Annotated in this window: 49 protein-coding genes, 1 pseudogene and 1 riboswitch; of the genes and pseudogenes, 44 read left to right on the top strand and 6 right to left on the bottom strand. The window is 31.6% G+C overall.

Going from position 1 to position 57671, the window contains the following annotated elements:
- Positions 1-201 precede the first annotated feature (201 nt).
- The 14 genes from L1S46_RS07670 (at position 202) to L1S46_RS07605 (ending at position 18300) form a co-directional block, all read left to right on the top strand.
- Entirely contained in the window at positions 202-2292 is a 2091-nt protein-coding gene (locus tag L1S46_RS07670) for an S-layer homology domain-containing protein (protein WP_077829948.1), read from the top strand.
- A gap of 167 nt (positions 2293-2459) precedes the next feature.
- Positions 2460-6695: a DUF445 family protein gene (locus tag L1S46_RS07665; protein ID WP_238899692.1), complete on the top strand. Its 4236-nt coding sequence runs from the start codon at positions 2460-2462 to the stop codon at positions 6693-6695.
- A gap of 260 nt (positions 6696-6955) precedes the next feature.
- Positions 6956-8812: a TIGR03960 family B12-binding radical SAM protein gene (locus tag L1S46_RS07660; protein WP_238861375.1), complete on the top strand. Its 1857-nt coding sequence runs from the start codon at positions 6956-6958 to the stop codon at positions 8810-8812.
- Complete coding sequence (locus L1S46_RS07655) at positions 8796-9497, top strand: TIGR03936 family radical SAM-associated protein (protein ID WP_011967855.1); 702 nt, start codon at positions 8796-8798, stop codon at positions 9495-9497. Before L1S46_RS07660 ends, L1S46_RS07655 begins: the two co-directional genes overlap by 17 nt.
- A 190-nt stretch (positions 9498-9687) precedes the next feature.
- On the top strand, positions 9688-11136 hold the full coding sequence (locus tag L1S46_RS07650) for an Rne/Rng family ribonuclease (protein ID WP_238861377.1): 1449 nt from the start codon (positions 9688-9690) through the stop codon (positions 11134-11136).
- Between the two features lie 175 nt (positions 11137-11311).
- On the top strand, positions 11312-11623 hold the full coding sequence (gene rplU / locus L1S46_RS07645; protein WP_011967857.1) for a 50S ribosomal protein L21: 312 nt from the start codon (positions 11312-11314) through the stop codon (positions 11621-11623).
- A 7-nt stretch (positions 11624-11630) separates the two neighbouring features.
- Entirely contained in the window at positions 11631-12017 is a 387-nt protein-coding gene (locus L1S46_RS07640; RefSeq protein ID WP_011967858.1) for a ribosomal-processing cysteine protease Prp, read from the top strand.
- Between the two features lie 4 nt (positions 12018-12021).
- On the top strand, positions 12022-12321 hold the full coding sequence (gene rpmA, locus L1S46_RS07635; protein WP_011967859.1) for a 50S ribosomal protein L27: 300 nt from the start codon (positions 12022-12024) through the stop codon (positions 12319-12321).
- Between the two features lie 301 nt (positions 12322-12622).
- A complete protein-coding gene (gene obgE, locus L1S46_RS07630) occupies positions 12623-13915 on the top strand; it encodes a GTPase ObgE (protein WP_011967860.1) in 1293 nt (430 codons plus the stop codon).
- A 147-nt stretch (positions 13916-14062) separates the two neighbouring features.
- Complete coding sequence (gene yhbY, locus L1S46_RS07625) at positions 14063-14365, top strand: ribosome assembly RNA-binding protein YhbY (RefSeq protein WP_011967861.1); 303 nt, start codon at positions 14063-14065, stop codon at positions 14363-14365.
- Between the two features lie 162 nt (positions 14366-14527).
- Positions 14528-15142 (top strand): nicotinate-nucleotide adenylyltransferase, encoded by a 615-nt coding sequence (nadD, locus tag L1S46_RS07620; RefSeq protein WP_011967862.1) that lies wholly within the window; start codon positions 14528-14530, stop codon positions 15140-15142.
- An 86-nt stretch (positions 15143-15228) separates the two neighbouring features.
- Complete coding sequence (gene yqeK, locus L1S46_RS07615; protein ID WP_238861379.1) at positions 15229-15807, top strand: bis(5'-nucleosyl)-tetraphosphatase (symmetrical) YqeK; 579 nt, start codon at positions 15229-15231, stop codon at positions 15805-15807.
- Between the two features lie 99 nt (positions 15808-15906).
- Positions 15907-17199, top strand: coding sequence for an LCP family protein (locus L1S46_RS07610; protein WP_238861381.1), 1293 nt, complete (start codon positions 15907-15909; stop codon positions 17197-17199).
- Between the two features lie 201 nt (positions 17200-17400).
- Positions 17401-18300, top strand: a complete 900-nt coding sequence (locus L1S46_RS07605) for an RluA family pseudouridine synthase (RefSeq protein ID WP_238861383.1) — start codon at positions 17401-17403, stop codon at positions 18298-18300.
- Positions 18301-18374: 74 nt separating this feature from the next.
- On the opposite strand, the gene L1S46_RS07600 is transcribed toward L1S46_RS07605, so the two are convergent.
- Positions 18375-19271, bottom strand: coding sequence for a LysR family transcriptional regulator (locus tag L1S46_RS07600; RefSeq protein ID WP_238861385.1), 897 nt, complete (start codon positions 19269-19271; stop codon positions 18375-18377).
- 121 nt (positions 19272-19392) lie between these two features.
- On the opposite strand from L1S46_RS07600, the gene asd reads away from it, so the two are divergent.
- Complete coding sequence (asd, locus tag L1S46_RS07595; protein ID WP_238899691.1) at positions 19393-20478, top strand: aspartate-semialdehyde dehydrogenase; 1086 nt, start codon at positions 19393-19395, stop codon at positions 20476-20478.
- Positions 20479-20541: 63 nt separating this feature from the next.
- Here the strand turns inward: asd and L1S46_RS07590 are convergent, their stop codons facing one another.
- Positions 20542-21777 carry a D-alanyl-D-alanine carboxypeptidase family protein gene (locus tag L1S46_RS07590; protein WP_065415995.1) on the bottom strand — a complete coding sequence of 412 codons (1236 nt, stop codon included), beginning with the start codon at positions 21775-21777 and terminating at the stop codon, positions 20542-20544.
- A gap of 165 nt (positions 21778-21942) precedes the next feature.
- Here L1S46_RS07590 and L1S46_RS07585 point away from each other — a divergent pair, with 165 nt between their 5' ends.
- The 4 genes from L1S46_RS07585 to rlmD all read left to right on the top strand — a co-directional run bounded on the left by L1S46_RS07585 (position 21943) and on the right by rlmD (position 25487).
- The gene (locus tag L1S46_RS07585) at positions 21943-22629 is read left to right on the top strand and encodes a helix-hairpin-helix domain-containing protein (protein WP_238899690.1); all 687 of its coding nucleotides are present in this window, start codon (positions 21943-21945) and stop codon (positions 22627-22629) included.
- Between the two features lie 277 nt (positions 22630-22906).
- Positions 22907-23599 carry a hypothetical protein gene (locus tag L1S46_RS07580; protein WP_238861391.1) on the top strand — a complete coding sequence of 231 codons (693 nt, stop codon included), beginning with the start codon at positions 22907-22909 and terminating at the stop codon, positions 23597-23599.
- A 20-nt stretch (positions 23600-23619) separates the two neighbouring features.
- On the top strand, positions 23620-24018 hold the full coding sequence (locus L1S46_RS07575; protein WP_238899689.1) for an RDD family protein: 399 nt from the start codon (positions 23620-23622) through the stop codon (positions 24016-24018).
- A 110-nt stretch (positions 24019-24128) separates the two neighbouring features.
- Positions 24129-25487 (top strand): 23S rRNA (uracil(1939)-C(5))-methyltransferase RlmD, encoded by a 1359-nt coding sequence (gene rlmD / locus L1S46_RS07570; protein ID WP_238899688.1) that lies wholly within the window; start codon positions 24129-24131, stop codon positions 25485-25487.
- Between the two features lie 1060 nt (positions 25488-26547).
- Here the strand turns inward: rlmD and L1S46_RS07565 are convergent.
- Entirely contained in the window at positions 26548-26700 is a 153-nt protein-coding gene (locus L1S46_RS07565) for a hypothetical protein (protein WP_238899687.1), read from the bottom strand.
- Positions 26697-26819, bottom strand: coding sequence for a hypothetical protein (locus tag L1S46_RS26310; RefSeq protein WP_275298973.1), 123 nt, complete (start codon positions 26817-26819; stop codon positions 26697-26699). The genes L1S46_RS07565 and L1S46_RS26310 overlap by 4 nt, the downstream gene beginning before the upstream one ends.
- Positions 26820-27841: 1022 nt before the next feature.
- Between L1S46_RS26310 and L1S46_RS07560 the strand changes: the two genes are divergently transcribed.
- Positions 27842-28546, top strand: coding sequence for a TerC family protein (locus L1S46_RS07560; protein WP_238899686.1), 705 nt, complete (start codon positions 27842-27844; stop codon positions 28544-28546).
- Positions 28547-29350: 804 nt separating this feature from the next.
- Here the strand turns inward: L1S46_RS07560 and L1S46_RS07555 are convergent.
- Positions 29351-31144, bottom strand: coding sequence for a sigma-54-dependent transcriptional regulator (locus L1S46_RS07555; protein ID WP_238899685.1), 1794 nt, complete (start codon positions 31142-31144; stop codon positions 29351-29353).
- 148 nt (positions 31145-31292) lie between these two features.
- On the opposite strand from L1S46_RS07555, the gene L1S46_RS07550 reads away from it, so the two are divergent.
- The 13 genes from L1S46_RS07550 to L1S46_RS07490 all read left to right on the top strand — a co-directional run bounded on the left by L1S46_RS07550 (position 31293) and on the right by L1S46_RS07490 (position 45641).
- Positions 31293-32618, top strand: coding sequence for a four-carbon acid sugar kinase family protein (locus L1S46_RS07550; protein ID WP_238899684.1), 1326 nt, complete (start codon positions 31293-31295; stop codon positions 32616-32618).
- Positions 32619-32672: 54 nt separating this feature from the next.
- Positions 32673-33827, top strand: a complete 1155-nt coding sequence (locus L1S46_RS07545; RefSeq protein WP_238899683.1) for an iron-containing alcohol dehydrogenase — start codon at positions 32673-32675, stop codon at positions 33825-33827.
- A gap of 146 nt (positions 33828-33973) precedes the next feature.
- Positions 33974-35023: a 4-hydroxythreonine-4-phosphate dehydrogenase PdxA gene (gene pdxA / locus L1S46_RS07540; RefSeq protein WP_238899682.1), complete on the top strand. Its 1050-nt coding sequence runs from the start codon at positions 33974-33976 to the stop codon at positions 35021-35023.
- Positions 35024-35166: 143 nt separating this feature from the next.
- Complete coding sequence (locus tag L1S46_RS07535) at positions 35167-36327, top strand: sialidase family protein (RefSeq protein ID WP_238899743.1); 1161 nt, start codon at positions 35167-35169, stop codon at positions 36325-36327.
- A gap of 68 nt (positions 36328-36395) precedes the next feature.
- Positions 36396-37304 carry a 4-hydroxy-tetrahydrodipicolinate synthase gene (gene dapA, locus L1S46_RS07530; protein ID WP_238899681.1) on the top strand — a complete coding sequence of 303 codons (909 nt, stop codon included), beginning with the start codon at positions 36396-36398 and terminating at the stop codon, positions 37302-37304.
- Positions 37305-37453: 149 nt separating this feature from the next.
- The gene (locus L1S46_RS07525; RefSeq protein WP_238899680.1) at positions 37454-38734 is read left to right on the top strand and encodes an SLC13 family permease; all 1281 of its coding nucleotides are present in this window, start codon (positions 37454-37456) and stop codon (positions 38732-38734) included.
- Positions 38735-38947: 213 nt separating this feature from the next.
- A complete protein-coding gene (locus L1S46_RS07520; protein ID WP_238899679.1) occupies positions 38948-39295 on the top strand; it encodes a VOC family protein in 348 nt (115 codons plus the stop codon).
- A gap of 804 nt (positions 39296-40099) precedes the next feature.
- The gene (locus tag L1S46_RS07515) at positions 40100-40777 is read left to right on the top strand and encodes a response regulator transcription factor (protein WP_238899678.1); all 678 of its coding nucleotides are present in this window, start codon (positions 40100-40102) and stop codon (positions 40775-40777) included.
- Positions 40774-41847, top strand: a complete 1074-nt coding sequence (locus L1S46_RS07510; protein WP_238899677.1) for a HAMP domain-containing sensor histidine kinase — start codon at positions 40774-40776, stop codon at positions 41845-41847. The genes L1S46_RS07515 and L1S46_RS07510 overlap by 4 nt, the downstream gene beginning before the upstream one ends.
- A gap of 215 nt (positions 41848-42062) precedes the next feature.
- Positions 42063-42413, top strand: coding sequence for an antibiotic biosynthesis monooxygenase (locus L1S46_RS07505; RefSeq protein ID WP_238899676.1), 351 nt, complete (start codon positions 42063-42065; stop codon positions 42411-42413).
- Positions 42414-42626: 213 nt separating this feature from the next.
- Positions 42627-43985, top strand: coding sequence for an MATE family efflux transporter (locus tag L1S46_RS07500; RefSeq protein WP_238899675.1), 1359 nt, complete (start codon positions 42627-42629; stop codon positions 43983-43985).
- A 598-nt stretch (positions 43986-44583) separates the two neighbouring features.
- A riboswitch (cyclic di-GMP riboswitch) is annotated at positions 44584-44669 on the top strand.
- 35 nt (positions 44670-44704) lie between these two features.
- Positions 44705-45070: a response regulator gene (locus L1S46_RS07495; protein WP_011967886.1), complete on the top strand. Its 366-nt coding sequence runs from the start codon at positions 44705-44707 to the stop codon at positions 45068-45070.
- A gap of 313 nt (positions 45071-45383) precedes the next feature.
- A complete protein-coding gene (locus tag L1S46_RS07490) occupies positions 45384-45641 on the top strand; it encodes a hypothetical protein (protein WP_011967887.1) in 258 nt (85 codons plus the stop codon).
- 376 nt (positions 45642-46017) lie between these two features.
- Here L1S46_RS07490 and L1S46_RS07485 read toward each other — a convergent pair whose 3' ends face one another.
- The gene (locus tag L1S46_RS07485) at positions 46018-46425 is read right to left on the bottom strand and encodes a DUF3284 domain-containing protein (RefSeq protein ID WP_011967888.1); all 408 of its coding nucleotides are present in this window, start codon (positions 46423-46425) and stop codon (positions 46018-46020) included.
- Positions 46426-46728: 303 nt separating this feature from the next.
- On the opposite strand from L1S46_RS07485, the gene L1S46_RS07480 reads away from it, so the two are divergent.
- From L1S46_RS07480 to L1S46_RS07430, 11 genes and pseudogenes are all read left to right on the top strand, one after another.
- On the top strand, positions 46729-49611 hold the full coding sequence (locus L1S46_RS07480; protein WP_238899674.1) for a sigma 54-interacting transcriptional regulator: 2883 nt from the start codon (positions 46729-46731) through the stop codon (positions 49609-49611).
- An 18-nt stretch (positions 49612-49629) separates the two neighbouring features.
- Positions 49630-50076, top strand: coding sequence for a PTS sugar transporter subunit IIA (locus L1S46_RS07475; protein ID WP_238861433.1), 447 nt, complete (start codon positions 49630-49632; stop codon positions 50074-50076).
- Between the two features lie 58 nt (positions 50077-50134).
- Positions 50135-50437 (top strand): PTS sugar transporter subunit IIB, encoded by a 303-nt coding sequence (locus tag L1S46_RS07470; protein ID WP_011967891.1) that lies wholly within the window; start codon positions 50135-50137, stop codon positions 50435-50437.
- Between the two features lie 31 nt (positions 50438-50468).
- On the top strand, positions 50469-51887 hold the full coding sequence (locus L1S46_RS07465; RefSeq protein ID WP_011967892.1) for a PTS transporter subunit IIC: 1419 nt from the start codon (positions 50469-50471) through the stop codon (positions 51885-51887).
- 394 nt (positions 51888-52281) lie between these two features.
- Positions 52282-53340, top strand: coding sequence for a galactitol-1-phosphate 5-dehydrogenase (locus L1S46_RS07460; RefSeq protein WP_085953353.1), 1059 nt, complete (start codon positions 52282-52284; stop codon positions 53338-53340).
- Between the two features lie 13 nt (positions 53341-53353).
- Positions 53354-54172: a transketolase gene (locus L1S46_RS07455; protein WP_238861434.1), complete on the top strand. Its 819-nt coding sequence runs from the start codon at positions 53354-53356 to the stop codon at positions 54170-54172.
- Complete coding sequence (locus tag L1S46_RS07450) at positions 54172-55089, top strand: transketolase family protein (RefSeq protein WP_023973694.1); 918 nt, start codon at positions 54172-54174, stop codon at positions 55087-55089. The genes L1S46_RS07455 and L1S46_RS07450 overlap by 1 nt, the downstream gene beginning before the upstream one ends.
- A 15-nt stretch (positions 55090-55104) precedes the next feature.
- Complete coding sequence (gene rpe / locus L1S46_RS07445) at positions 55105-55764, top strand: ribulose-phosphate 3-epimerase (RefSeq protein ID WP_238899673.1); 660 nt, start codon at positions 55105-55107, stop codon at positions 55762-55764.
- 31 nt (positions 55765-55795) lie between these two features.
- Entirely contained in the window at positions 55796-56239 is a 444-nt protein-coding gene (rpiB, locus tag L1S46_RS07440; protein ID WP_087701235.1) for a ribose 5-phosphate isomerase B, read from the top strand.
- Positions 56240-56265: 26 nt separating this feature from the next.
- Positions 56266-56955, top strand: a complete 690-nt coding sequence (gene araD, locus L1S46_RS07435; RefSeq protein ID WP_011967898.1) for an L-ribulose-5-phosphate 4-epimerase — start codon at positions 56266-56268, stop codon at positions 56953-56955.
- 133 nt (positions 56956-57088) lie between these two features.
- Positions 57089-57671: pseudogene (locus tag L1S46_RS07430) on the top strand (phosphomannomutase/phosphoglucomutase); the annotation flags it as partial.

Raw genomic sequence — 57671 nt, 5'->3', positions numbered from 1 at the left:
TTCTTATATAGAAAATTTTAGATTTTTTATGAATTACCAAAATTTAAAATATTAATTTATTGCTTTAACACAGGTATTTAAAAGTAACTGTATAAAAATTTGTGAAAAAATTATAATTTAATGCAAAATTTTCATATGAAGAATCGTATTATATTTAGATAGTATAAAAAATAGCTCATTATTAAAGATTGGAGGATATTTATGAAAAAGAAAGGTATTATAAGCGGGATATTAACATTATGTTTAATATTGTCTACTATTTCTATTCCGACATTTGCTGCGGATGAAGATAGCAAAAACTTAGAGCAAGCTATTATATCAGCAAAGAAAATTATAACAGTTCCAGATGATTATACAGAGTTTACACATAATTCAAGCGAACGTGAAGTTAGGGGGACAAAAGTTAGAATTTGGGATTTAAATTGGGCAGAAAAAGAAGATAAGAAAGGATCAATATCTGCATCAATAGGTGAAGATGGATTCTTATATCAATATAGTAATTATGATGGGGATAGCAAGGATAGCAAAGACGGTTTAGCAAATATTACGAAAGATCAGGCCCAAGTTTCAGCAGAAGATTTTTTGAAAAATGTAATTCCAGAATATATTGGAGAAATAAAGTTAGTAAAAAATGATTCAGCTTCTTTTCAAGGAGATGAGTATAACTTTACTTATCAAAAGTTTGTAAATGAAATTCCGGTTAACTATATTTATATAAATGTTGGTGTAAATAAATACAGTGGGAAAGTGACATCATTTAGCAATGACAATTTAGAAGTAAAGGGAGCTGAATATCCTAATTTAAGTGGGATAATTGATTCTGTTACTGCAGAAAAAGCATATATAGATAAAATAGGCATAGATTTAAAATATTATTCTTATTATGATTATGAGAAGAAGAAAATGAATATATTTGCAGGATATGCTCCAAGTAATATAAGTGAATTTATTGATGCTAAAACTGGACAAGTAGTATCATATTCAAGTGATAATAAATTAGATGATAGAAATAAGGATCATTCATTAGTAAATGCTTCTGCAAATAATTTGGATAAAGCAAATCAAGAGTTGACACAAGAAGAGATGGATGCGATTCAGAATGTTGCAAATCTTATAAGTAAAGAAAAGGCAGAAAGTATACTTAGAGAAACATCTGATTTAATAACGGCTGATATGAAAGTTAGTGATGCATCATTAAATAAAAACTATCTTGATGATGAATATTCATGGAATATTTCTTTTGACGGTGTATATGGAAGAGTGAATGCAAAATCTGGAGAAGTAATATCGTTACATTCTTATAATTATAATAAACTTGGAACAAGTGGTAATACTTCTAAGGCAGATGCGCAAAACACAGTAGAAAACTTTTTGAAAAAAGTAGCACCTAATAAGTTTACACAAACAAAGTTTAAGGATATAAATAATCCAATTTTAAAGATTACTGATAGACCAATAGAAGAAAATACGTTTATGTTTAACTATGTACGTCAAGTGAATGGAATAGAGTTTTCTGGAAATTACTTGAATGTTGAAGTAGATAAGAATACAAGTAAAATTATTGGTTATGATAATAACTGGTATGATAATGCCTCTTTTCCTGATGTTAGTAACGTTATAAGTAAAGAAGCTGCATTCAATAAAATTAAGGATTTAGCAGGATTCTCATTACAATATACAATGTTAGATGCAAATAAAGTTGGAATAGTATATGACTTTATAAACAAGAATGATAGTTATATTATTGATCCTATAAATGGCATAAGGATAGATTATACCGGAAAAGCATATAGAGAAAATAAATTACCAGAATATACGGATATAAATGGGCATTGGTGTGAAAAGACAGTAAAAGAACTTTTAGATAATGGGTATTATATAGATGGGGAAAAATTTAATCCAAATATGAATATTACTCAAATAAATTTCTTTAAATATATATACTCACCAGTAAAAAATAACTATAGCGATGATGATTTTTATGATATGTTAATTCAAAATGGAGTAATTAAAGATGAAGAAAAAGCTCCAAATTCAGTAGTATCATATAATGATGCAGCAAAGTTTATTATAAGATACTTAGGCTATGAGAAATTAGCTGGACATTCTGAAATATTTAATAGTCCTTTTAAAGATAATATAGAAGACTCATATAAAGGATATGCATCAATGTGTTATGCTCTTAATATTATTAAAGGGGATACAAATGGAAATTTTAATGGGTCGCATAATATAAGCAATGCAGAAGCGGCTGTAATTGTATATAACTTGATAAAGAATAACAGAAAATAGATTTAATGAAAGTGCTAATCTTTTTATGAGGATTAGCACTTTTTGTTGTTGTAGTATGAAATGTGGAAATAAAGTTAATAAATTAGTATAATATGATGTAAACAACATATTTTATATGTGAAAAAGTTATTGTTTAGAATTGATATTACATAAGGAGAGAATAGCTGATGTTAACATTTATTTTTTTACTAGCATTTCAGGGATTTTCAGGTGGAGTAGCTGGATATATTACAAATAAATATGCAGTTGATATGCTTTTTAAAGAATATACACCTTTAAAGCTAGGAGGGGTAATTAAAAAGAAGAAGGAGAAATTTATTGAAGAGATTAGCGAATTAGTAGAAAGAGATATAATAAATGCAGATACATTAGGGGCTGAAATGCCTAATATAAATATACATACATATATTAAACAAATGGCTCAAACTTTTTTTGAGAAACAATTAAGCAATAGTTTAGGAAATACTAAAATAGCTGAAATAGATGGTTTTTCAGAGAGTATACTTAAAAGTGAAGAATTTATAAGAAATAATCTAAATATGCTTTTACCAGAATTAATAGATGGTCTTATGCGTAATGTTGATCTACAAGATATATTAAGTGAAAAACAGCTATCAAAAGTTATAAATTCAGGCTATGAGCTACTGATTTGCGAACTTGAAAAGACTGATGCAGTGAATGGATTTATTTCTAGTTTATACAAGGAAAATTCTGATATTACTTTAGCTGATATTTTTTCTAAAGAAGTCCAGAAAAAATTAACTGATAATATTATAGAGTGTGTTGAAAACATATTTAATAATGATATTTTATCAGATGAAAAGTCGTGCAAGATGTTTTTGGACAATATACTTTCAAATATAAATGTAGATGCAACGATTGTTAAATTACAAGACTCTATCGGAAGTCGGGATATTAATCATTTTATTACGGAAACTCAGCAAGAAGAAGTTATTTCAAGATTATTCATTAAAATTACTGAATTTATTAACTCTTCTGAAGGAAAGGATTTAATATTAAAAATTACAAATGGGATTGTTTCAATTGTGAAAAATATTGATTTTACTCTTTATGAAATACTTCCTAAAGAGATAGAAAAATCACTCACGAATTTTATAAAAATAGTTATTCCTAAGGTCATGCCTTATATTTTGGAGTGGATTTCAAGTAATAAATCATCTTTGGATGAAATGATTGAATCCGCAATTGATGAAGCTATACAAGATATAGATGAAAGCATAAAGAAGCTTATAATCTCAAAGGTTAGAAATGCACTTATGGGAGATGTTTCATCTAAAAATAATATTGTTAATAAAATTATAAGCTATATTAATAATAATTTTGATGATGAATCAAGTGATAAAATAGTAACTTCTATTATAGATTACTTGAAGGACACAAAGGTTAAAAACATAGTAGAATCATTGGAAAAATACAATTTAGCTACATCTGATGATGTTACTGAAATTATTACTAAAGTATTTGCAGCTCATGGAAAGAATACGTTGAGGATACTAATAAAATCTCAATTTTCAAAGAAAGTAAATGAGATTGCTAAGTTAGATTTGTTAAAATTATTCAATACAAAGCTTAAGTCAATGTTATATGAAAGTATTTTTAAAAACAAAACGAGATTATGTAAAAACATAAATACTTTGATTGCACAATTCATAAATTCAAAGAGTGATGAAATATTCCACAAAAAATTATCAGAATTATTTAAAGATAAAAGTGTACTTAGTTTATCTAATAAATTTTCAATATGGGCCAATAATTTGCTCAGAAAGAACAAAGATACATATAGCGAGAGATTAGAAGATATTATATTATCAAATGTTAAAAAATTTAAAATAGGAGATATATTATCAAACTATAATGTGAACATATTGGAATATATTGTGGATAATTCAGTATCAATTTATAGAGAAACTGTGGATAAATATAAGAATTATCAGATTAAGGAATTAGTTAATAAAGGATTTAATAAGGATCAATTATCAAATATTCTTATAAATAAAGGTTACCCAGAGTTAATATCTAAGCTTCCAAGTCTATTAAATGGAAATATTAAAAAAATCGCAAAAAACAGTTTAAGTAAATATGACGAGGATGAAATATGCGATATAGTTCAAGATTTTATGGGAAGTCAACTTAAACCACTTTCTGTTTTTGGTGCTGTTTTAGGTACTGTAGTTGGGATAATATATCAATTAATATTTCCAAATTCTATTGGACTTTACAGATTTCCAAGTAATATGTTTAATGGATTGTTGTCACTTGGAGTTATGGCATTTATAGGATACATAACAAATGTTGTAGCCTTGTGGATGATTTTCCATCCATACAAAGAAAATAAAATTATATCTAAAATACCATTTTTTAAGAAGTTTGCATTAGGATATATACCGGCACATAAAAATGAGTTCGCAATTGGAATGGCGAAACTAATTGATGAAGAATTATTAAACAAAGAGGAAATTAATAAAAGTTTCAATTCTCATAAAGATAATATGTCTTCAGTACTAACTACCTTAGTTAAAAATAATAATTATCAAATTTTAGTTAACTTTTCTAGAAGTAAAAAGAATGATTTTGTAAAATATATTTATAAAATAATTTTAAAGTATTGTAATAGTAGTTCGGATTTATCCGAAGGAATTACTAACAGATTAAAAGAAAGCAAATTTAATAATTTTATTAAGGAAAGTTACATTCAGAATGGAATACTTAAAATAATAAGTAGTATTAGTAATAGTAAAAGTTCTTTAACGAAGTTTATAGAAAATAAAATATCTTCAAATTACAAAATTGGTGATGTTATTTCAGAAGATATACTTATTAAAATCCAAAATTATATTCAAGAGGAAGGTACTAAGTTTATACAAGATAATCTTAGTACTATTGAAAAGGTAGATTTTTTAGAGTTAATTACAAAAGAATACAAAAATGATTATTCTGCAGCTATAAAACAATCGTGTAAAGAGGGTATAGGTAAAGATTCCATAGAAAAAGCAAAAATTAATATAGGGAAATATGTATATGAATATTTTTCTAATGACTTTAAAATATACTTAGAAAATATGACAAGTAAATATTTATGTAATGGCTTAAATGAAAATAATGATATAGGATCAATGTTTAATGGTAAGGTCAAGAACATGATTGATAATAACCTGAATCATATAACATATTATTTTTCAAATAAGTTAATATCCTATTTAAAAAACAATCAGAATATTATAACTGAAAATGTACAAGAAACTATTAAGAGTGAACTTAATTTCTTTGAGAAGATAGCCTATGCAACTTTTGGTGGAGATGACATAGCATATAGAGTTGTTGATATTATACTAAATAAAAAACTTCCTTTAATGCTAAGAGAAGAGAACGATAAACTTATTAATACTACGAAAGCTGTATTAAATGAAAATATATACCCTATTAGAGTGAGTGAATTAAATATAAAGGGTGAAGAATTTAACACTCAAATAATAATAGATGATTTATTTGAGCAATTTGGTGGGAATGCTAATTTAAAGAGTTATATCTATAGCGCAAGTGATCTGATTTTAGATTCATTAGCTGTGGCTTCAATTTCAGAATATCTTGAATTATTTGAATTAAGCACTTTGGATTCGATTTATAAGAAGTTTTTTGATGAAGTCAATATCATAAAAGAAGATATATATAGAAGCATAAATATTAATAAAGATAAATTATCTATAACAATAGAAAAGTTATTTAATGAAAATATGGTGAAAAATTTATTTAACATTGAATTTAATTCTGTATTATTAAAAGGAATTGATAGCTATGAAATTGAAAATTGTATAAATAATATTTTAAGCATAATTGTTGAGAGTGAAGAATCAAAAAAATCGATATCTATGTTTATGGAAAATTTCTATGAAAATACATTATCGGAATTAAAGATAGAACAAATTATTGATGCAAGTACTCTAAGCAATGATCTTGATAGGGTTATTAAATATATTTTCGCTAATGCAGAATTTAACCAAAAAATTATGATTGTAATTGATGCTATAGTTCAAAATGCAATTAATAGCAACTTTTACTTTATATCAGATAGATCTAAGGATTATCTTATAAGTAAAACTATTGAAACAGGTTTAAATTCAGTTGGTGATTATATTGTGCCAATATTAAGGGAAATAAATCTAAAGAATATCAGCAATAAGCAAATTGAGCTGCTCAATCCAAAGGAAATTGATGTAATGTTCAATTCCTTTGCAGGAGACTTTTTCAATAAGCTTCGCCTTTATGGAGTGTTTGGATTTGTATTTGGTATAAATGCCGGATTATCATTTATATTATGGATAATTGATTGGAGATATAGTAAGAAATACAATGATAAAAATTCAAAGGCTTTGAAGGAAATGTAGAATAAAATAAATTGTATATAGTATTGGAAACAATAAGAATATTCCCATTCAGAATTAATTATGTTAGAATAGGGATAGCAAATAAGAAGTATAGCAATTAGAGTTTATACTTCTTTTATTTATGCATAAGCAAAAAGTGGGTTCATTTAGTATTTGAAATACTAAAGGTTTTAAATTCTTTAAATTTGACAAAAATTTAAAGGCAAGCATTTATGGAGAATTGCACATATGATGGTGTGTTTTAAGGAGGAAATTTATTAATGAATAAAATTTCAGATGATATCTTATTTAAAGTTGAAAAACCAAGTAGATACACTGGTGGAGAATTAAATGAGATTGTTAAAGATCTAAAGGAAGTTGACATAAGATTTGCATTTTGCTTTCCTGATGTTTATGAAGTAGGAATGTCACATTTAGGAAGCAGAATACTTTATCATACTATAAATCAAAGAAGTGATACATATTGTGAAAGATCATTTGCACCATGGCCTGATATGGAAGAACAGCTTAGAAAAAATAATATTCCGTTATTTACATTAGAGACAAAAGATTCTCTAAAGGAGTTTGATATTTTAGGATTCACACTTCAATATGAGATGAGTTATACAAATATTTTAAATATGCTTGATATGTCTGGTATTACTATAAGAGCATCAGAAAGAGGAGAAGATGAGACAATAGTTATGGCTGGTGGACCTTGCGCATATAATCCAGAACCTTTATATGATATCATTGATTTCTTTGAAATTGGTGAAGGCGAAGAAATGATGAATGATGTTTTAGATGTTTATAAGAAGTATAAAGGAAAAGGAAAGAAGAAAGAATTCCTAAGAGAAATATCTAAAATACAAGGAATTTATGTGCCTTCCTTATATGATGTTATTTACAATGAAGACAATACAATTAAAGAATTTAGACCTAAGTATGATGACGTACCAAAAACTATTACAAAGAGAATTATAAATAATTATACTAAGGTAGATTTTCCTACAGATATAATAGTTCCCTATTCAGAAATTGTTCACGATAGAATAGTTCTAGAGTTATTCAGAGGATGTACAAATGGGTGCAGATTCTGTCAGGCAGGTATGCTCTATAGACCAGTTAGAGAAAAGACAAGGGAAGATTTAAAGGATTTAGCAAGAAAATTAGTCAAAAGTACAGGATATGAAGAAATTTCTCTTTCATCATTAAGTACTTGCGATTATTCTGATATAAAAGGATTAATTACAGATTTAGTTAATGAGCATGAAGACGACAGAGTTGGTATAGCACTTCCGTCTATAAGAGTTGATGCTTTTTCTGTAGATTTGCTTAAGGATATTCAGAAGGTAAGAAAGACAGGATTAACTTTTGCACCAGAAGCAGGTTCTCAAAGAATGAGGGACATAATTAACAAGGGTCTTACTGAAGATAAAATTTTAGATGCAGCTACAAGTGCATTTGCAGCTGGGTGGAAAACTTTAAAGCTTTATTTCATGATTGGACTTCCATATGAAGAGCTTGAAGATTGCATGGGAATTGGAGAATTAGCAGAAAAAATAGTATATAGATATAAACAAGTGCCAAATAAGATAAATAATAATAAAGGTTTAAGGCTTACAGTAAGTACATCAATACTTATACCGAAACCATTTACTCCATTCCAATGGGCACCTATGGCAAAGTTTGAAGATGTTACTGAAAAGATCAAAGCTGTTAAATCTTCAATTCAATCAAAATGTATAGTCTACAATTATCATGAACAAAAAACGTCTGTAATGGAGTCTGTTTTTGCAAGAGGTGATAGAAGATTATGTGAGGTTTTAATAAAAGCCTTTGAAAAAGGTGCTAGATTTGATGGATGGGATCAACACTTTAAATTTGATGTATGGATGGAAGCAATGGAAGAGTGTAATTTAACTGTAGATTTCTACGCATATAGAGAAAGAAGTTATGATGAAGTATTACCATGGGATTTCATTGATATTGGAGTAAATAGAAAATATTTAGAAATAGAAAATGAAAAAGCTAAAAGAGCAGAGTTAACACAAAACTGTAGAGAAGGATGTACAGGATGTGGAATTAATGTGAACTTTAAAGATGGGGAGTGTTTTGAAGGTGCGATACTTAACTAAATTTACTAAAGAGGAAAATATTAAGTTCATATCTCATTTAGATGTGCTTAAAACTATTCAAAAAAATATTAGAAGAGCGGGGCTACCTATAGAATACTCTCAAGGATTTAACCCCCATATGAATACATCAATAGCACAACCTTTATCGGTAGGAGTCTATTCAAGTGGTGAATATATGGATATGGTGTTAACAACTGAGATGGATGAAAATGAAATTGTGGATAAATTAAATGAGACCGCGCCAAGTGGAATAAAATATATAAGTGCACTTGCAATTCCTTATAAAGAAGGAGAGAAGAAAGTTCCTCAAGCTATGGCTTTAATTGATGCAGCAAGATATACTATAAAAATTAAGTATTCTGATGTCTCAAATTTAGAAGAGGAAGTTGGTAAACTTTTAGAAACTAATGAGTGGAATACAGTCAAGAAAAGCAAAAAAGGTGAAAGAGAAGTCAATATAAGGGCTTTTGTTAAGGAGTTTAGTTTCTGGGTTAAAGATGAGTTCTTAATTCTTAATTCAGTTATAAGTACAGGAAGTAGGGAACATTTAAGCGCAGATTTACTTGTTAGTTATATCCAAGAAAAAACTTCAAATGCGATTTTAGATTCGTTTGTTAATACCAAAAGAGAAGAAATGTATTTTTACAAGAATAATAAACTTGTACCATTATATAAATGTGTATAAATATATAATTCACAATTTACAATGCGCAATACACAATTAAGGAATAAATCTCTTAAGAGATTTTAAAAATTATAATAAATGCAAAATACTAAGGTATCAAATTATATGATAATTAGATTTTCAAAGGAAATTGCTCACTAATTGTGCATTGTGAACTGTGCATTGTGCATTGACTAGGATGTGTTATAGAATGAAAGAGATTTTTGTTGAGAGAAGAGAAAGAATTTTAAGGGTAGCTATTAAATCTAATAATGAATTGATAGAAAGTATCGTTGAAGAAAGTAAGAATGAACCCATAATAGGAGAAATTTATAAGGGGAAGATTAAAAACATAATTCCGGCTATAAACTCAGTGTTTGTTGATTTGGGTTTAGATAAAGAAGGTTACCTATATTATAGTGATGAATTAAAGGCAAAAGGAATAAAAAAGGGAGACGATATACTAGTAGAAGTTTTAAAAGAGCCTCTTAATGATAAAGGCGCCAAATTAACTGCAAAGGTGTCAATTCCCGGGAAATATATTGTCTTAAATTGTTATGAACAAGGAATAGAATTTTCTAAGAGAATAGAAGATAAAGAAAAGAAAATAGAACTATTGAGGAATATTGAACCGTTAAAAGATGTTTGCATAACAGTAAGGACAGAAGGTGCAAATGTAGATGTAAATATTCTTAAAAATGAGATTTCTAAGCTTTATGATGAATTTCAAAATATAGATAAAAAAATGAAACATTCATTAGGAGTAAGAAAGATTTATGGTGAAGATTTAACATTAACTAAGCTTTTGATGAATTTTTCTGGAGAAGAAATTATAAAAATTTATGTTGATAATAGCATTGATTTTGATAAGATATCAAGCTTTGCCAAAGGACAGGAAAATTTAAAAATAGAGAAGTATGAAGGATATAGAAAACTTTTTGATTTTTATGGAATTGAGAAAGAACTATTAAGGTTGAGGCATAATAAAGTTAACCTACAATGTGGCGGATACATAGTAATTGATAGAACTGAAGCAATGTATGTTATTGATGTTAATAGTGGAAAAAACATAAAGGAGAAAAGTTTCAATAAAACAATTTTGGAAACTAATTTAGAAGCGGCTAGAGAAATAGGAAAACAGATTAGGCTTAGAAACTTAAGTGGAATTATAGTAATAGATTTTATTGATATGAGAGATAAAAGTCAAAGAGATATTGTAATGGATGCACTTAAGGAAAGTCTTAGGTTAGATAAAGGTAATGTAAAGATATTCCCATTTACCCAGCTGGATTTAGTTCAAATAGCTAGAAAGAGGCAAGGAAAAAGTATATATGAATATATGGAAGAAGAATGCAGCCTATGTAAAGGAAGAGGAATAATCCTAAAGTTATCTTATATTGAAGGGCTAATAAAAAATGATATAGTAAGGATGCAGGAAGAAAGTTCTATAAATTGTTTTCATATACAAATGGATAGCGTTTATAAAGATAGAATAAGAGAAAATATTTTTGAGTTTATGAAAGAAATAGATGGATTAGATAAAGAGATATATCTAAATTATGTAGATAATATAGAAGGATATAAAATTGAACCACTGATATTTCAGGGGCAAAAAGATAATTTAAAAGATTATAAAGTTACAGTTATAGAAAAGTATTAAATCAGTTAACAATCATGCTAAATTATGTTTATATGGATAAATTATAGATTATGCTTTACAAAGTAATAGAAATATGATAAACTGGCTTTTGTAGACCGCGCACGTAAGGTTTTATGTAAAACAAAGTTGAATCTTTGTACCAAAAGTGGCGAGACCGTTATGAGGAGGTGTTTTAATGTACGCAGTATTAGCAACAGGAGGAAAACAATACAGAGTTCAAGAAGGAGACGTAATATACGTTGAAAAACTTAACGCTGATGTTGACTCAACAGTTGAATTAAACGAAGTTTTAGCTGTAGGAACTGAGGAAGGTATCAAAGTTGGTGCGCCAGTAGTTGAAGGAGCTAAAGTTGTAGCTAAGGTTGCAGCACAAGGTAAGGCAAAGAAAGTTGTAGTTTTCAAGTATAAGTCTAAAAAGGACTATAGAAGAAAGAATGGACACAGACAACCTTACACTAAGCTAGTAATCGAAAAGATCGAAGCATAATAAAATTATGGTTAAAGTAAAAATCAAACAACATAATAATGATATTGTTGGATTCGTAATAAATGGTCACGCTATAGGTAATGACAGAGATTTTTCAAATGAGCCTGCTTTAGTAGGTGAAGCATTTGATATGATATGTAATTCAGTTTCAGTTTTATCTCAAAGTGTAATTATTGGTTTGGATGAAGTTTTAGAACTTAATTCAACATACGAAATACAAGATGGATACTTGAAATTAGACCTTCAAGATTTTAATCTAGAAGAACTAAATCAAGCTCAAGTTTTATTAAAAACTTTTGAAAAAAGCTTGGAAAGTGTAATTTTAGGATTTGATCAATTAGTAGGGAAAAAGAAACGTAGAGAATATATAACTTTAATAAAAGAGGAGGTGTAGTCACATGCTAATTATGAACCTTCAATTATTCGCTCATAAAAAAGGGGTTGGTAGTTCTAAGAATGGTAGAGACTCTGAATCAAAAAGATTAGGAGTTAAATCTGCTGACGGACAATTTGTTCTTGCTGGAAACATTCTTGTAAGACAAAGAGGAACTAAAATTCACCCAGGTGAAAATGTTGGAAAAGGTAAGGACGATACTTTATTTGCTAAAGTTGATGGAGTTGTTAAATTCGAAAGACTTGGTAGAGATAAGAAAAGAGCAAGTGTTTACCCAGTAGACGTTGAAGCAATAGCTGAATAATTATTTTAGAAATAAAGCACTCTTAGTTTAAGAGTGCTTTTTTAAGGCATATGAAAGAAAATAATGAGTTAAGAAGGTGCCGATGTCTAGAGTGACAGATATCAGAGAAATAGACTAGCATTTTAGATGTTATTTTCTTTGATATGCCTTAATATTTTTATGATAATATATATTGAGATTAGACATTAAATCCAATATTATATAATAAAGCGATATTTTTTAGGAAAGAATAAGTAATAATAGAACTAAAAAATTTTATATTAAGATGATAAAGTAAAACAAACAAGGAAAGGTGATTTTTATGTTTATAGATACGGCGAAGGTTTTCGTTAAATCTGGTAACGGTGGTAATGGTGCTATTTCATTTAGAAGAGAAAAGTATGTACCTCTAGGTGGACCAGATGGTGGAGATGGAGGAAAAGGTGGTAGCATCATTTTTCAAGTTGAAACTGGAATAACAACGTTATTAGACTTTAAATACAAGAAAAAGTTTATTGCAGAATCTGGTGAAAATGGCGGCGGTTCAAAATGCTATGGTAAAGATGGTGAAAGTTTATATATAAAGGTACCTATGGGAACCATTATAAGAGAAGCAGAAACTAATAAGATAATTGCAGATCTTTCTCATAAGGGGCAAGAATTAGTATTATTAAGAGGTGGAAAAGGTGGAAAGGGAAATGTTAAATTTGCTACTGCTACTAAGCAAGCACCTCATTATGCAGAACCAGGGATGCCAGGAGACGAGTTAAATATAGTTTTAGAATTAAAGTTACTTGCTGATGTTGGGTTATTAGGATTCCCTAATGTAGGTAAATCAACATTGTTATCAATGACAACAAAAGCAAAACCGAAGATTGCAAATTATCATTTTACTACATTAAAACCTAATCTAGGTGTTGTTGCTGTTGATGGAATTGATCCTTTTGTAATGGCTGATATTCCAGGAATAATTGAAGGAGCAGCAGAAGGTGTTGGACTTGGAATACAATTTTTAAGACATATCGAGAGAACTAGACTTTTAATTCATATAGTTGATATATCTGGTGTTGAAGGAAGAGATCCTTTTGAAGATTTCATTAAAATCAATGAGGAATTAAAGAAGTATTCTGTAAAACTTTGGGATAGACCTCAAATTGTTGTGGCTAATAAATCTGATATGCTTTATGATGAAGGAATATTTGAAGATTTTAAAAAGAAAGTTCAAGAAATGGGATTTGATAAAGTATTTAAGATGTCAGCAGCTACTAATGAAGGTGTTGATGCTGTAATGAAAGAAGCGGCAAGAATACTTAAGGATATTCCAGTTAAAGAATTAGAAATCTCAGAAGATGAAATGTACATACCAGAAGAAAAGAGATTTACTTATGATATTACTGTTGAACATAATAAAGAAGAGGGATATGATGTTTATATAGTTGAAGGTACATTTGTAGATAGATTACTAAGTGCAGTAAATGTAAATGATGCAGATTCTTTAAGATACTTCCATAAGGTTCTTAGAAATAAAGGTATTTTTGATGAACTTAGAGAAATGGGAGTAAAAGACGGTGATATGGTTAGATTAAATGATTTTGAATTTGAATATATACTTTAATTAATTCAAATTTAATATTATATTGCTATATAAAAATGTTCTGCTTATAATTGAGTGCAGTGAAATTTAGGTTATAAGTTGAAAAATAACCCCCAGGGATAATTAATACAACAAATATGTTGAAAAATTTTAGGAGGAATAAATAATATGTTAACAGGAAAACAAAGAGCTTATTTAAGAGGATTAGCTAATGATATTTCACCAATATTTCAAATAGGTAAAAATGGTGTTGAGGAAAACTTTTTAATACAAGTTTCACAAGCATTAGAAGCTCGAGAATTAATTAAAATAAAAGTTTTAGAGAACAGTGGTTTAGAAACAAGAGAAACTTCTGATATGATATGTAAAGCTGTAAAATGTGAAGGAATTCAAGCAATAGGTAATAAGATAGTTTTATATAAACAATCTAGCAATTTGAAAAAGAGAAAAATTGAATTACCTAATAAATAATTATATATAGGAAATAATTAATAGAGAAGCTGCTTTTATAGAAGCTTCTTTTTTTATAAAAATTAAGATATTAAAAATAATATTTAAGTTTACTTCATGATATAATAAAAAAGGAATTTTTAATATGATTATAATAAGTATATTACTTTTGGAGGAAATCTTATGAAACGCTTTGGTATAATAGGTGGTACTTTTGACCCTATTCATAATGCGCATTTATATATAGCCTATGAAGCTAAAGAAAAATTAAGCTTAGATGAAGTGATCTTTATGCCGGCAGGAATACAGCCGCTTAAGGCCAATAATATAATTACAGATCCTGGATTAAGGTATAGTATGGTTAAAGCAGCAATAGAGCACTTTAGCGAGTTTTCTGTATCAGATTATGAAATAGAGAAGGGCGGACTTAGTTTTACTCATGAAACATTAGAGTATTTCAAAAATAAGATTAGTGATAGAGATAAAGATAATGAATTGTTTTTTATAACCGGAGCAGATTGTTTGTTTAGCATGGAAAAGTGGAAAGAAGTAAAAAAAATCTTTTCACTAGCAACTCTTGTGGTGTTCTCAAGAGGAGGAATAAACAAAAGTGATATGATAAATAGAAAACATATGATAGAAGAAAAGTATAATGGAAAAATAATTGTTTTAGATTTGAAAGAACTTGAAATATCATCAACTGATATAAGAAATAGAGTACATGAAAATAAGAGAATAGATTTTTTTGTTCCAGAGAGAGTTTCGGATATTATCTATAAAAATAGGCTATATAGATAGAATTTCATAAAGCTAATGCTCTGGTGATTTATAGAAATATAAGTTGATTCATTTAGAAATATATTTAATTTTAGGAGGAAGTTATCTTGTTATCCATAGAAGAAATGAATTTGTATCTTAAATCTAATTTGTTAGAAAAACGTTATATGCATACTTTAGGGGTTGCAGACACAGCAAAGAGGTTAGCAAAACTAAATGGAGTTTCAGAAAAGAAGGCTGAAATTGCAGGTCTTGCTCATGATGTTGCTAAAAATTTATCTATAGATAAAATGAGAGAAATGATGAAAGAAAATAATGTTATTATCTCTGAGATAGAAGAAAAGAATATGAATTTATGGCACAGTATTGTTGCACCAATAGAGGCAAAAGATAAACTTGGAATTGATGACGATGAAATACTGGATGCCATAAGATGGCATACTACAGGTAAAGAGGATATGTTCACTTTAACAAAGATTATTTATATAGCAGATATGATAGAACCTGGAAGAAATTTTGATGGAGTTGATGAGATAAGAAGAGCTACATTTGATAACTTGGATAAAGGAGTATATTTTGGTTTGACTAGTAGCATAAAAATATTATTGGCTAGAAACTTATTAATTGATGAAAATACTATAAAGGCACGAAATTATTTTCTATTTAATCCTGAATTTAAATTATAAGTATTGATATAAATAGAAATTTCGACTTATTTAATGAGATTAGAGAGGTTACTTAATGTATATTATATTAAGTAAAGAAAATTTATAAGAGGTGGGTGCATGGGAAGGAAAACTAATAAAAAGAGAGATACAGCATTCTCAAAAATTTTTAAAAAAAGTAATGATTCTACAACAGTATTTGAAAAGTTAGTTTTAGGTATTATATCTCTTATAATAACTTTTGTTATAGTATCAATGGTATCTGGAGTTTATGCTTTAATGAAGGTTGAGAGCAAGTCAATGCCAAGTGGTGCAAGTGTATCATTTAATCAACCAGTAAATATCTTGTTACTTGGTATGGATATAGGAGATCCAAAGCAGGTAAATAATCAATCAATAAAGAGAACAGATACAATAATTGTAGCTAATTATAATCCTCAAACCAAAAGTATTCGTATTGTGTCTGTTCCAAGAGATACACTAATAAGTATAAATGATAGAAATGTTAAAATAAATTCAGCTTATGCAATTGGTGGATATCCGAAGATAAAATCAGAAGTTGAAAATCTACTGAATATAAATATAAATTATATAGTTAAAGTTGATTACAATGCTTTTCGTGAAATCATTGATGCTATCGGAGGAATTGAAATGAAGATCGATAGAAATATGATTTATGATGATGAAGGTCAGAATCTTCATATAAATTTTAAAGCTGGTGAAACTGTAACTCTAGATGGTAAGAAAGCTGAAGAATTTTTTAGGTGGAGAAAAAATAATGACGGAAGTGGACTTGCTAATGGAGATTTAGATAGAATAGAAAATCAACAAAAATTTATTTCGAAGGTTATTGAAAAGTGTACAAGTCCTTTTATAATATTCAAAGCACCTAAAATAATGACAGCATTAGGAGATAATGTAGAAACCAATCTGTCACCAACTGATATTTTAGGATATGGGTTTAAATTTATTGGTATAAAAAAGGAAAATGTAACAATGGCAACTGTAAGTGGAACTCCGAAAACTATAAATGGAGAGTCATTTTTAATAGTTGATAAAAATGAAAATAAAGACATATTATCATCACTTACTTCATCTTCTGCATCTAATAAATCAACAGAAGGAGCAGCAAAAGATGATATAAGAATTAAAGTGTTAAATGCTACGAAGATTAATGGATTAGCGGCAAAAGTAGCAAAGGAATTAAATGATGCTGGGTATACAAAGATTGATACTGGCAATACTGAACTTAGTGATAAAAGTGAAATACTTACTAATGATGCTGATAAATTAAAGACTATTAAACAGGATTTAAATATAAAAGAAAATGATGAAAAAGATAACAAGAAAGAATATAAAGATTACGATGTGATTATAATCTTAGGTAAGGATTTTGAAAGCTTTGGTAAGTAAAGTGAATTTAGAGTTCTGTGGTGGCTCAATGAAACACTCCACATAATATGTTGCTTATTTCTAGTAGAGTAATGCACATAAACTTAATGGATATGTATGGTTAGTAGAAATACAAAGATATTAGAAGGAGTATTATCGTTATTGTGCATTATCAATTTGACATATTCCTAAATTATACTATATGAGGAGAAGATAAATTATATGAGTATTTTAGAAAAACAGGTTGTTAACATAGAGAAGGGCACTAAAATAAGAGAATATTTGAAAGTGGAACTTGGCTTATCAACAAGATTAATTAGAAGTGCATCTCTTGGTAAAAGAATATTTGTTAATGATGAAGTTGTAAAAATGAATAGAGTTCTGAATGAGGGAGAAATTATAAAGATTGATTTGGCTAAAGATGAAAGTCAGGATATAGCTCCAGAAAAAATGGATATAGATATAGTTTATGAAGATGAAGATATTTTAGTAGTTAACAAGAAACCTTTTATGGTGGTGCATCCAACTAAAAGTTATCAAAGTGGGACTCTTGCAAATGGAGTAATCAATTATTTTATGGAGAGCAGTCAAAATTGTATAGTTAGATTAGTTTCTAGATTAGATATGAATACATCAGGTCTTATTATAATTGCTAAAAATCAGTTTTCTCATGGAATGCTATCTAAAGAAATGAGTGAAAATAAGGTAGAAAAAAAATATTTGGCATTAGTTCATGGAATTATAAAAGAAAAACAAGGCACGATTGATCTACCAATATATAAACCTGAAGGAATTGAAAATGGCATTAGGAGAGTTATTGATGAGAGAGGCCAAAGGAGCATAACTCACTATAAAGTTGTTGAAGAATACAATGAATCAAGTTTAGTAGAATGCAAACTTGAGACTGGAAGAACCCATCAAATTAGAGTTCATTTGAGTCACCTGGGCCATCCTATTTACGGTGATACCTTATATGGAGATGGGGATGAAGAAGATTTAATAAAAAGGCAGGCTCTTCATGCATTTGGATTAGATTTTAAATCTCCAAGGAGTGGTGAAATACTTTCATTAAGAGCAGAGCTTCCAGATGATATGAAAGAATTAATTAGTGAATTGAAATAAATTTAATATGATAAGTAACAATGTAAAAAGCTCAAGCATCTAATTTAATAAGTTGCTTGAGCTTTTGAATTATTCTATTGTAAGTATGATTCCATAAAACTTCTTGATAAATTTAAGAATTCTTTTAGAGCAGGAGAGATCCATTTGTTTTTGTGATAAAGTACTTGAGATATTATTCCAAAGTCAGGACCTTCCCAATTTAGAGGAACAAGTTTACCACTATTTATTTCATCATCAACAGCAACCTTTGGAAGTAAGGTTATTCCAAGACCACTCATTGTAAATTGTTTAATGGCTTGAACACTTCCTGTTTCTATGGCTACATTTGGCTTTATATTGCAACTGTTTAATATATTTTCCAAAGTGGCTCTGTAGCTACATCCCATTTCTGTTAATATAAGTGGTTCTGACTCTATGTCTTTTGGAAATACTTCTTTTTTATTTATAAGGGGATGGCCAGGATAGGCTAAAAGCAACATTGGCTCTGGAATTTCGATTTCTGATATAAATTCTTCTGAATTGATTTTTACACCTAATGAAAATGCTACATCAATAATATTATCATTTAAGAAATATTTAAATTCGGAACAGTTTCCAAATTTTAAGGATATTTCTACTTCAGGATATAGCTTTTTGTATTCTTTAAGGATCTCAGGAAGTCTTAATACACATAAAGATTCAGCAGCACCAATTGTTAATGTACCACTTGGAACGTCAGTGTTAAGTACAGCATTTTTTACATCACTCGATAGCTTTAATATTTGTTTTGCATATGGCAAAAGTTTCTTTCCTTCATGTGTTAAAGTTATGTTTTTACCTATTCTTTCAAAAAGTTTTACACCAAGCTCACTTTCCAAAAGTTTAATTTGAGTTGTTATACTAGATTGAGCATAGCCAAGGCTATCAGCTGCTTTAGTAAAACTTTGAAGTTTGCTTATCGTTAAGAAAGCATTAAGTTGTTTAAAGTCCATATAATCATCTCCATCAAAATAATTGATTATGTTAATAGAAATTATCAATTTTACTAATATATGCATAAATGATATCATACTTATAATAGATAAGCAAAATTGATTTTAAGAGGTGGTTTTAATGGGTGATAAGTTGAAGGTTGGTATAATAGGTGCCACAGGAATGGTTGGACAAAGGTTTTTATGTTTATTGGAGAACCATCCTTGGTTTGAAGTTACAGTGCTAGCGGCAAGTAAAAATTCAGCAGGGGTAACTTATAAAGAGGCAATAGCTAATAGATGGAAGATGACAGCACCATTACCTGAAAAATATAAGGATATGGTAGTTAAGGATGCATTTAAAGTTGAAGAAATCTCTGGTATGGTGGATTTTGTATTTTGTGCAATTTCTCTAAATAAGGAACAAACTAAGTTACTTGAAGAAGATTATGCGAAACATGAAACACCAGTTATTTCAAATAATTCAGCCAATAGAAACGTGGATGATGTACCGATGTTAATTCCAGAGATAAATGGAGTACATGCACAGATTATTGAAAGCCAAAAGAAACGTTTAGGAACTAAAAGAGGATTTATAGCAGTAAAGCCTAATTGCTCAATTCAAAGTTATGTTCCCCCAATAAATGCCCTTATGGAATACAAGCCTCAAAATATTCTGGCATGTACTTATCAAGCCATTTCTGGAGCAGGTAAAACTTTTAATGAATGTCCTGAAATTATTGATAACGTGATACCATTTATTGATGGTGAAGAAGAGAAAAGTGAGAATGAACCACTAAAAATATGGGGACAAATAGAATCAGGTAAAATTATAAATGCTAATAGTCCGATTATTACAACTCAATGTATAAGAGTACCTGTAGCAAATGGACATTTGGCAGCAGTTTATGTTAGTTTTAAGAACAAACCTTCGAAGGAAGAGATAATTAGTAGATGGGAAAACTTCAAAGTTCCAGAAATGGTTCTAGGGCTTCCAAGTGCTCCAAAGAAATTTTTGAAATACTTCACAGAAAATAATAGACCTCAAACTAATTTAGATAGAGATTATGAAAATGGAATGGGAATATCCATGGGAAGATTAAGAGAAGATAAGATATTTGATTACAAATTTGTGTGCCTTTCTCATAATACATTAAGAGGCGCAGCAGGTGGTGGAGTTCTTTCGGCTGAATATTTGAAAGCTTGTGGATATTTAAATGCAAAGTAAATTTTTATAATTAATATATATTTAAATAAAAATAAAGGAAGTAACAGATGACTTCCTTTATTTTTATTTCTTTAATTTTATGTTTATAAGCTTCCTTAATCCAAATACTCCTGCTAAAACAATGGCGACAGATCCTATATAGAGTTCTGAATTTGCATTGTTTGATAATGAATTAATAGAAAGAGGAAATTCATACTTTCTAGATGTTCCTGCAGCTAAATCCATAGTTGTATATTCTTTGTCATTAACATAAACAGTACCTTTTAGTATATTATCACCTTCATTAAATGATTGTTTGCTTAAATCCTGATCCTGTATTTTTATTTCAGAAGATACTGAATCTTCCTGACCCTTAGGAACATCATAATCAATATCTTTTGAGGCCATAACAGGTATTGTAAGATTGTTAGTTATTTTGTACTGTGAAACTTCATCGCCTTTTTTGTAAAGGTGAACTAAAGAATAATTATCAAAGCCGTAATTTAAGACTGCTTGCATATCATGAAAGTTTTGATCTTTATCAAGCGCATTTAAAAATGAAGCTACAAGAACATGTCCGTTCTTTTCAGCAGCAGCTACGTAAGTATGATTTGATTTTGTTGTATAGCCATTTTTACCGCAAAGAGCAAAAGGGTAATAATATCTAGAATTCTTATTTATCATATAATTTTTATTGTTAAGTACAATAGTCTTTGAAGGATTATTTTTAAGTGTTATTGTGTAATTTGGGGTAGTAGATAGTTGAACGTAATCTTTATTGTTGATAGCTTCTCTTAAAAATAACGCTAAATCGTGTGCAGTAGTTGTATGTTCAGGATCTGGCAATCCACTTGGATTTTTAAAGTTTGTGTGTAAAGCTCCCAGTTCTTTTGCTTTTTCGTTCATAAGTTTAGAAAATGCTTCTGTACTTCCTGATATGTGATCAGCTAAAGCATTTGCACAATCGTTTCCTGATTCCAAAAGAAGCCCTAAAAGCAAATCGCGAACAGTTACTACATCACCTTTTAATAAACCAACAGCAGTTCCATCTATTTTGGTGAAATCTTCTTGAACTGTTACTTCATCATCTAGTTTGCACTTTTCTAAAGTTATAATTGCAGTCATAACTTTAGTAGTTGAAGCAGGTTCTAAAACTTTCTCTTCATTTTTCCCATATAACACTTGTCCAGTGGATGCATCAATTAAAGCACAACCCTCAGCGTTAATCTGTGGAGGCTGTGTTTCTGCTTGTACACTAGTATAGGTAAAGCAAAATAAAAACAAGAATAATATATTAAATGTTTTAAAAATTCTTTTCATAAAATTCTCCATACTTATATTGAATATTTTTAATGGTACTCAAAATACATTTTATCAAAAAAAAAGAATTTGCGCTATACAAAGTTCAAATAGATTCCAATAAGAGTCTAAATAATAAAAAAGTGGAAATAATATCTAAGGAGAAATTGTAAAGGAGAAAAGGAAGTGGTACAAGAGTTCTTAAAAGATAAGAAAAAAATTGGTATATTGAGTATGCTATTTATTGTGGTAATTGTACTTATAGGATTATATGTGAAATCTGGGTTTAAAGAGCTGAAGAAAAATGATACTGAAAGTATCTTTGTAGATGATAGTATTGAGGCTGATACATCAAATGATGAATCAGTTAGTGTTAAAAATAATAATAAGTCAAATAATAATGATAGCAAGAAACAAATAGTTGCAGCAAAAAATAAGAATATAGTTGTAGAAATAAAAGGAGAAGTAAAAAAGCCAGATGTTTATACAATGAGTGAAAATTCAATAGTAAAGGATCTCATAGAAATATCAGGTGGGCTTACTGAAAATGCAGATTTAAGTAATATAAATAGAGCAAAAAAGTTGCAAGATCATGAATTGATTTATATTTCAAATAAAAATGATGAAAACAAGGAAATCCAAACTGTAAATTCAAATTCTAGTAATAAAGATATTTCAGATAAAAAAATTAATTTAAATAGTGCAACATTAGATCAATTAAAGACATTAAATGGCATAGGTGATTCAAAAGCAAAAGGCATAATTGAATATAGAGAAAAAAGCGGTGGATTTAAATCAATTGAGGAAATAAAAAATGTATCTGGAATAGGAGATAACATGTTTGAGCGAATAAAGGAACAAATTGAAGTTTGAACAACTTACAAATATATTACATTAATACTTGTTAACGTTATAATAATTGCATGAAAGAGTAAAAAAATATATAATAAACAGTGGTATATCAAAACTAATTATATTAAATGAATGTAAAAGCAGTCTAGAAAAGAGAATATAATATTATTTAGGTAAGAAAAAAGGTATAATATTGACACATAGTTGTAATACACTGATGGTAAAATTGTATTATTCATTTGCCGTATGTTAGTTAGACATAAAAATAACATCTAATTTAAATAAGGGGGAAAATTTAGTGTCTAAAAAGGTTATAAGTATACTTATGAGCATAATAGTTGCAGCATCGTTAGCTGGGTGTAAAAATGCTACAGATAGTTCAACAAAGAAAACGGACACAACAACGGAAAGTAGCACAAACTCTAATGATGATAGTTTAGAGGGAAAATGGGCAAAAAATTATACATTAGATCAAACACAAAAGTTATTTAAAGATAAATTATCAGATATGGAGAATATAACCAAGGATTTAGGGGTAAAATATACAAAAGATGAGAAAACAAGAAAAGAAAAAGATGAATCTGTAAATGATAACTCCATATATTTTGACAATCAAAAGCCAGAAGTAAATAAAATTGAAAGTATGTATTTTGGAATGAAAACATATGGTGATAATTTAGAGACTGGTGATATAAGTCTAAAGTTGAGTTTGAATTTTGATGGTGAGAATGCAATAAAAAATAATAATTTTGACTTAGGAAAGACATCTTTTAAAAAGTACATAGAAGCATTTACAGGCCAAGAAGGTAGAGATTATTCAGACATAAATAAACAAATAATTGATAAACTAAAAAGTGGTGAAAACCAAGTTCAGATTAATAACACAATTGATGGCTTAAAGGAAGAAATCTTAGCTACCAAAACGTGTATAATATATAAATTATCTACAAAGAAGTACAAATTTGCTGATGGTGAAATGAGTATGAAGTAGATTACAAGGGGGAAAATTTCTTGGAAAAAGATAACTTAAATGAAAATGAAATAAACGATGAAGTGGAAGAAAACGAAATTAAAAAGATTTCGGATACTGAAGAAGAAACAGATAGCAATGTTAATAAAGAGGTTGAAAGTTTAATAACTAGCGATGAAGAATCAGATAAACAATCTTCTTCTAGAATTATATTAGCTAACGCACTTGATCAGTTATTAATGATTGCTGGTTCAGCTTTATTAGTACTATTGTGTGATATAATTTTAAAATTATGCGGATACATGTTCGTAAGGGATAATGGATCTGTAATTTTAGCAGGAGGAATAATATATTTTATTATAAATTGTATTTATGGCCCAATAATGGAAAAGAGTAAACTAGAAAATACTTTTGGGAAAAAGATATTAAATATGAATTAATTTATAAACTGAATTTACTATTATAATTTAAAGAATATAAAAATTACTTTTTATATTCTTAATTTTTATTAGAGATAAAATTTTAAAATATAAGTACTTAGGAGTATATGATGAAAAAAGGAAGCGATTTAAGCGTTAAAATAGAAAAGTTACAATTTCCATCGACAGGAATAGGTTATGCAGAAGATAAGACTATATATGTTAAGAATGCTTTTCCAGGTCAAACAGTTACAGGTAGGGTAAAAAGGAAGAAAGAAGACTATGCGGAGTTAAAATTAATAAGTGTAGATGAACGAGCTGATTATGAGATTGAAACTCCATGTTCTCATTTTGGAGTTTGTGGAGGATGTTCATCACAAAGTATACCATATGAAAAGCAATTAGAATTTTTAAGCGAAGAAGTTAAAGAATTATTTAGAGAAGCAAATGTTGACACAGGAGAGTATTTAGGCATTCAAGGAAGCCCTAACCAATGGGAATATAGAAATAAGATGGAATTTACATTTGGTGATGAAGCCAAGGGAGAGCCACTTTCATTAGGTATGCATATGAGAGGAAAATCCTTTGGAATATTAACTGTAGATGAATGTAAACTTGTTGATGAGGATTATAGAAAAATTATTAGATTGACTGCTGATTACTTTAGAGAGAAAGATTTGCCTTATTATAGAATAATGAAAGCTGAAGGCTATTTAAGACATTTAGTGATAAGAAAAGCTCAAAATACTGGCGAGATTTTAGTTAATTTAGTTACTACTACTCAGATAGACTTTGATTTAAGCGAATATGTTAAATTACTAAGAGAACAAAGTTATAAAGGAAATTTAGTATCTATAATCCATACTGAAAATAATTCGAAATCAGATGCAGTAATACCAGAAAAGGTAAATGTGTTATTTGGAAAAGATTATATTAGAGAAACATTACTAGGATTACAATTTAATATTTCTCCATTTTCATTCTTTCAAACCAATACAAAGGGTGCAGAAAGCTTATATTCTATTGTTAAAGAGTTTATGGGAGATAGTGAAGAAAAAATTGTATTCGATCTCTATTGTGGTACAGGAACAATAGGGCAAATAGTAGCTCCAAATGCAAAGAAAGTAATAGGAATAGAACTTATTGAAGAAGCAGTTGAAGCAGCAAGAGAAAATGCTAAATTAAATGGATTAAATAATTGTGAATTTATAGCTGGTGATGTAGCAGAAATAATAAAAACAGTAAAAGTTAAACCGGATATAATAATATTAGATCCACCAAGAACTGGAGTACATCCTAAGGCGTTAGATTATGTAATTAAATTTAATGCACCAGAGATAATATACGTTTCCTGCAATCCAAAGACATTAGTTAATGATCTTAGAGTACTTACGGAAAAGGGATATAAAGTTATTAAAACTAAAGTTAAGGATATGTTCCCTAATACGCCTCACGTTGAAACTGTAGTGAAGCTAATTAAGCAATTGTAGCTAACTAAAAAAGTCTTGCAACTTCTAAAAGACCCCTGCCATTTTGAAAAAAGCTGTGCAGAAGTCTGTGGATAGAAGGAAGAAAAATCAAATGGCTGTGGATAGAATTAAGAAGATTAAGCGAGAATTGAACAGGTAGGCATATCGCTGGCGAAGCCAGATATATCAAGGTCTAAATATGGAATGATGATAGGATTAAGGATAGAACTTCCTTAGTCCTATTTTTCATGCTTTTTTCCGATTTTACTTTCAACAATACCATATAAAAAGTCCGAATAAATGTATTCCTTAATCGCCCCCGAAAGGGATACTGAGATAGAGGTGAGGATTGAACGGAGGCAAGATAAATAATGGTTGAGATAGAATTTGCAAAGCAAAGCATGAGTCTATAAATAGGCAAAAGATAGAATTAATGATTGATAAAATGTTAGATTTAGAAGTTGATACCGTCCTGAATAGGATTAAAAATAACGATAGATTTAGACCTTGGTTTATAGGCGAATATGGTCGGACTTTTAGCAAGGGTTTCTTCAAATTCGAAAATACTTTGGATAGATATGTGGTAATGGATGCCATGAAAAATTAGAAAAACCGTAGCAAGAGTTTTTTAAGTGTATCTAGCAATTGTAGCGCTTCCATAAACATTTCAAATTCCCATTAGACCCCGCTGGTTCTGATAAATCTTGACGAATGGTGGAATGATAAGGATTAATGAATTTAAGAATGATAGTAAATGATAGGATTGAGGTAAACCTTAATTCTCTTTTTTTATTACATTTGCCCTTTAACGCTAATAAAGTTGTCAGACTTTATTGTCTTCTGATGAGTAGTGTAACCATCAGAAGATAAGTAGATTATTATGTTTTTTTATAAAAAGTATGTGTTTTAATATTTTCTATTGATTGAATGAAATCAGCCAATAGTGAATATGCTTCATCCGCATTGCTTAGGAAGATTATGATTGAAGTGGCCTTTGATGTATGAGTTGTTTTTGGATCGTGTTTATCAACAAATATTTTTATCCCTATGTCGTCAAATTTTGAAATAGTAATTTGATAATCTAAATAACTTCCCGTGTTACATTATTATAATTTCCGCCGTAAGGATTCAAGAGTAAGCTATCATCTTCTTTTGATATTTCTCTTGCTAGGCATGTAAGCTTAATAGTGTCTGTAACACCATATAGATTTTCATAGCTACGAATTTTACTCATTCGAACTTACCACATGTATGTGCTATACCTATTTCTAGGTACCAGGCTTTTAGACTTGTATATTCCTTGATTTTGTCAGTTGTAACTAGACATTCTAGCCATAAATATTTTATAGACACCGGCCTATCCTATACTCGACCACCTCTGGTTTGTTACCGTATAATCTTATTCGACTTCGTCGAGTTTTTAACTCTTTGTTGTTTACTCAACGAAGAATTAATTGAAGTATCAGTGGAAACGCATAAAGGAATTACTATCTAATTTGGAAGTTTGTATAATATCACATTTTTATTGTTTTATTTTGGAACGATGTAACATATATGGACAGCTAAAATGATTTAAAAAAATTAATAATGTTTCATAAATATACATAAATAATGGCTTTATTCATTGATATGTTACCTAAAAACCTTTAATATGTTATATATATAAGATGAAAAAAATAAAGGGTTCAAATATGAAAAAAAGAAGCGGCGAGAAGGTGATGATGTTGTTAATCATAACAGATGATCTCGCAGTATAACTCGATATGGGCATTGAATCTGCAGTAAGTATTGCAGCTGATAGAGTTGTAATAAATATTAATAATGATAGATACTATGGATGTGATCACATCATTTAAAGGCAATGAGCAGAGATTTCTGTATCATAGGTGGTCTGGTCGCGATTCGGGCAACCCGTCGCTTTGTGAGATGCTACTGGCGAAGCAGATGCCCTATGCATTGGATTTACGTCAGATAGAGACAGTTTGGAATTTCATAAAGAGATTCTCAGGGAATCCGGACGACGCGCTGAAAATTGCAGAGTGGATCTACTAAGGCAATATGGTTTGCTAACTTAGATTTTTAATGCAGGATAAACTGTTGAAATTAAATATATAATCAGAGGGAGTAACTTCCTGATAAACAGGAATAAAGTCGTCAACACGGATAATTTTATTAAAGATAAATGTCCCGGCTTTATTGACAAGTTAAAAATTGTTTTGTGAGACTCTGAATTCAGTTAATATACTGTTCGCATAATTTCTTGTTCTTAAACTTTTTTAAGGTAAAGGAGGTTTTTATAAGAGGAACAAAAACACAGTAAGCATAAAAAGGAAAACGAGATTGTAGAAAATTAAGTAAAAAATGGAGGGAAAAATATGGAGCTAGTAGTAGCTGTACTTCAAATCACATTGTTGGATATAATTCTTTCGGGAGATAACGTAAGTGTAATAGCCTTGGCAATTCGGAAAATGCCTGAAAAACAAGCAAAGATTGCCAGTTTAATAGGTGTAGGAGGGGCTGTTGTGGTGAGGATACTCTTTACTTGCATTATTACTCTAATCATGGCTATACAATGGTTGCCTATTAAATTAGTGGGCGGAATAATACTTATAAAGATTACTTGGGATTTATTGAATGCAAAAGAGGAAGAAGAAAATATTGAAATAGGAGGCGCTAAAAACTTATGGAAGGCAGTTGCAAGCATAATTATAGCGGATATAAGTATGGGACTCGACAATGTGCTGGCAATTGCAGGAGCGGCTCATGGAAGCATTTGGCTAATAGTCTTTGGGTTAGGTATGAGTATTCCTATTATTTTTTTTGGAGCTAAATTTATAGCAAATCTTATGAATAGATATAAGATTATAGTCTATATAGGAGCAGGGCTACTTATGTATACAGCGCTTACAATGATTACAGAAGACAATCTTACAGCAAGATATATTGCTCATGGTGCATCAATTATAATATCGGTCTTAGCTGGTCTTGCGGTTGTATTCTTTGGTGTGTACAATATAAAAAGAGATGCTAAAAACGATAAAATCAAGGAAAATAAAGAGATTTCGATAAAATCAGTTTAGTTTAATGGATATAAGTGCCGAAGATTTAATTTGAAGAATGAAGAAATGCAATCTGATACAATAAATCGGTCGGTCGCATATTCGATTCCTGTCAGGCGCACTAAATAAATGCTTCCCGAGTTTAGGGAGGCGTTTTTTTGTTTTTTTTTGTTATCTCTGACTTTATATTAAGATATAAACTTATTAGATGAACAGCGAGAGAATGGAAAGAACTAAATATGGTGGTTAGATATGAGAAATTGGAGAAATAACATACTTTTTATAATGAGGATGACAAAAATAAGGTAGTTTGATTAGGTGGACTGACACTGATTGGTGGGGCAGCATGTACTATACAGCGGCTGCTTATTTTTTAAGGAAAATATTATATATGTAACATTTAGCCATCAGCTGTTATATTAATCTAATGTTAAAAATGATATAATTGTAGTAACATTAACTGCATGCTTATCTATGCTATTATACATATAAGTGCCTTGAGTAGCTAACTCCAATGTTGTTGATATATGATCGGTGAAGATGTTTTCTTTGGAAATTTAAAATTAGGAAATATTTTCAGCCTCTGTGGAGGAGTGAGATTGGTTGTTAAAGGAAAAATATTAAAGGATAAGTAGTGTGAAATTTTTCTTATAGAATTGAACCGCTTTGTGGTGGTTGCTTTTAATTTGCTGAAAAATTTGGAATTGATAAATAATGAGATAATTACTAAAAATAGTAGCTATCTCATTTTTGTTTATAAACACTTCGTTTAGTGTTAAGGAAATATGTTTTAAATTCCTATGTTTGAGGGAGGCATGTGTCATATTATGATCTTTTTAAGTACCTCCATAATGTAGTTCGGCTGATGCCTAATTGTTTAGCTGTAACGGCCTGGTTTCCATGGTTTTGAGAGAGTGCCTGATTAATTATATCCTGTGTAATTTCATCTAGTGGACGGTTTAGGTTCAGTAGGATTCCGTTATCAACTGTAGTATAATAACTCCCAATTGTATTCTTTTCTTTATCAAGAATATTCGAAACGGAAATACTGGTAATATAAGGGGTTGTAGTGATAACTGCCAGTTCGTTTAGTAGCCTTTTAAACTGGGTATAGTTTTGAGGCCAATTGTATTGCTGTAGAAGTTCCATAGCTCGGGGCTCAAAGCCAATAAGTTGCTTACCTAGTTCTACATTGAGAGAACCCAAATAGATACTAGACAGACTGGGTATCTCCATCACGCGTTCTCTTAGTGAGGGCAAGCAGATGGTAAGGCATGATAGGCATTTGACAAATTCTTGCGCAGCGCTTGGAATTAAAGTGTTAAGATTGCTCGTGCAGGAAAAAATCAACCTATTCCTTTTATTAAGGTTTGCACCTACAATAAGAGATAGCAGTTGTTGACTACGCTCTTTTGAGAGAGTTTCTATACTTTTAAAGTAGATAGTATTGTTAATATCATTAAAAGGAGAACTGTAGTGGTTAACTAGATACTCCCAGCTTTTATCATTTACAAGTGAACAGTCAATGGTTACAAGAGGATTGGATTTAAAGGAGCTATTAATGTAGATAATTCGCGCAATCTGTTCCTTGTCGGTTCCGTGTTCTCCGGTTATCATAACAGGAAGTGAGCTGGGACTAATCTGATTGATAGAATCCTGTAATCCTCCCATGGAACCTGAGATGCTATAGAAGCTGTTGAAGAAATGTTCTTCTGCTTCTCTTTTATTGGAAAACTTTATTCTATACTTGTTTGTAGTTATTGGAACCTTTGAAGCTGTAACATAGAATACAATATAATTTGTATTGTTATAACTTATAGTGCGACCCTCGATGGAAAAAAGTGTACCGTTTAAATCACGAAGGATTTTGTTGCTATTTGATGAAATAATCTGACGGATTTCAATTTTAAGCATTTCATACAACATTTCGCTATTTTTCTCATTCCAGGTTGAAAAATACACTTCACCTTCTGGAGTGAATATAACCGTATAGTATCCGTTCCTTGTAATTACTTCCTTAAAAAATATATTTTCTTTTTTAAGTTGCGAATAGATGGTGCTGATTTTCACAGCCTGATTAAATGCGCTTATAATGCTTTCGGTGCCAGAAGTAATGAGGATGGCGTTAAGACCAACATCTCTCGCTGTGGTATGGGTGATCATATCCCCGATTACCATGTGATAACCATTTTGTTTTAAATGATTTAAGGTGTTTTTAACCTCATCTTCACTGTGGACTGTTACAATATCGATGTTATATTGCAATAGTGTACATAGTAGATGGGCGCTTTCCGTAATGCTGGGAAAACCAACAATAGCATAACTATTTGAATAGTTTTCTGCCAGCTTTATAGCTGTAAGGATATCATATACGGATAAGGATATCTCCACTACAGGTATATTTGTTATTTTACCTACTAGTTCTGCGGTGCCACCTCGGGAAACTATTACATCATAGTTGTTTTGAAGATTATGATTAACAATTTCTACACCGTGGTACAAATCAGCAGTATGTACATCGAGGTCGATATCGCCTCTCTCATCTGCTACCTTCTGCATAGCAGCCTTCATAGCCTCATAGGGGGCGATTCCAAGTGCTTTAATTTTGGAAGTTTGCATTATATCACAACCTAACTGTTTCGTTTTGAAAATATTGTAACATATATGAACATGCAAAACAATCATAAAATTTTAAAATGTTTCATAATTGTACTATAAATGAATATTTTTAAATTGTTATGTTCTTTGAAAACCTTTAATATATTGAGTGTGGAAACCAAATAAAATAAATGGGTTCATATATGAAACAAACAGAGGTGGTGAGAAGTTGATAAGGTTGTTAATCATAGCAGATGATCTCACTGGAGCACTTGATACAGGGGTTCAATTTGCAGCAAGTGGCGCGGCCACAAGAGTTATAACAAATATTAATTATGATTACAGTGAGGCAGAAGAAGTCAAGGTATTAGTAATGGATGCTGAAACTAGGCATTTAGATTCCAGGGAAGCTTATCAGGTTGTATATAACATTACTAAGAAAGCGATACAATATGGAATTCCTTTCATATATAAGAAAACAGATTCAGCACTACGAGGAAACATTGGCAGTGAACTCACAGCAGTTCTTCATGCCGCAGAAGGAGAGTCTCTTTCCTTTTTTCCGGCCTTTCCTAAGATGAAGCGAACTACGATAGATGGAATACATTACATAGATGGTGTTCCTGTTGAAGAAAGTGTATTTGGAAAGGATCCGTATGAACCAGTCACATGTTCTTACATTCCGGATCTCATTAAAGAGCAGTCAATGGTAAAGGTAACTTTGGCAGAAGAAGTAGAGAGTCCGGTTAAAAGAGAGGATGTTCCTGAAATTATTGTTTGGAATGCACAGACTGATGATCAACTGGAAAAGTTAGGACAGAGACTTTATAAAGAAAATAAGCTTCATGTAATGGCGGGGTGTGCAGGGTTTGCAGCAGTGCTTCCGAAGCTTCTGGGTCTGGAAGCGAGGCCACCAGAGATTCCAAACTTTACACAAAGATTCTTGGTGATTTGTGGCAGTGTTAATCCTATTACTTTAAGCCAGCTTGAATTTGCTGAGGCAAATGGTTTTTTTAGAATTAACTTGAGTGCAGAAGAAAAGCTGGGCGAAGAATACTGGAAATGTGAGGAAGGACTTAAAAGACTTGATTCTTTAAGAGAGTTGATTGAGGCCAAAAGTTGCTCTATACTAGACAGCAATGACCTTCCAGGAACTAGTTTGACTAAGGAATATGCAGATAAGTACAATATCAGCACAGAAGAAGTCAGAGTGTCCATTGCGAAAAACTTAGGTTATATTCTGAAAGAGCTACTTAGCAGAGGACTTAAAGGTACTATGATGATCACTGGAGGTGATACTCTTATAGGATGTATGGAGCAGATGGGTGTATATGAGATGGAACCTATTTGTGAACTCACACCTGGAATTGTATTATCCAGATTTAATATTAGGAATACAGAGTGCCTTGTACTATCCAAGTCTGGAGGCTTTGGAGATGAACAACTGTTGACAAACTTAGCTAAGCAGATTTTCAAAGAAGATATTGAAAAGTGAAGAACTGGCTAAATAGATTTATATATAATATTGAATAAAGGTAGGAGATTTAAAATGTTAAGTGATTATATGTTGCAAATGCCCCATGTAGTATATTCTGGTGAGAATGCCCTTGAGAATATTTCAAAAATTATAAAGGAAGTAAAAAAGGTAGCTGTATTTTGTGATCAAGGAATCATTGCGGCAGGACTTCTTGATTATCCAATGTCACTGATAAAGAATACAGGAGTTGAAGTCGTATTAATAGATGATCTTCCTTCAGAGCCAACCTGTGATGAGGCGCAGGAAGTAATTAATCATTTTAAGGAATCAGGAGCAGATTTTATAGCAGCAATTGGTGGCGGCAGTGTGATGGATATTGCAAAGCTTGCTTCGATACTTACTACTGAACAGTATGTATTGAGAGATTTACTAGATAACCCATCCTTAGGTAAAAAGTATATTAAGACTCTCATGATTCCAACTACCGCAGGAACTGGTTCAGAAGCCACTGCTAACAGCATCGTAGCGGTTCCAGAAAAAGAACTGAAGGTAGGAATTGTAAATACAGCCATGATTGCTGATTATGTAATTCTTGATGGCAGAATGATTAAGAATCTTCCAAGGAAAATAGCAGCTTCTACCGGTGTAGATGCACTTGCTCACGCCATTGAGTGCTTTACTTCGAAAAGGTCTAACCCGTTTAGTGATACTTTTGCATTGACAGCACTAGAAATGATTTTAAATAATATTGAGGTAGCTTGTGACAGTCCCGATGCCATGGATGCCAAGAATGCAATGCTTATAGCTTCTTTCTATGCGGGAATTGCAATTACCGCCTCAGGAACTACGGCAGTTCATGCTTTATCCTATCCGCTAGGAGGTAAATATCATATACCTCATGGAGTAGCCAATGCCATGATGCTTGTGCCTGTTATGAGGTTCAATGAACCTGAATGCAGAGAAAAATTTGCATTAGCTTATGACAGGGTAGTTAAATCCGAAAGAACCGCAAATACTTTAGAAGAAAAATCAGCATGGATTATAAATAGACTTGATAGTATAGTAAAACATTTAAATATTCCTACCAGTTTAAAGGAATATGGAATTGGAAACGAAGATTTAGAAGTACTAGTAACAGCAGGCATGAATGTTCAAAGACTTTTGGTGAATAACATGCGTGAAGTTACTCCAGAGGATGCAAGAAAATTATATCTAGATATTATGTAAATTAATAAAACAATAGGAGGATGTTATGGCTGAGATTAAAGGTATAATCACTCCGATTATTACGCCAATGAATGAAGATGAAACCATCAATGAGAAAGAACTGAGATGTTATAAATGTATTGGCATGATTTAAGGAGGAAAATAGTATGAAGAAAAATCCAATTATTGGGATAACAATGGGCGATCCTGCAGGCAACGGACCTGAAATTACAGTAAAGGCGCTCCTGCACCAAGACCTTTACAAGAATTGCCGCCCAATTGTCGTAGGTGATGTAAATGTATTGGAAAAAGCGGCTGTTATTGTAGGGCATCCTGAGCTCAAATTTAATCCTATTAAACAGGTGTCTGATGCGAAATTTGAATATGGGGTAATTGATGTATTACATTTGGATCTGATTGATATGAATCAGTTTGAATTTGGTAAGGTTTCTGCCATGTGCGGTATGGCTGCATTTTTGTGTGTAAAGAAGGTAATTGAGCTGGCAATGAAAGGCGAAATAGAGGCTACCTGCACAAATGCGCTCAACAAAGAAGCAATGAATATGGCACTGGCCCCAAAGGGATTACATTTTGATGGGCATACTGAGATTTATGCTACATATACAAATACAAAAAAATACACGATGATGCTGGCGCACCATGATTTACGCGTGGTTCATGTATCTACGCATTGTTCTTTACGGGAAGCATGTGAACGTGTAAAAAAAGAGCGTGTGTTAGATGTGATCCGTATTGCAGATAAAGCCTGTAAGAATCTCGGAATTCAAAAACCACGTATTGCTGTCGCTGGATTGAATCCGCACTCAGGTGAAAACGGTCTGTTTGGGAAAGAGGAGATAGATGAAATAATTCCTGCGATAAGAGCAGCAGAGGCTGAGAGCATTTGTGTTGATGGTCCTGTTCCGCCAGATAGCTTATTTCCCAAGGCTCTTGGCGGCTGGTATGATATTGTGGTTGCCATGTATCATGATCAAGGACATATCCCACTAAAGACGGTAGGGTTTGTTTATGATCGAGAAATGAAAAAGTGGAAGGCAGTGGAAGGTGTAAATATAACATTGGGACTTCCTATTATCCGCACATCAGTGGATCATGGTACTGGATTTGATCAGGCAGGTAAAGGCACCTCAAATGAACTGAGTCTGTTGAATGCATTAGATTATGCTATCCATTTGGCGAATAACAAAGCTAATTGAGTATTTTCTGAATTCAGCTAATTGTTTTGTGAAAAGTTATATAGAAACAAGGTAAAACCAGTAAAATTCATAGGTTTAGGTATTTAAGAAATGCCTAAAAATTTTAAAATTAGGAGGATAACAACATGCAAAAGGACAACAACATGAAATACCCAAAGCTACCTGGTCTAACCTGGGATGGTACTGTCTACTACAATGATGACATGGGAACTCTGGAAGCGCTGCTGCCCACTGGCGGATACCTTACCGCCCATTCGCCGGCAATGCTAGAGTTGCCTAATGGGGACCTGTTGTGCTGCTGGTTCGCCGGCACTTACGAGGGCAGTGCCGACATACGCATCATATGCTCTATCCTGCCTAAGGATGGCACGGCCTGGCTGCCAACAGTGGATATCTCCGGCGACCCAACACGCAGTGAGCAGAACCCATCCCTATTCTACGGACCTGATAATGCAGTCTGGGCTATGTACACCGCCCAGCTAGACCGTCAGGAGGGCAAGGACAACATGCAGTACACCGCCGTGGTTCGCTGCCAAAAGAGCACTGACGGTGGCAAGACCTGGGGTCCATATGAGACGATTTTTCCGGAGGAGGGCACCTTCTGCCGTCAGGCGATTCAGATACTGTCCAACGGACGTTGGATTTTTTCTAACTGGCTGTGCACAGATTCGGTGGACGGGCTATCCGGTGATCCTACCGCATTCCGCATTTCGGACGATGAGGGTAAGACTTGGCGAATGGTCATGATGCCAAAGAGCAATGGTCATGTACACGCCAACGTGGTAGAGCTGGAAAATGGTCATCTAGTTGCCTTTATGCGAAACCGCGAGGCTTACCGCATCCACCGCAGCGAGTCATTTGACTGGGGGGAGACCTGGAGCGAGCCGGCGCCGACCCAGCTGCCAAACAACAACTCCAGCATCAGCGCACTTAGGCTGCAGAGCGGGCGCATCGCCATTGCCTACAACCCTACCTGCACGCCGAATCCTGAACCTGGAAAGGCTGCTTGGCCTGGCCTGCGCTGCCCTGTGGCAGTGGCCCTGTCTGAGGATGGCGGTCTGACATTTCCGATTATCCGCTGGATGGAGCGGGGCGAGGGTTTCATGGGTGATGAAAACAAGACCAACAATCGCCAGTATGAGTACCCATATCTGATGCAGTCTGCCGACGGCGCACTGCATCTGGCTTACGCGTCCCACACACGCATCGGAGTTAAATATGTTCGCTTCACCGAGCAGGACGTGTTAGGGAAAAAGCGAGAGCGAGTGGGACTCTATAACCCCACAGCTGCCCAGAGCCGCTGAGCTGGAAAAAGCCGCCGGCAACTAAGCCGGTGGAGCTTATTATATAAATAGAAAAGGAGAGAGTTATTATGAAGAATGTTGAATTAAAAGGTATTATTCCACCTATTTTAACCCCTATGAATCCAGATGAATCGATCAATCTTAAGGAGTTGCGTAACCAGATTGAGCGCATGTTGGAGGGCGGCGTCCATGGTCTGTTCCCATTCGGAACTAACGGCGAAGGTTACATCTTAAGCGAAAATGAAAAAATTGAGGTTCTAGAGGCTACTATCGACCAAGTGAAAAGTCGTGTTCCGGTGTACGCAGGTACCGGATGCATTTCCACAGCTGATACCATTCGTTTTAGCAAGAAGGCTCAGCAGCTTGGTGCCGACGTACTATCCATTATCACCCCTAGCTTTGCTCTTGCTTCACAAAAAGAGCTTTACGATCACTACGTGGAAATTGCTAAGCATGTAGATATTCCAATCGTGCTGTATAACATCCCTGCACGTACAGGCAACAAATTGCTTCCTGAAACCGTTGCAAAGTTGGCTAGAGATGTAGACGTAATCATGGGTGCCAAAGACTCCAGTGGTGACTGGGATAACCTACTTGCCTACATTAACCTTACAAAGGACCTAGACAAAGACTTCCGTGTTTTATCTGGAAACGATTCATTAATTCTACCTTGCCTAAAGGCAGGTGGTGCAGGCGGCATTGCAGGATGTTCCAACGTATATCCTCATGTTCTGGCATCTATTTATGAACTGTTCGAGGCTGGAAAGCTCGAAGAGGCTAAAGTAGCTCAAGACTCCATTGCCTCCTTCCGTGCCGTATTCAAATATGGCAACCCTAACACTGTTGTTAAAAAGGCTGTTTCTCTGCTTGGTTATCCTGTAGGCGACTGCCGCCGTCCATTCAACTATCTATGCGACGAAGGTGTTGACGCACTAAAACAAGTTTTGAAGGAAAATGCCGACAAAGGCATGTGCTAATATGAGTACGATTGAACTGATATAAGGTATATTCAAAAAAATAATAGACCAGTATGCTTGCCTATTTCACGGTCTATTATTTTCTTTCATGTGCCTAATATCACCAACTGCAAAAAATAATTTTGTGTAAAAGAGAGGAGTTCAAATAAATGACTATTCCAATGATTATTGCCTTAGTTATAACTATATTCATGATTATTTTAATCATGACAGACAAACTTCCATTTGGTGCACCACCACTTCTTGCATGTCTACTAATGGTTCTTTTTGGTGTAACCGATATCAAGACTGCTTTCGGAGGATTTTCTAACTCTACTATTATTATGCTTGCTTCTTTCATGGCAATCGTGGCTGCTCTAGAAAAAACTAGCTTTATCGGTGCATTCAGAAGAGTAATTTTGAACATGGCTAATAAAGGTGGATTTAAGGCATATATACTGTTATTTATTATGGTTATGTTAGCTTGTAGTATATTCGGCACGGGCTCAACTGCATTCTATGTTCTTACTTTAGGTATATTATCTACTGTACAGTATAGTGACAAGTTACCACGTGGTAAAGTTATTGCTGCTGCAGGTTTCGCAGCTAACCATCCACTAATCCCTGTAAACGTTACATTACAATATGGTATTGTTATTGCTGTTTTAAAAGCTGCTGGTTCAACTTTTGTTGAAGTTAACTTAGCAAAATTCTCTATTGTAAACTTAATGCTTTCATTAGCTTATATAGCATGGACTTTAATTGGGTATAAAATTTTACCTAATAAAAACGTTGAAGATATAGAAATTGGAGATGGTAATGCTCAAGAAATAGTTTACGATTTACCAAAATGGAAGGAATATGCAACATATGGAGCTTTTTTAACAGCTGTTGTTGGTATGATTCTTCAAAGTAAAGTTGGCGATGTAGCATATATGGTTCCAGGTTTATCTGCATGCCTGGTTTTAGTTGTCGGTGTTTTGGATTTTGATGAAGTTCGTAACAACATTGGTGCTCCAATTATTTTGATGTCTGCTGGTGTTATCGGTATTGCCGATGCTCTTGGAAGTACAGGCTTAACTAATTTAGTTGGTACAACTGTAGCTAGTATGCTTGGTACTAACGTTAATCCTTTCGTACTAATATTTGTCTTCTGTATACTAACAAGTCTACTTGCAACCCTTACAGGATCAACTATAGGTACTGTATATGTATTTGCACCTATGGCTATTGCTACTTGCATGAGCTTGGGTCTAAATCCAACTGCTGCTGCTGCTGCAATCGTAATTTCAGGTTGGAACGGTCATTTCTTACCAATTGATGGTCTGCCAGCTATGGTAATGGGAATTGGTAAGTACAAGCTAACAGAGTTTTGGAAATTCACAATTCCAATGTACTTCATCCGTTTGCTTGCTTTGACTATCGCAGCTGTATTGATTTTCCCAATGTAAGCTCAAAATTACTTATTCTAAATAGCTTAAATAAATGGTAATCGTTTTGATCCATTTAAGCCCTTATTGATAAGAGGGATCTATGGTCTCTCTTATGGCTTACGAAAAGCGAATTACGACAAAATCAGTAGTGACCAAACGCATCCAATACGTATCAAAAAAATATCAAACTTTATATAAAACGGATAATATTTCGAAGAAAGAGGTAGGATTATGAATAGTAAATTTGAACTAGAGCATATCGGCATTAACACACCAAATGCTGAGGAGGCAGAAAAATTAGCTCAGCTTCTGAGCGTGATGTTTAATCTGGAGCCTCGTCACGGACAAAAGTCCGAATTTGGCGGCCCTTACTTTGAGTGCATGAAGGCACCATTCCTGGGAGCAAACGGTCATATCGCTATGCGTACACCTGATTTAACTGCTGCCGCAGAAGAGTTGAAAGAGAAAGGCTTCTCCTTCAACATGGATACTGCCGCATATTCCGAGGATGGCAAACTGAAGAACGTCTATTTAGACGGCGAGTTTGGAGGCTTTGCCATTCATATTATGCAAAAGTAACAGCAAAAACAATTTAAACAACACAGCGAAATCAACCTTCGATTTAACTGAACCCTAAAAGTTAGGTGTGTGATAAAATAGACATATGGAGTTTTCAAGGTTTTGTAGACACAAAGTTAAGCGGATTGTATAAGCTTTGTTCTTAAAATTGAGCGGGAGTCATATACCCAAGAGCAGAATGAATCCGTTTGGTATTATAATATAATTCGATATATTTAAAAATATCATCTCGAGCTTGTTCAGGTGTTCTATATTGAGCGTCTTGAATAGGCTCCCTTTTTATGGTTCTATAAAACTACTACATGAGAGCATCATCATAAGGATTTTCTTTTCTGTTTTTACTTGTATATTTGAATTTTAAACATTCCTGAATAATTCAATTTTTTAAAAAGACAAATTGCAACAACAAATTGAATCAAGTTCTATTTATGAGTTAAACGCTTGAATTTACTTATATAGAATATATTTGATCCAGTGTATTTAAAATAACTCTTCTGGAGCATTTATAGTTAAGTATCTTTCTTGGAAAAGCCATCCTCGAGGCGGAACTGGATAGTTATAAATTCTCTAAAATTTAATTGTTTATTCTTATGTAATTCTATGTTATTATTTGGGTACTCCATAGTGATTATCCTCCGTTATGATTTGGTTTGGCGATTAACGCATAACACATAATAATCACTATGGATCTTTATTAGTCCAATTTCATTTCGCAACTAGTCTTAAAATAATAAACGAAAAAATAGATAAATTTATATTAAATTTACATTGATGGTCTATGCTCAAAAGAGGAAGGTGATAGATTTGAATAAAATTTTAGTTATAGATGATGATGATTATATCCGAGAGCTTATTTGCACAGTATTAAAAAATGAAGGATTTTCTGTAGCCGAAGCTGTAAATGGAAGGGATGCATTAGAAAAACTCGGGGAGGAAAAAATTGATATTTGTGTACTTGATATTATGATGCCTCAAATGGATGGCTATGAATTTTGTAAGCAAGCACGTAGATATTATGAGGATATGCCAATTTTAATGCTGACCGCTAAAAGCGAGCTTACCCAAAAAGTAAAGGGCTTTGAACTTGGTACAGATGATTATTTAACAAAACCATTCGAGATTGATGAGTTACTTGTTAGAATAAAAGCCCTTTTGAGACGCTATAAAGTAGCTGCTTCACGGATTATTAATATTGGTAATTTAGTGATGGATAAAAGTAGTTATACAGTCATTAGTAATAATGAACAATTCGATATACCTATGAAGGAATTTGAACTCTTATTCATGCTTGGAAGTTATCCAGGTAAAACCCTTTCCCGCGACAGGCTCATAGAAGAGGTTTGGGGTCTTGATTTTGAAGGAAACGAACGAACACTTGACGTTCATATAAATCGTCTTAGAGAGAGGTTTCAATCTGATATTTACAAGTTCAAAATTACTACTATTAGGGGTCTTGGTTACAGATTGGAGGAAGTGAAGTGAAGGAAGGAAACAGGTATTTTTTTTCACTAATACTGATTTTTATTACAACATTACTTGGTCTTACTAGTGGATATTATATTTGTATATTTATTTTCGTTAAATCAGAAAGCATTCCTCTACATATAATATTTATTGTTCAAAGCTTAACTTCTGCTGTGATATTTTTTCTAGGTTGGAAAGCATTTATATATATGCACTGGCGCTTCGCTAATAAACATAAAAGATTTGATCTTTCACATTTTCCAATATTAAGCGGAGCTGTTGAAGCCATGAACAAGATAGCTTCTGGTGATTTCAATGTACTTGTTAAAACAAATGAACTCGATCCTTTTAATGAGGTAGCAGACAATGTCAACAGAATGGCAAAAGAGTTAGGGTCTTTAGAGAAACTACGCCAAGATTTTATATCAGATGTGTCACATGAAATACAGTCACCATTAACTTCTATATCGGGGTTTGCTGCTCTGTTAAAAAAAGGAAGTTTAAATAAGGATCAGATATCACATTATGCCAGCATAATAGAAACTGAAAGTAAACGATTATCTAAATTAAGCGAAAATCTATTAAGATTATCTAATTTGGAATCAGAAGACAATAATTTAAACTTAAAGAAATATCAAATAAACAAGCAAATTGAAAGTGTTTTACTTATGTTAGAACCACAGTGGTCGGCAAAAAATATAACACTTGATATTTCTCTTGAAGAAACTATCATATGTGGGGATGAAGATTTATTAAGTCAGGTATTTATAAATTTGCTTAATAATGCTATTAAGTTTACACCAGAGAATGGAAATATAGGTGTTAACTTATTAAGCAATGAAAACGGAATTAAATGTAAAATCTCTGATACAGGTATAGGTATTTCATCGGAAGATCAACCGCGAATTTTCGAGAGGTTTTATAAAGCGGATAAAGCTCGTAACCGTTCTTTGGGTGGAAACGGACTTGGACTTTCAATAGTAAAAAAGATTATTGACTTACATGGAGGGAAAATATCTCTTACAAGTGAAATTGGAAAAGGTACAGAATTTATTATTTGGCTGCCTAAGGTACATGAAAGAAAATAACAAGTCCTAATATTCAGGCAGATTGACTTGTTGTTTTTTCGATAATGCCCAAATAGAAGCTAAATATGCTCATTATCACAGTCTGAATTAACAGACTGTGGTTTTTTGTTTACATTGAGTTTAAGTTCCATTTAAGTTTAGTTTAAATAGCAGCTATATGGTATTTTTGTAGAAACTAAACAGCGTTTGGAAATAATATTATTTGGAGGTATAACATGATTGAAACAAAAGGAAAACATATGATGATTGATCCAAGCCAACCTGGCACCGTGCTAAAGATGCATGCAAAGCCTGGAAAAGGTGATGCTTTATTTGAACTTACCAATAATCTTCATTACAACGGTGATCCAGATGGGCCTGTAGATTGGATACTATGTAGAGCGGATGACGATCCAGATATCTTGTGGGCTTTTGAGTTCTACAAGGACGAGGAATCCTTCAAGCGTCACTTCTCAAACCCGAATCTTGAAAAGGGTCATGATCAGGTCATCGACCTTCTAAGTGATATGCCCATGAGAGTCAAAGTTCATCCAGCCTTCTCCAGTTACCAACTCAAGGAGGATTGACATCTTTATAACCACAGTCTGGATTAATAGACTGTGGTTTTTCTTTTTGTTTACATTGCGTTTAAATTCCATTTAAGTGCAGTTTAAATAGAAACTATATACTATGTTTGTAGAAACAAAACAGGAATTAGAGTTAATAATATTGAAAGAAGATTATGCCTTATTGTTGAGTACTAATTTTATTACTTATAAAACATGGAAGGGGTTTTTTATATGGAAAACATGGAAAATATGGATCAAAAATCGCTATACTATCTTGAAAAAGCACCTGTATCTAAAGCAATAATACACATGGCTATTCCTATGATACTAAGTAGTATCGCGTCAGTTGTATATAATATCATCGATGCTTTTTTTGTTGGTAAACTTAATAATACTGCAATGATGGCGGCAGTGATACTGGCATTACCATTTTCATTAGTATTAATGGCAATTGGACAAATGTTTGGAGTAGGTTCTGGAACATATATATCAAGACTTTTAGGTGAAGGCAATACAGACAATACCCGAAAAGTTAGTTCTATTAACTTTTGGTCATCAATGCTTATGGGTATTATTCTTATGATGATATGTCTGCCTTTTTTATCCTCTATTTTGCCGCTTTTAGGAGCAAGTGGCGAAACGTTACAATATACAAGAAATTTTGTTATGGTACTTGTTATTGGAGCTCCAATTATCATTGTTAATATGGCGCTTGACGCAGCTGTACGTGCAGAGGGTGCATCCACTATTTCTATGACTGGCACCATAGCAGGTATTATTATTAATATAATATTTAATCCCTTTTTCATTTTCGTTCTAAATATGAATGTTATGGGATCAGCACTAGCCTCTGTTTGTGGTAACATAGTTTCCGTTTTGTATTTTGTATATTATTTGCAAAAGAAGAGTACTGTTCAGAGCTTGTCAATTAAGGACTTTAAACCAAGTAAGGAAATTTATGGTGAAATTTTTAAGGTTGGAGTTTCAGCTTTATTAATGAGTGGATTTTTTGTTATCATAAGCCTGCTATTCAATAATTATTCTATGATTTATGGAGATAGTGTTGTGGCGGGATTTGGAATTGCACAAAGAGTTGTCCAAATTGTAGATTGTATTGGTATGGGCTTTGCGATGGGAGTTGTACCACTAATTGCATTTGCTTACTCTGCAAATAATCAAAAACGTCTCATGGAAATTGTTAAGAAAACTATATTGTATATGCTTGGTTTAACATTAACTTTAGGAGCAGTTCTATTTGCACTTAGGTTACAGATTATTGGCATCTTCAGTATTGATCCTAATGTTATCGCCATTGGTCAAATAACTCTCATAGCTCAACTTTCTTCAACTGTTTTTGCTGCCCTATGTGAATTTTTTACTGGAATTTTTCAAGCTCAAGGTGATGGTGTGAAATCAAATATTATGGCTGCTGTAAGAGGTGTTTTATTTGTCCCTATTTTGATTGTAGGAAACTTACTATTTGCTGTTAATGGTGTTATTTGGGCGATGACAGCCACAGAGGGATTATCATGTCTGATAGGAATAGCATTATGGCTTATGATTAGTAGAAAAAGCTTACTAGCAATATAAGTTAACCATAACTTTTTAGCTAAACGAAGATAAGTAGAATTGTGGACTTGGATAGTTGTTGTAAGAGTATGCTTTATTAAGTACTAAGAGATTTTTCTAAATATAATTAATTAAAAATCTTCTGACTGTGGATTTATATAGTCAGAAGATTTATTTTTTAACATATTTTTAAGATAAATATGAATTAATTTATCTTGAAATAAAAAGAGCCCCTAAAGTTAAGGGCCTAGTGAATAGGTTAGAACAAAAAAAGACTATGAATGGAGAGTAACTAAATGAGAAACAAATAACATTCAAGAGGTTTCTTTTAATTATATTAAGGCTGGCTTCAAATAATTCTAAATAGTAATAAATAATTCTTCGCGCTTCAATTAAGGAGTAAAAAATATAGCTTATTGCTGAGCATATTAAGGAAAATAATTATTATGAAAAGTTTAAAACTTAGTGAAATGTAATGATAATGATTGTATAAAAAGTAGATAGATGCTAATTAGGATAATAATCTATGGAAGTTTAACAATACTACATTAACAATAAACGTTAGATAAGCAAAATAAAGTTTTTATTTAAAAGTACGATATATTTAATGTTAAATTTAATATTGAATTGGCAAAGCAGTTGAAAAACTGTGACGCAAAGCTAGAGGGCCTTTTCCTTTTGAAAGGATGGCAGCCAGTTGCAAGTCTTTGCCTATTTGAAATGAATAGGAGGAAAATGAAATGAATGACAAAATTTTAATTTGTGATGATGCTAGATTTATGAGAGTTACTTTAAAGAATTCCTTAGAAAAAGAGGGATATCAAGTAGTTGATGAGGCAGAAAATGGAGAAGTGTTGATTGAAAAATATAAGCAATTAAATCCTGATTTAATACTAATGGATATTACAATGCCTGTAATGGATGGAATTAGTGCACTATCATCAATTATGGAGATTAATCCCAATGCAAAGGTGATTATATGTTCTGCGATGGGACAAGGAGATATCGTTATCAAAGCGATAAAAACTGGAGCCAAAGATTTCATTGTTAAGCCATTTAGAAATGAAAGATTAATACAATCAGTCAGAAGAGTTTTGGAAAACTGATTTCCCAATGTACATATTTAAGGTAAATATCACGCTAACGTATCACATTGTTTATAAATAAGAGTGTGATTTTTTATTATGTAATGCAAAAGATTTGAAAAAACTAGTATAGAGCATACTAGTTTTTTTCGGTTAAATTAGTTTACATGCTGCCTAATATTTTGAGTTTATTGGGACAAATTTATATCGTTTAATACTATTAATTTATTAGTTATTTTATTTTAACAATATATTAAGAAATGATTAATATATTTGACAAAGAACTGACAAGAAAAAATAATAGTATATTCATAAGGAAAGGAGTTTGATATTTATGTTAAGAGAAATTGAAGAATTAAAAATTAAAGATAAAATTACAATAGAAGACAAACAAATGCTTAGAAAAGCACTAGATGGCATAAAGGGATGGAAGTTCAATCCGGTTGCAGTAATTACAAATGGAATTGAAGATTATTATTTTATATGTAGAGTAAAAACAGTAATAAAAGATTTACAAATGAAGATGGCAAAAGTATATATTAAAATACAAGAGGGGAGTAACCCTAGACTGTTAGCAATAGAAGAAATATAATAATTCAAATACATGAATAAATAAAAGCGGAAATAAATTTATATCTATAATGTATAGAAAAGCAATTTCTAAGTAAAAACTGGAGATTAGATTAGTAAATAAAGATATAAAATAGATATTACAATATCAACAAGTTTTCGAGATAGGCTATGTGATAAAACTAGTCCTATCTTATTTTTATGTGTATTTTAGGCAGACTGATAATTTGTAAATAGATACTGCAGCTTAATAAAGTTTTTTATTCCTAATTCACTTAGTATAAAAGTGGAGAATATATGAATTATAAAAAGCATTGTCATTAAAAGTTAAAGTAGTTTTTATTAGAAACAATTTATTAATGACAATGCTTTCTATATGAAAGATTAAAATATGTTGATTAGGAAGCTAATGATTTTTCTAAGTTCTTTATAAAAGTATTAAATTCATCAGGTTGACGTTTACCTAAAAGTAAAGAAGTTAATGCAGAATTTATTTTTCCAAATATGTTTCTATCACTCTCTATCTCAGTAAAAATGAGTTTAGTCTCATTTTCAGAAATAGGAATAAGTTGATATCTAGTTATAAAGGATTCTCTTCTATTTCTAGCAGTTATTTCGTAGATTTTATCTCTTTCAAATGCAGTTATTTCAACCCTAAATCTTTTATTCTTCTTTTGCTTAGAATAGGTTCCAACAGCTCTTTTTTCTTTAAAGTCAGGAAAGTTTGCCTTTGCAGATTTTACAAAAGTATTAAATATTTTCTTACAAGAGTGATTAATTATAGATTCGGTAGTAAATGTTTTCAAATTGAATACCCCCTATGCAACTAAATTATAATACCAATTATATACTATAAAATTCAATTTTCAAGTTAACATTAGATCAAAATTATATAGTTAAGTGATATTATAGTAAAATTATAATAACTTCTATATCATTAATTCTAAATATACATTTTGTTAATTACTTACTATACAAAATGTATATTTGATTAAAATGTAAAGGGTTTAATAAATGCTAGTAAATACAATGCTTAGGATAAAATTACAAAAAAGAATTAAGTATGGCATGGAAGTTGCTATATTTAATTTGCGAGAGGAGATATTATTATGGATTTAGAAAACAAACTTATAAACATCATTAATACCGAAAATAAAAAAAATCCACTGACTGATGTTCAAATGGCTAAATTCTTGGGTGTGGCTAGAGAATCAATAACCAATTTAAGAAAAGAATTAAACATAGCAAACTCTAGGCAAAGGAGATATCCATATTTAAAGGTGGCAACATCAACTATATTAAAAAAAAATAAAGACATTGCAGTATCTGAGCTTACTAGAGAACTATTGGCCGAAGGATTTGATGTTTCAAGAAGAATTGTTGAAGAAATATTAGAAAAAGATAATTTTGAAGTTAATAAAGTTAAAGTTGAAAAAGAGGAAGTAACAGATCCTTTTGATTGCCTAATTGGAAGTAATGGAAGTTTGAAAAATTCTATCGAACAAGCTAAATCAGCAATTTTATATCCACCTAGAGGACTTACAACACTAATCGTTGGAGAAAGTGGAGTTGGTAAAAGTAAATTTTCTGAATGCATGTATGAATTTGCAAAGAAAAAGAAGGTTATAAAAGAAAACGCTTCGTTTGTTGTATTCAATTGTGCTGATTATGGTGACAATCCACAATTATTATTATCACTCTTATTTGGACATAAAAAAGGTGCATTTACAGGCGCAGATTCAGATGCATCTGGATTAGTAGAAGAAGCAAATGGAGGAGTACTTTTTTTAGACGAGATTCATAGGTTACCTCCAAAAGGTCAAGAAATACTCTTCTCTATTATGGATAGAGGAAAATTTAGAAGATTGGGTGAAGCCAATTCAGAAAGAAAAGTTAATTTAATGTTGATTGGAGCAACTACTGAAAATGTAGAAGCTAATTTACTATTAACATTTAGAAGAAGGATACCAATGGTAATAAAAATTCCTTCTCTGCATGAAAGATCAATAAGAGAGAAGATTGATATCATCTATAATGAATTTCAAGCAGAGTGTAATAGAATAGATGCTAAAATTTTTGTTGATAAAAAAGTAGTAGAAATACTAGCTCTAAAAAAGTTTAGTGCCAATATTGGTCAATTGCAGAATATGATTCAGGTTTTATGCGCAAGAGCTTTTATGACTTTCATAAATAAGGAAGATATAAATAAAGAATCATTGATAATAGATATGAATCAAATATTAAAGATAAATGACTCGTTTCAAGATATAAAATTTCAGGATATTAATAGAGCAGAGATACGAAAATATGTAAAGGATTCTATATTTATTCCATTTATGCTGGAAAATCAATTAAGAGAAGAATCAACAGAAGTTAGTGAAAGCGCGTTTCCAGAGGATATATATAGGCAGATTGAAAGAAAATATTACGAACTTAAGAAGATAGATATACAAGAAGCAGATATTGAAAGTATTCTCTGGGCATTTATACAAAATAGTTTTACAAATATAGAAACTACTTTTAATTATGAAAAATCATTTTCTATGAATGATTTAAGAAGCTTTGTAAGTGAAGATTTATTAGATTTTATAGAAACCTTTATGGAAGAACTAATTAAAGAGAATCCATCATTAGAAATAAATAAAAATGTATTTAAATACTTAGCTATCCATGTAGAGGAAAGCATTAAAAGGATAAGGTTAAAACAAAAGATAATAAATGTAGATAAAATTATAAGCGATACAACTTATGAATATGAAGTAGCTAAAAGATTTGCTATGGGAGTTGAAAAAATAAAAGACATAGAAATACCTAATGATGAAATTATATTTATAGGACTGTATATAAAAGCAGCACTAAAATCTGAAAATAAAAGAGATAAAGTTGGATTAATGATAATTTCTCATGGAAAAATAGCTACTGCTATAACTAATGTAGTTAAGGAACTTTTAGGAATAAGATTTCCTGTAGCAATAGACATGCCTTTAGATGAGAATCCAATCAATATATATAACAAGGTAGTTGAACTATCAAAAATAATAGATCAGGGAAAAGGCGTGCTCTTCTTAGTAGATATGGGTTCATTAAATAATATAGGAGATATAGTTAATAAAAGAACTGGAATAAAATCAAGGACAATGGATAGGGTAGACCTTATAATCGCATTAGAAGCAGCTAGAAAGATTTCAATAGGAGAAGGGAATCTTGATGAAATATACTTTTCTTTAATGAAGGATAGACTCGGACATAGATATTTTATGGAAAGTGTATCAGATAAACCAAAAGCAATAATTTCATTATGTCTAACTGGTGAGGGAATGGCTAAATATATAAGTAAGAATTTAATGGATAAATATAGTGATGTAAACTTCTATGAAATGAGTGCACTAGATGAAGAATTATCAAACAAGATAGTTAAATTAAAAGAAGATAATAATATATTAGCGGTCATAGGAACTATGGATCCAGAAATACAGGGAATAAATTTCATACCGTATGATAAAGAAATCTTAAATAATTTAAATATAGATTCATTAGTAAATAAAAGTGAAGAACTAAAAAAATATGAAAGGATTATAGATGAAGATTTATTGATATTTGAACCAGATATATATTTCAAAAAGGATTTATTGGAGTATGTTTGCTCAATACTTATAAATAATGGAAGTGTAGATAAAGAGTATTTATCATCTGTTGTTAATAGGGAAAATTTAGCTCCAACATATCTAAAGGGAGAAATAGCTGTTCCACATGGAGAGTCTTCATACGTAAACAAGACAAGCTTTGTATTTATCAAGTTAAAAAGTCCAATTGATTGGGGGGGTGGAAATGTAAATATAATATTTATGCCAGTTTTTAAAGCAAATGATAAGGTAATTGTAAAAAACACACTAAAAATTTTAGAGGATAAGATTTTCATAGAAAATATGAAGAATAGTTTAACTGAGTTGGAATTTAAAAATATAATTTTAAACAAGTTTAAAGAAATATAACAAATAGGGGGAATAACAATGAATTCAGATTTAATTGCATTAAATTTAGAAGTAAAAAACAAAGAAGAGGTCATACAGGAATTAGGAAAGAGAATGTTTGAAAAGGGATATGTTAAGTCTACTTACATAGATGCTGTTCTAGAAAGAGAAAAGACGCTGCCTACAGGACTTGATATCGGAGAAATGTGTGTAGCAATCCCGCATACAGATTCTAAGCATGTAAATGAATCTAATGTAGCACTAGCTGTTCTAAAGAATCCAGTAGAGTTTAGAAATATGATAGATCCTAGCAAAAAAGTTGAAGTAATGGTTGTATTTTTATTAGCTATAAACGATCCTGATTCTCAGGTAACTTTGCTAAGCAAACTAATGTCAGTTTTTCAAAATGTGGAGTTATTAAAGCAGATAAAGAATTCATCATCTACAGAGGAAGTAACAAAATTATTAGAATGTATAGGAATATAGTACTTGAAATTATAAAAGATTTTAAGTTTATATAATAAATTTTTGGGAGGAATATATTATGAAAAATGTCAACGTATTATCAGTTTGTGGCTCAGGTACAGTAACATCATCTATGGTCGCAGGAAAAGTTAAAGAAACATTAAAGGAAAAAGGAATAAGCTCTTCTACAACAGAAGCAAGACCAACAGAAGCATTAAATTTAGCACAGTCAGGAAGGTTTGATTTTATTGTTTACACAAGTCCACTACCACCTGGGGATTATAAGATACCAACTATCAATGCATTTGCATGTCTTACAGGAATAGGAGAAGATAAGTTTTTTGAAGACGTATTCAAAACAGTAGACGAACTAAATAAATAGTAAAATATTATTAATAATGGGGGAATTAAATATGTTAGCATTTCTTAAATCAATAATTGACACATTTGGATCAGCAATAATAGTTCCGTTTATTATATTTGTAATAGCAAAAGTTTTCAGAATATCAACTAATAAATCATTTCTTTCGGCTATATATGCTGGTGTTGCCTTGCAGGGCTTTTCACTAATATTGAATTCATTTACACCAATAGTAACACCAGTTATTAATAGAATGGTTGAAAGTACAGGAGTAAACCGTCCAGTGTTTGACGTAGGATGGCAAGCTACATCGCTAGTTGCTTTCTCTTCAAGTGCAGGTATGATATATCTTGGATTAGGAATTCTATTGCAGACTGTATTATTTCTAATAAAGTGGACAGATGTTTTTCAACCATCAGATTTGTGGAATAATTACTCATACATGGTTTGGGGAGCTATGGTTATAGGGGTAACAGGAAGCTTCCCTTTAGGAATAGCATGTATGGTTTTATTGAATCTATACAGCTTACTAATATCAGAATTAGTAGCAAGAAGATGGTCAAATTATTACAGATATCCGAATTGTACAATAATAGCTATGCATAATGTAGAAGCATCAATATTTGCAGTTGCTATAGATCCAATATATAACGCATTAGGATTTAATAAGATTAAACTGAATCCACAACAATTAGAAAAGAAATTAGGATTCTTTGGAGAACCTATGACTCTAGGATTATTTTTAGGAATGTTTATAGGTATATTAGGTAATGTTGCAAGAATAGGAACTATGGAGGCATGGGGAGAAATATTAAAATTAGGTATTGCGACTAGTGCGGTTATGGCTATTTTCCCTAAAGTTGCTAGTATGTTTGCACAAGCATTTTCACCTATAACAGATGGAGCAAGGAAATTCATGCAAAACCAAGGAAATCGTGATTGGTTTATAGCAGTAAACGATGCAGTAGGATATGGTGAACCAGCAACATTGATATCAGGGTTAATATTAATACCATTTATGCTTGTATTAGCAATGATACTTCCAGGAAATCAAGTATTACCTGTAGTTGATTTACTTGCACTTCCATATATGGTTCAAGGTTTAGTTGCCGTATATAACGGAAATATATTTAAAGTTTTACTTTCAGGTATAATATGGTTTGGATTAGGGTTATATGTATGTACATTTACAGCGCCATTATTCACATCGATGGCAGTTGGTGTAGGTGTAGCTATACCAGCAGGTGCTATGATGATTACAAGCTTTAATATATTAGGAAAACCTTTAATGGGATTAGTATTCTTTGCATTCTTAACAGGAAATCCAGTGTTTATCGCAATTGCGGTGGCAGTATATATTGCTCTATGGGCATTGTTTAAGAAAAATAAAAATGCAATTGTTGATTATTTAGAAAGACAAGCTGTGAAGAATATAGGGGAAGATGGGGCAACTCCGAGCATGGCAAGTTAATATAGAAAAATAAATTAAGTGAAAAGTATTCTGTTTAGTAGATAGTCATAGTTGATCTACTGATCAGGATACTTTTTTATTCTTTAGGAATTTATATTTCAGTAAAATCTATGGAAGATGTACTCCTTAAGGGTATAACTTAAAAAAGTTTGATTGAGTAGTTTTTATATTTAAAAAAGAATAGAAAAGAAATCTTATTCGCTTTAACAAAGATAGGTCACAATAAAACCATATGATTTTACAATTTATCATAATGTAATGAGTTTTATAAAATGTAATATAAATCAATTTAACACTTTAAATATAAGGCATATAAAGAAATTAAAATTACTTTTTTGTATGGCACGGAAATTGCTTTATATATTTTCAGAAAGATAGAAAGGGGATGTTTATAGTGACAAATAAAATGAAGGCTTCATTATTATATGGAATAGGAGATGTTAGATATGAAATTGTAGATATACCAAAAATTTCATCTAATGAAGTGCTAGTAAAAGTTAAAAATGTAGGTATATGTGGTTCAGATCTACCAAGAAGTATGGTAAGTGGACTTAGTGGAGGAGCAAAATATCCGATTATATTAGGTCATGAGTTCTCAGGTGAAATAAGTGGGGTAGGATCGGATGTCAAAAATATTCAAATAGGAGATAGAGTTGCAGTTGCACCTTTAGTTCCTTGCGGAAAATGTATTTACTGTAAATCTGGAGATTATGGATTATGTACTGATTATCACATTATTGGAACAAGAGTAAATGGAGCTTTAGCTGAATATGTCAAAGTGCCAGCGGATCATATATTAAAATTACCAGATAGTTTAGATTTTGAAACTGCTGCCGGAATTGAACCAGCAACTATAGCATACCATGGACTAGCAAAAGCAGGTATTAAGGTAGGTGACAGTGTAGTAGTTTTAGGGTGTGGGCCAATAGGTCAATTTGCTATACAATGGGCTAAGGTTTTCGGAGCATCTAAAATTATAGCAGTAGATATTTTTAATGAAAAATTGGAGCTTGCTAAAAAGTTAGGAGCTAATTATTCAGTCAATTCAAAGGAATCTGATGTAGTGGCTGAAATTAAAAAGATTACAAGTGGTGGAGCTGATGCGGTAATAGAGACAGCAGGAAGCAAATTTACTCAAGAACAAGCCTTACTTATTTCTAAAAAGAAAGGAAATGTGGTATTTGTAGGAATATCTCATACACCACTACCATTAAGTGAATCAGCAACAGAAAGTATATTAAGAGGAGAATTAAAAATTCAGGGATCTTGGAATTCTTACACACAGCCATATCCAGGGAATGCTTGGCATGCAACCGTTGACTTTATGGGAAAAGGAGAGATTGTATTTAAACCTATGATTTCCCATAAGATAAAACTTGAAGAGGTTGGAGAATATTTAAAGAAGATGGTAAATAGAGAAATTAATTTCAATAAAGTAGTAGTAGAAATATAGGTGGTGAATAGTTATGAAAGAAAATTTAAAGAAAATATCTAATAGCATTAGAATGAACATAATTAAAAGTGTATCAGCAGCAAAATCAGGTCATCCAGGTGGATCATTATCAATTGCAGATATTTTAACTGTTTTATATTTTGAAAAGATGAATATTGATCCTAAAAATCCCAAAGACCCAAATAGAGATAGATTTGTATTATCAAAGGGGCATTCAGCACCAGCATTGTATTGCACATTAGCAGAAAGAGGGTACTTCCCTAAAGAAGAGCTTTTGGGATTAAGAAAATATGAATCAAATTTGCAAGGGCATCCTGATATGAAAAAGGTAATAGGAGTAGATATGTCCACAGGCTCACTAGGACAAGGACTATCAGCAGCAAATGGAATGGCTTTAGCAGGAAAGCTAGATGAAAGTTCTTACAGAGTCTATGCAATACTTGGAGATGGAGAAGCACAAGAAGGGCAAATATGGGAAGCTGCAATGAGCGCTGCACACTATAAACTTGATAACTTAACTGCTTTTCTCGATTTAAACGGATTGCAAATAGATGGATCTAATGAAGAAATAATGAGTATAAGTCCGATTGACGAGAAGTTCAAATCATTTGGATGGAATGTTGTAACCATAGATGGACATTGCTTTGAAGAGATAAGTAAAGCTATAGATGATGCTAAGGATACAAAAGGTAAACCAACAATTATAATTTGTAAGACAGTTAAAGGCAAAGGCGTTTCGTTTATGGAAAATAACGTTAATTGGCATGGATCGGCACCAAATAAAGAAGAAACTGAAAAGGCACTAGCTGAATTAGAAGGAGGGGAAAAATAATGGGAGTAGCAACAAGAGAAGCGTATGGACAAGCATTAAAGGAGCTAGCATTAGATAATAATGTTGTTGTATTAGAAGCAGATTTAGGAAAAGCAACTAAAAGCATTGAGTTTAAGAAAATTGCACCAGAAAGATATTTTGATATGGGAATATCTGAAGGAGATATGATTGGAACTGCGGCAGGTCTTGCTACATGTGGAAAAATACCATTTGCAAGTACGTTTGCTATGTTTGCAGCAGGAAGAGCATTTGAACAGATAAGAAATTCAGTAGCATATCCTAAATTAAATGTTAAGATAGTGGCAACTCATGCAGGTATAACTGTTGGTGAAGATGGTGGAAGTCATCAAGCAATAGAGGACATATCTTTAATGAGAAGTATCCCTAATATGGTTGTATTAAGTCCAGCAGATGTTATTGAAGCAAAAAAAGCAATATTTGCAGCGAAAGAATACAGTGGGCCAGTATATATAAGATTAGGAAGAGCAGCAACTCCAGAAATACACACTGAAGATTATGAATTCAAGATTGGGAAAGGTGAAATCCTAAGAAATGGTGATGATGTGGCCATAATTGCAACTGGAATAATGGTAGCAAAAGCTTTGGATGCGGCTCAAATATTAAGTGAACAAGGTATTAATGCAACGGTTGTTAATATTTCAACTATAAAGCCATTTGATAGTAGCTTAATTGTTGAGGTTGCAAAAAGAGTTGGTAAAATCGTAACAGTAGAAGAGCATAGCATAATTGGAGGGTTAGGTTCAACTGTTGCAGAGGCTTTAATTGAAGAGTACCCAGTAAAAATAAAGAGAATTGGTATAAATGATGAGTTTGGAAGATCAGGTAACGCCGAAGTTTTATTAGAAAAATATAATTTAACAGCAGAACATATAGTTGAAACAGTAAAATCAATTTAAAGGCAGGGATATAGTATGGAAGTTAAATTATCACCTTCAATATTAGGAGCAAATTTCTTAAAACTCGAAGAAACTATAGTAAAACTTAAAAAGCAGGGAATTAAAGAATTACACATAGATATAATGGATGGACATTTTGTACCTAATATTGCTTTTGGAATAGATCAAATTAAGATGATTAAACAAATTGCTTGTGATATAGAATTAGATGTACACCTAATGGTAACAAATCCAGAGATATTCATTGATGCGTTAGTTGAAGCTGGTGCGAATACAATAACAATACATCAAGAATCTTCTCCACATATATATAACTTAATGTATACAATTAAGAGTTTTGGGATAAAAGTTGGGGTAGCGTTAAATCCGGCAACACCAATAAATACATTGAAACATATAAGTCATATGGTAAATAAAATATTAATAATGACTGTAGAACCAGGATTTGGAGGACAAAGCTTCATTGAGCCTATGATGGAAAAGATTAATGAAGTGAGTAATTTCATAAAAAGCGAAAATATAGAATGTGAGCTTCAGGTTGATGGAGGAATAAATTTAGAGAACATAGGTAAAGTTGTTGAAAATGGAGCAACTAATATAGTAGTTGGATCAGCAATATTTAGAGAAGAGGATATTGATTCAACAATAAAAAGATTTAGGGAAGCAATACTTTAACTAAGCTTATAAAGTGAAGGAGCTGAAATACATGATAGCAATAGGGGCAGACCATGGAGGATATAAATTAAAAGAATTTATCAAGGGATATTTAGATAAAAACTCAGTAGAATATATCGATGTTGGCACATTTTCAGAAGACAGTATAGATTATCCTCAGATAGCTATGGATGTAGCAAATAGGGTATCTATAGGAGATTGTGAAAAGGGAATACTTTGTTGTGGAACTGGTGTTGGTATGTCTATCGTAGCAAACAAAATAAAAGGTGTAAGAGCAGCATTAGTTGGAGATTGTTTTACTGCGAAAGCTACCAGAGAGCATAATGATTCTAATGTACTTTGTTTAGGTGGAAGAGTAATTGGCGAAGAATTAGCCTTAATGATAGTAGATATTTGGTTATCCACAGAGTTTATAGGTAAGCATCATGTTAATAGACTCAATCAAATAAAAGAAATAGAAGAAAAATTTAAATAATATATTAATTAGGAGAGTGATTATTAATGTTAGAAGAATTAAAGAAACAAGTTTTAAAGGCAAATTTAGAATTACCAGCAAAGAAACTTATAACTTATACATGGGGAAATGTTAGTGGGATTGATAGAAGTACTGGATTAGTGGTAATAAAACCAAGTGGCGTTGAGTATGATAATATGACTTTAGAAGATTTAGTAGTTGTAGACTTAGAAGGAAACGTAGTTGAAGGTAGTTTAAAGCCTTCATCAGATACACCAACACATTTAGAACTATATAAAGAGTTTGATGAAATAGGTGGAATTGTTCATACACATTCAACTTGGGCTACCATATGGGCGCAAATAGGAAGAGCTATACCAGCTTGTGGAACAACACACGCAGATTATTTTTATGGAAGTATACCATGCACAAGGAAAATGACTAAGGAAGAAATAAGTAGAGCTTATGAAAAGGAAACAGGAACAGTTATAATTGAAGAAATAACAGGAAACAATCCGTTACACTGTCCAGGTGTAGTTGTAAATGATCATGGTCCATTTGCATGGGGAAAAAATGCAGAAGAAGCTGTTCATAATGCCGTAGTCATGGAAGAAGTTGCGAAGATGGCATATTTCACTGAATTGTTGAGTCCAGACAATATTATGGACAAGATGCTTATGAATAAGCACTTTTTAAGAAAACATGGTAAAAATGCTTACTATGGACAAAGCAAGTAACTTTCTTTAAAAGCAAGATAGGAGAATATGCTTATTTTCCTATCTTTTTATCTAGGTTATAGATATATGGAATTAAAGAAATATCCTTTTTTGCGGGGAAATTATGCATGGACAAAAATGGGGAGGGTTTATTATGCTGCAAGAACTTAAAAGACTACAAAGTGGAACGGATATAAGGGGAATAGCTATAGAACATGAAGGAACTAAAAATCTTACGCCTAATTTAGTCAATAATGTCGGGTTTGGTTTTGTAGAGTGGCTTAAAAAAACTAAAGGACTCAGTAATAAAAATATAAAAATAGCAGTTGGCATGGATTCAAGGTTATCTGGACCAGAATTGAAGAAATCATTAATAGAAGCTTTAGTTGATTCAGGTTGCAATGTTTATGATTGTGGAATATGTACAACTCCTGCAATGTTTATGACAACTATATTAGAGAATTATTCATGTGATGGAGCTGTAATGATAACAGCAAGTCATCTTCCGTATTATTATAATGGATTGAAGTTTTTCACTAAAGAAGGTGGATGTGAAAAAGAAGATATTGAAGACATAATTGAATGCTCTAACTTAGCAGAAAAGAAATGCATTACTAAAGGATTAGTTGAAACAATCTATTTTATAGATGTTTATTCAAACATCTTAGTTGATAAGATACGAAAGAATGTAAATTCAAAAACAAATTATGAGAGACCTTTAGAGGGAACCAAAATAA

It is taken from the genome of Clostridium sp. YIM B02500, assembly GCF_022324665.1.
In the GTDB taxonomy this organism is placed as follows: Bacteria; Bacillota; Clostridia; order Clostridiales; family Clostridiaceae; genus Clostridium; species Clostridium beijerinckii.
The sequence above is the reverse complement of the archived record's forward strand: the minus strand, read 5'-3'. Positions and strand labels throughout refer to the sequence as shown.

Excerpts from the sequence above, each read along its gene's own strand:
- obgE (WP_011967860.1), top strand. The coding sequence starts at position 12,623 with ATGTTTATAGATACGGCGAAGGTTTTCGTTAAATCTGGTAACGGTGGT.
- L1S46_RS07560 (WP_238899686.1), top strand. The coding sequence starts at position 27,842 with ATGGAGCTAGTAGTAGCTGTACTTCAAATCACATTGTTGGATATAATT.
- dapA (WP_238899681.1), top strand. The coding sequence starts at position 36,396 with ATGAAGAATGTTGAATTAAAAGGTATTATTCCACCTATTTTAACCCCT.
- L1S46_RS07600 (WP_238861385.1), bottom strand. The coding sequence starts at position 19,271 with ATGGACTTTAAACAACTTAATGCTTTCTTAACGATAAGCAAACTTCAA.
- L1S46_RS07555 (WP_238899685.1), bottom strand. The coding sequence starts at position 31,144 with ATGCAAACTTCCAAAATTAAAGCACTTGGAATCGCCCCCTATGAGGCT.
- L1S46_RS07565 (WP_238899687.1), bottom strand. The coding sequence starts at position 26,700 with ATGAGTAAAATTCGTAGCTATGAAAATCTATATGGTGTTACAGACACT.
- asd (WP_238899691.1), top strand. The coding sequence starts at position 19,393 with ATGGGTGATAAGTTGAAGGTTGGTATAATAGGTGCCACAGGAATGGTT.
- rpiB (WP_087701235.1), top strand. The coding sequence starts at position 55,796 with ATGATAGCAATAGGGGCAGACCATGGAGGATATAAATTAAAAGAATTT.
- L1S46_RS07605 (WP_238861383.1), top strand. The coding sequence starts at position 17,401 with ATGAGTATTTTAGAAAAACAGGTTGTTAACATAGAGAAGGGCACTAAA.
- araD (WP_011967898.1), top strand. The coding sequence starts at position 56,266 with ATGTTAGAAGAATTAAAGAAACAAGTTTTAAAGGCAAATTTAGAATTA.
- L1S46_RS07480 (WP_238899674.1), top strand. The coding sequence starts at position 46,729 with ATGGATTTAGAAAACAAACTTATAAACATCATTAATACCGAAAATAAA.
- rplU (WP_011967857.1), top strand. The coding sequence starts at position 11,312 with ATGTACGCAGTATTAGCAACAGGAGGAAAACAATACAGAGTTCAAGAA.
- L1S46_RS07450 (WP_023973694.1), top strand. The coding sequence starts at position 54,172 with ATGGGAGTAGCAACAAGAGAAGCGTATGGACAAGCATTAAAGGAGCTA.
- L1S46_RS07650 (WP_238861377.1), top strand. The coding sequence starts at position 9,688 with ATGAAAGAGATTTTTGTTGAGAGAAGAGAAAGAATTTTAAGGGTAGCT.
- L1S46_RS07525 (WP_238899680.1), top strand. The coding sequence starts at position 37,454 with ATGACTATTCCAATGATTATTGCCTTAGTTATAACTATATTCATGATT.
- L1S46_RS07495 (WP_011967886.1), top strand. The coding sequence starts at position 44,705 with ATGAATGACAAAATTTTAATTTGTGATGATGCTAGATTTATGAGAGTT.
- rpmA (WP_011967859.1), top strand. The coding sequence starts at position 12,022 with ATGCTAATTATGAACCTTCAATTATTCGCTCATAAAAAAGGGGTTGGT.
- L1S46_RS07590 (WP_065415995.1), bottom strand. The coding sequence starts at position 21,777 with ATGAAAAGAATTTTTAAAACATTTAATATATTATTCTTGTTTTTATTT.
- rlmD (WP_238899688.1), top strand. The coding sequence starts at position 24,129 with ATGAAAAAAGGAAGCGATTTAAGCGTTAAAATAGAAAAGTTACAATTT.
- L1S46_RS07505 (WP_238899676.1), top strand. The coding sequence starts at position 42,063 with ATGATTGAAACAAAAGGAAAACATATGATGATTGATCCAAGCCAACCT.
- L1S46_RS07500 (WP_238899675.1), top strand. The coding sequence starts at position 42,627 with ATGGAAAACATGGAAAATATGGATCAAAAATCGCTATACTATCTTGAA.
- pdxA (WP_238899682.1), top strand. The coding sequence starts at position 33,974 with ATGAAGAAAAATCCAATTATTGGGATAACAATGGGCGATCCTGCAGGC.
- L1S46_RS07475 (WP_238861433.1), top strand. The coding sequence starts at position 49,630 with ATGAATTCAGATTTAATTGCATTAAATTTAGAAGTAAAAAACAAAGAA.
- L1S46_RS07545 (WP_238899683.1), top strand. The coding sequence starts at position 32,673 with ATGTTAAGTGATTATATGTTGCAAATGCCCCATGTAGTATATTCTGGT.
- L1S46_RS07670 (WP_077829948.1), top strand. The coding sequence starts at position 202 with ATGAAAAAGAAAGGTATTATAAGCGGGATATTAACATTATGTTTAATA.
- L1S46_RS07610 (WP_238861381.1), top strand. The coding sequence starts at position 15,907 with ATGGGAAGGAAAACTAATAAAAAGAGAGATACAGCATTCTCAAAAATT.
- L1S46_RS07455 (WP_238861434.1), top strand. The coding sequence starts at position 53,354 with ATGAAAGAAAATTTAAAGAAAATATCTAATAGCATTAGAATGAACATA.
- L1S46_RS07490 (WP_011967887.1), top strand. The coding sequence starts at position 45,384 with ATGTTAAGAGAAATTGAAGAATTAAAAATTAAAGATAAAATTACAATA.
- L1S46_RS07465 (WP_011967892.1), top strand. The coding sequence starts at position 50,469 with ATGTTAGCATTTCTTAAATCAATAATTGACACATTTGGATCAGCAATA.
- nadD (WP_011967862.1), top strand. The coding sequence starts at position 14,528 with ATGAAACGCTTTGGTATAATAGGTGGTACTTTTGACCCTATTCATAAT.
- L1S46_RS07520 (WP_238899679.1), top strand. The coding sequence starts at position 38,948 with ATGAATAGTAAATTTGAACTAGAGCATATCGGCATTAACACACCAAAT.
- L1S46_RS07665 (WP_238899692.1), top strand. The coding sequence starts at position 2,460 with ATGTTAACATTTATTTTTTTACTAGCATTTCAGGGATTTTCAGGTGGA.
- L1S46_RS07640 (WP_011967858.1), top strand. The coding sequence starts at position 11,631 with ATGGTTAAAGTAAAAATCAAACAACATAATAATGATATTGTTGGATTC.
- rpe (WP_238899673.1), top strand. The coding sequence starts at position 55,105 with ATGGAAGTTAAATTATCACCTTCAATATTAGGAGCAAATTTCTTAAAA.
- L1S46_RS07660 (WP_238861375.1), top strand. The coding sequence starts at position 6,956 with ATGAATAAAATTTCAGATGATATCTTATTTAAAGTTGAAAAACCAAGT.
- L1S46_RS07470 (WP_011967891.1), top strand. The coding sequence starts at position 50,135 with ATGAAAAATGTCAACGTATTATCAGTTTGTGGCTCAGGTACAGTAACA.
- L1S46_RS07535 (WP_238899743.1), top strand. The coding sequence starts at position 35,167 with ATGAAATACCCAAAGCTACCTGGTCTAACCTGGGATGGTACTGTCTAC.
- yhbY (WP_011967861.1), top strand. The coding sequence starts at position 14,063 with ATGTTAACAGGAAAACAAAGAGCTTATTTAAGAGGATTAGCTAATGAT.